Source organism: Clostridium sp. DJ247 (genome assembly GCF_014231265.1).
Genome location: NZ_JABAIW010000035.1, coordinates 1 through 56,581, shown reverse-complemented (window position 1 = coordinate 56,581; position 56,581 = coordinate 1). Strand labels below are relative to the sequence as shown.

General features: G+C 29.4%; 45 protein-coding genes, 1 riboswitch and 1 other annotated feature. Of the genes, 12 read left to right on the top strand and 33 right to left on the bottom strand.

Annotation, left to right across the window (positions count from 1 at the left end):
* On the bottom strand, positions 1-1,352 hold a 1,352-nt coding region (locus tag HGI79_RS14490; RefSeq protein ID WP_185651411.1), incomplete at its 3' end, for a BMP family ABC transporter substrate-binding protein.
* 381 nt (positions 1,353-1,733) lie between these two features.
* Between HGI79_RS14490 and HGI79_RS14485 the strand changes: the two genes are divergently transcribed.
* Positions 1,734-2,333: a hypothetical protein gene (locus HGI79_RS14485; RefSeq protein ID WP_185651410.1), complete on the top strand. Its 600-nt coding sequence runs from the start codon at positions 1,734-1,736 to the stop codon at positions 2,331-2,333.
* Between the two features lie 719 nt (positions 2,334-3,052).
* Here the strand turns inward: HGI79_RS14485 and HGI79_RS14480 are convergent.
* The 3 genes from HGI79_RS14480 to HGI79_RS14470 all read right to left on the bottom strand — a co-directional run bounded on the left by HGI79_RS14480 (position 3,053) and on the right by HGI79_RS14470 (position 4,653).
* Entirely contained in the window at positions 3,053-3,352 is a 300-nt protein-coding gene (locus HGI79_RS14480) for a spore coat protein (protein WP_185651409.1), read from the bottom strand.
* Position 3,353: 1 nt separating this feature from the next.
* Positions 3,354-3,572 (bottom strand): hypothetical protein, encoded by a 219-nt coding sequence (locus HGI79_RS14475; protein WP_185651408.1) that lies wholly within the window; start codon positions 3,570-3,572, stop codon positions 3,354-3,356.
* 262 nt (positions 3,573-3,834) lie between these two features.
* Entirely contained in the window at positions 3,835-4,653 is an 819-nt protein-coding gene (locus HGI79_RS14470) for an MBL fold metallo-hydrolase (RefSeq protein WP_185651407.1), read from the bottom strand.
* A 286-nt stretch (positions 4,654-4,939) separates the two neighbouring features.
* On the opposite strand from HGI79_RS14470, the gene HGI79_RS14465 reads away from it, so the two are divergent.
* Positions 4,940-7,282 carry a YcdB/YcdC domain-containing protein gene (locus tag HGI79_RS14465; RefSeq protein ID WP_185651406.1) on the top strand — a complete coding sequence of 781 codons (2,343 nt, stop codon included), beginning with the start codon at positions 4,940-4,942 and terminating at the stop codon, positions 7,280-7,282.
* 137 nt (positions 7,283-7,419) lie between these two features.
* On the opposite strand, the gene HGI79_RS14460 is transcribed toward HGI79_RS14465, so the two are convergent.
* Entirely contained in the window at positions 7,420-8,400 is a 981-nt protein-coding gene (locus HGI79_RS14460) for an aromatic acid exporter family protein (RefSeq protein ID WP_185651405.1), read from the bottom strand.
* Between the two features lie 475 nt (positions 8,401-8,875).
* Here HGI79_RS14460 and amrA point away from each other — a divergent pair, with 475 nt between their 5' ends.
* Both amrA and HGI79_RS14450 read left to right on the top strand, forming a co-directional pair.
* Positions 8,876-10,282: an AmmeMemoRadiSam system protein A gene (amrA, locus tag HGI79_RS14455; RefSeq protein ID WP_185651404.1), complete on the top strand. Its 1,407-nt coding sequence runs from the start codon at positions 8,876-8,878 to the stop codon at positions 10,280-10,282.
* A gap of 220 nt (positions 10,283-10,502) precedes the next feature.
* The gene (locus HGI79_RS14450) at positions 10,503-11,468 is read left to right on the top strand and encodes a hypothetical protein (protein ID WP_185651403.1); all 966 of its coding nucleotides are present in this window, start codon (positions 10,503-10,505) and stop codon (positions 11,466-11,468) included.
* 65 nt (positions 11,469-11,533) lie between these two features.
* Here the strand turns inward: HGI79_RS14450 and HGI79_RS14445 are convergent, their stop codons facing one another.
* A complete protein-coding gene (locus HGI79_RS14445; protein WP_185651402.1) occupies positions 11,534-12,103 on the bottom strand; it encodes a chromate transporter in 570 nt (189 codons plus the stop codon).
* A complete protein-coding gene (locus tag HGI79_RS14440) occupies positions 12,103-12,654 on the bottom strand; it encodes a chromate transporter (protein WP_185651401.1) in 552 nt (183 codons plus the stop codon). Before HGI79_RS14440 ends, HGI79_RS14445 begins: the two co-directional genes overlap by 1 nt.
* Positions 12,655-13,010: 356 nt before the next feature.
* Between HGI79_RS14440 and HGI79_RS14435 the strand changes: the two genes are divergently transcribed.
* On the top strand, positions 13,011-13,262 hold the full coding sequence (locus HGI79_RS14435; RefSeq protein ID WP_185651400.1) for a hypothetical protein: 252 nt from the start codon (positions 13,011-13,013) through the stop codon (positions 13,260-13,262).
* 211 nt (positions 13,263-13,473) lie between these two features.
* Here the strand turns inward: HGI79_RS14435 and HGI79_RS14430 are convergent, their stop codons facing one another.
* The 3 genes from HGI79_RS14430 to HGI79_RS14420 form a co-directional block, all read right to left on the bottom strand.
* Positions 13,474-14,643, bottom strand: a complete 1,170-nt coding sequence (locus HGI79_RS14430) for a CapA family protein (protein ID WP_241428223.1) — start codon at positions 14,641-14,643, stop codon at positions 13,474-13,476.
* A gap of 134 nt (positions 14,644-14,777) precedes the next feature.
* Complete coding sequence (locus tag HGI79_RS14425; protein WP_185651399.1) at positions 14,778-15,161, bottom strand: hypothetical protein; 384 nt, start codon at positions 15,159-15,161, stop codon at positions 14,778-14,780.
* 153 nt (positions 15,162-15,314) lie between these two features.
* Entirely contained in the window at positions 15,315-15,689 is a 375-nt protein-coding gene (locus HGI79_RS14420; RefSeq protein ID WP_185651398.1) for a BlaI/MecI/CopY family transcriptional regulator, read from the bottom strand.
* A gap of 594 nt (positions 15,690-16,283) precedes the next feature.
* On the opposite strand from HGI79_RS14420, the gene larA reads away from it, so the two are divergent.
* The gene (gene larA / locus HGI79_RS14415) at positions 16,284-17,576 is read left to right on the top strand and encodes a nickel-dependent lactate racemase (RefSeq protein WP_185651397.1); all 1,293 of its coding nucleotides are present in this window, start codon (positions 16,284-16,286) and stop codon (positions 17,574-17,576) included.
* 297 nt (positions 17,577-17,873) lie between these two features.
* On the top strand, positions 17,874-18,515 hold the full coding sequence (locus tag HGI79_RS14410) for a Fe-only nitrogenase accessory AnfO family protein (protein ID WP_185651396.1): 642 nt from the start codon (positions 17,874-17,876) through the stop codon (positions 18,513-18,515).
* 81 nt (positions 18,516-18,596) lie between these two features.
* Here HGI79_RS14410 and HGI79_RS14405 read toward each other — a convergent pair whose 3' ends face one another.
* From HGI79_RS14405 to HGI79_RS23505, 4 genes are all read right to left on the bottom strand, one after another.
* Positions 18,597-18,905: a 2Fe-2S ferredoxin gene (locus tag HGI79_RS14405; protein WP_185651395.1), complete on the bottom strand. Its 309-nt coding sequence runs from the start codon at positions 18,903-18,905 to the stop codon at positions 18,597-18,599.
* Positions 18,906-19,214: 309 nt separating this feature from the next.
* A complete protein-coding gene (locus tag HGI79_RS14400) occupies positions 19,215-19,577 on the bottom strand; it encodes a P-II family nitrogen regulator (RefSeq protein WP_185651394.1) in 363 nt (120 codons plus the stop codon).
* A 94-nt stretch (positions 19,578-19,671) separates the two neighbouring features.
* On the bottom strand, positions 19,672-20,904 hold the full coding sequence (locus HGI79_RS14395) for an ammonium transporter (protein WP_185651393.1): 1,233 nt from the start codon (positions 20,902-20,904) through the stop codon (positions 19,672-19,674).
* 601 nt (positions 20,905-21,505) lie between these two features.
* The gene (locus HGI79_RS23505) at positions 21,506-22,054 is read right to left on the bottom strand and encodes a GerAB/ArcD/ProY family transporter (RefSeq protein ID WP_313885217.1); all 549 of its coding nucleotides are present in this window, start codon (positions 22,052-22,054) and stop codon (positions 21,506-21,508) included.
* A 373-nt stretch (positions 22,055-22,427) separates the two neighbouring features.
* Here HGI79_RS23505 and HGI79_RS14385 point away from each other — a divergent pair, with 373 nt between their 5' ends.
* Both HGI79_RS14385 and HGI79_RS14380 read left to right on the top strand, forming a co-directional pair.
* On the top strand, positions 22,428-22,991 hold the full coding sequence (locus HGI79_RS14385) for a spore coat protein (protein ID WP_185651391.1): 564 nt from the start codon (positions 22,428-22,430) through the stop codon (positions 22,989-22,991).
* A 193-nt stretch (positions 22,992-23,184) separates the two neighbouring features.
* Complete coding sequence (locus HGI79_RS14380; protein WP_185651390.1) at positions 23,185-23,475, top strand: hypothetical protein; 291 nt, start codon at positions 23,185-23,187, stop codon at positions 23,473-23,475.
* A gap of 140 nt (positions 23,476-23,615) precedes the next feature.
* Here the strand turns inward: HGI79_RS14380 and HGI79_RS14375 are convergent, their stop codons facing one another.
* The 3 genes from HGI79_RS14375 to HGI79_RS23300 all read right to left on the bottom strand — a co-directional run bounded on the left by HGI79_RS14375 (position 23,616) and on the right by HGI79_RS23300 (position 27,520).
* Positions 23,616-25,592 (bottom strand): ABC transporter ATP-binding protein, encoded by a 1,977-nt coding sequence (locus tag HGI79_RS14375; RefSeq protein WP_185651389.1) that lies wholly within the window; start codon positions 25,590-25,592, stop codon positions 23,616-23,618.
* Positions 25,589-27,316: an ABC transporter ATP-binding protein gene (locus tag HGI79_RS14370; RefSeq protein ID WP_185651388.1), complete on the bottom strand. Its 1,728-nt coding sequence runs from the start codon at positions 27,314-27,316 to the stop codon at positions 25,589-25,591. Before HGI79_RS14370 ends, HGI79_RS14375 begins: the two co-directional genes overlap by 4 nt.
* A 78-nt stretch (positions 27,317-27,394) precedes the next feature.
* Complete coding sequence (locus HGI79_RS23300) at positions 27,395-27,520, bottom strand: hypothetical protein (RefSeq protein WP_278046716.1); 126 nt, start codon at positions 27,518-27,520, stop codon at positions 27,395-27,397.
* A 314-nt stretch (positions 27,521-27,834) separates the two neighbouring features.
* Between HGI79_RS23300 and HGI79_RS14365 the strand changes: the two genes are divergently transcribed.
* Entirely contained in the window at positions 27,835-28,899 is a 1,065-nt protein-coding gene (locus HGI79_RS14365; protein ID WP_185651387.1) for a lactonase family protein, read from the top strand.
* Between the two features lie 137 nt (positions 28,900-29,036).
* Here the strand turns inward: HGI79_RS14365 and ilvA are convergent, their stop codons facing one another.
* The 3 genes from ilvA to HGI79_RS14350 all read right to left on the bottom strand — a co-directional run bounded on the left by ilvA (position 29,037) and on the right by HGI79_RS14350 (position 32,775).
* Positions 29,037-30,281: a threonine ammonia-lyase gene (gene ilvA, locus HGI79_RS14360; RefSeq protein ID WP_185651386.1), complete on the bottom strand. Its 1,245-nt coding sequence runs from the start codon at positions 30,279-30,281 to the stop codon at positions 29,037-29,039.
* 206 nt (positions 30,282-30,487) lie between these two features.
* Positions 30,488-30,765, bottom strand: a binding site (T-box leader).
* A gap of 456 nt (positions 30,766-31,221) precedes the next feature.
* Positions 31,222-31,968, bottom strand: coding sequence for a type I methionyl aminopeptidase (gene map / locus HGI79_RS14355; protein WP_185651385.1), 747 nt, complete (start codon positions 31,966-31,968; stop codon positions 31,222-31,224).
* Between the two features lie 267 nt (positions 31,969-32,235).
* Positions 32,236-32,775: an AzlC family ABC transporter permease gene (locus HGI79_RS14350; protein WP_185651384.1), complete on the bottom strand. Its 540-nt coding sequence runs from the start codon at positions 32,773-32,775 to the stop codon at positions 32,236-32,238.
* A 231-nt stretch (positions 32,776-33,006) separates the two neighbouring features.
* On the opposite strand from HGI79_RS14350, the gene HGI79_RS14345 reads away from it, so the two are divergent.
* A complete protein-coding gene (locus tag HGI79_RS14345) occupies positions 33,007-33,579 on the top strand; it encodes a hypothetical protein (RefSeq protein WP_185651383.1) in 573 nt (190 codons plus the stop codon).
* A 55-nt stretch (positions 33,580-33,634) separates the two neighbouring features.
* Here HGI79_RS14345 and HGI79_RS14340 read toward each other — a convergent pair whose 3' ends face one another.
* Positions 33,635-37,870, bottom strand: coding sequence for a DUF445 family protein (locus HGI79_RS14340; protein ID WP_185651382.1), 4,236 nt, complete (start codon positions 37,868-37,870; stop codon positions 33,635-33,637).
* A gap of 344 nt (positions 37,871-38,214) precedes the next feature.
* Positions 38,215-39,654 carry an IS200/IS605 family accessory protein TnpB-related protein gene (locus HGI79_RS14335; RefSeq protein ID WP_185651381.1) on the bottom strand — a complete coding sequence of 480 codons (1,440 nt, stop codon included), beginning with the start codon at positions 39,652-39,654 and terminating at the stop codon, positions 38,215-38,217.
* 1,088 nt (positions 39,655-40,742) lie between these two features.
* Between HGI79_RS14335 and HGI79_RS14330 the strand changes: the two genes are divergently transcribed.
* Positions 40,743-41,336 carry a 3'-5' exonuclease gene (locus HGI79_RS14330; RefSeq protein ID WP_185651380.1) on the top strand — a complete coding sequence of 198 codons (594 nt, stop codon included), beginning with the start codon at positions 40,743-40,745 and terminating at the stop codon, positions 41,334-41,336.
* A gap of 80 nt (positions 41,337-41,416) precedes the next feature.
* On the opposite strand, the gene HGI79_RS14325 is transcribed toward HGI79_RS14330, so the two are convergent.
* From HGI79_RS14325 to HGI79_RS14275, 11 genes are all read right to left on the bottom strand, one after another.
* On the bottom strand, positions 41,417-41,896 hold the full coding sequence (locus HGI79_RS14325; protein ID WP_185651379.1) for a UPF0158 family protein: 480 nt from the start codon (positions 41,894-41,896) through the stop codon (positions 41,417-41,419).
* A 284-nt stretch (positions 41,897-42,180) separates the two neighbouring features.
* The gene (locus HGI79_RS14320; protein WP_185651378.1) at positions 42,181-43,464 is read right to left on the bottom strand and encodes a homoserine dehydrogenase; all 1,284 of its coding nucleotides are present in this window, start codon (positions 43,462-43,464) and stop codon (positions 42,181-42,183) included.
* 30 nt (positions 43,465-43,494) lie between these two features.
* The gene (locus HGI79_RS14315; RefSeq protein ID WP_185651377.1) at positions 43,495-44,814 is read right to left on the bottom strand and encodes an aspartate kinase; all 1,320 of its coding nucleotides are present in this window, start codon (positions 44,812-44,814) and stop codon (positions 43,495-43,497) included.
* A gap of 540 nt (positions 44,815-45,354) precedes the next feature.
* The gene (gene dapA / locus HGI79_RS14310; protein ID WP_185651376.1) at positions 45,355-46,242 is read right to left on the bottom strand and encodes a 4-hydroxy-tetrahydrodipicolinate synthase; all 888 of its coding nucleotides are present in this window, start codon (positions 46,240-46,242) and stop codon (positions 45,355-45,357) included.
* A 115-nt stretch (positions 46,243-46,357) separates the two neighbouring features.
* Positions 46,358-46,535, bottom strand: a riboswitch (Lysine riboswitch).
* Between the two features lie 194 nt (positions 46,536-46,729).
* Entirely contained in the window at positions 46,730-48,118 is a 1,389-nt protein-coding gene (locus HGI79_RS14305) for a diguanylate cyclase (protein WP_185651375.1), read from the bottom strand.
* A 41-nt stretch (positions 48,119-48,159) separates the two neighbouring features.
* The gene (cheB, locus tag HGI79_RS14300; protein ID WP_185651374.1) at positions 48,160-49,191 is read right to left on the bottom strand and encodes a chemotaxis-specific protein-glutamate methyltransferase CheB; all 1,032 of its coding nucleotides are present in this window, start codon (positions 49,189-49,191) and stop codon (positions 48,160-48,162) included.
* Positions 49,192-49,215: 24 nt separating this feature from the next.
* Positions 49,216-51,450: a response regulator gene (locus HGI79_RS14295; RefSeq protein ID WP_185651373.1), complete on the bottom strand. Its 2,235-nt coding sequence runs from the start codon at positions 51,448-51,450 to the stop codon at positions 49,216-49,218.
* Positions 51,451-51,466: 16 nt separating this feature from the next.
* The gene (locus HGI79_RS14290; protein WP_185651372.1) at positions 51,467-53,524 is read right to left on the bottom strand and encodes a methyl-accepting chemotaxis protein; all 2,058 of its coding nucleotides are present in this window, start codon (positions 53,522-53,524) and stop codon (positions 51,467-51,469) included.
* Positions 53,525-53,536: 12 nt separating this feature from the next.
* Complete coding sequence (locus HGI79_RS14285; RefSeq protein WP_185651371.1) at positions 53,537-54,025, bottom strand: chemotaxis protein CheW; 489 nt, start codon at positions 54,023-54,025, stop codon at positions 53,537-53,539.
* Between the two features lie 6 nt (positions 54,026-54,031).
* Positions 54,032-55,453, bottom strand: coding sequence for a protein-glutamate O-methyltransferase CheR (locus tag HGI79_RS14280; protein ID WP_185651370.1), 1,422 nt, complete (start codon positions 55,451-55,453; stop codon positions 54,032-54,034).
* Positions 55,454-55,661: 208 nt separating this feature from the next.
* Positions 55,662-56,087 (bottom strand): CBS domain-containing protein, encoded by a 426-nt coding sequence (locus HGI79_RS14275; RefSeq protein ID WP_185651369.1) that lies wholly within the window; start codon positions 56,085-56,087, stop codon positions 55,662-55,664.
* Positions 56,088-56,581: the final 494 nt, after the last annotated feature.

The window sequence follows — 56,581 nt, the reverse complement described above, 5'->3', positions numbered from 1 at the left end:
CTTGGATTCACTAATCTAGCACCTAATGCAAAGGAGTTAATGGCACTTATAACCTCTGGAACTGGATAAGTAGCTACATACCCTAAAATATTAGATTTTGTCATTGCTCCTGCAACAATCCCTGTTAAAAAACTTGGTTCAAAAATTCTTCCCCAGTAAGTGCTAACATGTTTATAAAAATGAGTTTCAGAACAATTAAAAAATTTTATAGACTTATACTTCAGTGCGGCTTTTAATGTAGCTGTGGTATGGCTTGGAGAAGTTGTTATTATTATGTCATACTTATCTTCAGCCAATTTTATTAAATAGTTATAAGCTGTATCATCTTCAGGTACATTTTCCATATAAACAGTAGAAATTGTATCTTTAAAAACTTCTTGTATATGTCTTCTACCAATTTCATGAGCATAAGTCCAATTAGAAGTATCTATAGTCTTAGTATAAACAAACACAGCTTTAAGTTTTTTATGCGGCATAATTAAATTCGTTAAAGTTGAAATTACATTACTAGAACTTGTATTTTGTGGTTTAGTTCTAACATTAGTAACTTCCCTATTAGATAAACTTTCTACTTCTAATAAAAAATTTTTCAGATTATCCTTTATGACTTTTTCGCTATTTTCATCAGGTATTCCATATAATTGTATATACTCCAGAAATGCATCCCCTGTGGTTATAGACTTAATTTCACCACCACCTAAACCATAATAAATATCACGAAAAGTATTATATACAACATTTTCAAAGTATTTATATTTATTTTCTATATTTTTATTTTCTACTTGAAAGCTTTCTATATATTTTAAAAGTTTTTGAAATCGTCCTTCTTTAGAAAACCATATAGAATTAATGCCAGTTTTTTTATTAAGATCTAGAAACTCATAATATATTCTATTAGTTAAATCATTCTCAAATTTCTCCGGCATAATTCGTATAACATTTGCCGTTATAGAGTATGCATTAAAGAATTTAAGAACACTAACCCTCTTATTTCCTTCAATTACGTAATAATAATTTAGATACTCATAAACTTTTATTGGATCTGTTATACCTTCTTTTAAATGATGATTAGCAAGATATGCCCACTTTACAGCAAACTCTGAGTCTTCTCTCATTAAAGGCATAAAGTTACTAGCAAAAGAAAGACTTCTAAGCTGAGAGTAAGTACCAACTATCTTTCTTAAAGGTATTTCTACAATACCAATATTAATCTCTCCAGCACTTTCTGAGGTTTTAAAATTACCTTCTAAGCTTGGTAAATAACCTGATTTACCATCAGCAATTCTTTTCGAATATTCCTTAGAGGCTATCTTGTGTGCAGCTATATAATAATCTAAATTAGGTTTATTCATTAATATCACCTCTATAATAAAAATATATTATTTCTATGAACCTTTTATCATAAGATTAGTTTTTGTATTTTATAGTACTTTTTCATCTTATTGTAGTATAAAGCTTGTATACTAAAAACACATTAATCATAACTTTTTGAATAATGCTAATAAAGTTAATTTTATTCAAATGTAGTTTATATATTAACACCAGAGCAGTTTTTTACGTTGGCTTGCATAACAAATGGTATATTGATTGCATTTAAGTATTAAATCATCATGTAAATATTGGCGTTATTGGATATTTTATATGATATCACATAAATAAACAAGTATAAATGCAGCCATAAAAGCACATCATATATTTTGTGTAAATCATTAATTTATGTGGAGGATACTAAAATGAATGAACAAAGTAAAGAAACATTAAAAAGTTTACAACAGGCTAAGTTAGATACAGAATTCTCAAGAGAACTAAATATCCTTAAAGATCAACAAGACGCAATGAAACACACTTTAAATGAATTAAACTCAACATTAGGTGCCTTATCTAGAAACGCTCAGTTATTTAGTTCACAGGGACAGAACCAACAGCCTCAACAGCCTCAACAGAATCAACAAGCAACTAGTCAAACACAAAAGGTTACAAGTCAACTTTCTCAACAAATGGAAAATTTTAAAAACCAAGCACAACAACAAAATCAACAATCTCAACAGCAATTACAAAATTGTATTCAACAAGCAATGTCAGCTTTACAAGAAGCAAGTATTCATATACAATCTGGTAATGCACTCAATCAAATGAATCAACTTATAAATCAAGCACAAAATCAGCTAAACCAAATGTCGCAGCAAGGTCAACAAGGTCAACAAGGTCAACAAGCACAGCAAGGTCAACAAGGTCAACAAGCACAGCAAGGTCAGCAAGGTCAGCAAGGTCAACAAGGTCAATATGGCATGAATAATGTATATCAAAGATATCAAGGTACTCATTTATCATAATATATAAATATAGTATATACTTAACGCTAACTTTTATATTATGATAAATAGTATTGAAACAATCATTCTAATGTTTTAAGCTATATAAAGATGATATTTTTACAATTTACCCCTATGATGTACATTAAGACAAAATACTGTAGATTTTACCTTATGGGGATCTTTATAATACTGTAATTTCTTGCTAGTAATAAATAGTCTAACATTGTTAAATAAAGTGAAACTTGAATCAGATGGGGTTTGTCTTATGACTCCGGGGCAGTTTCTTATAGCTGATTACCATGAGCAAACTGCCCGTTAAATGCCATTTTGGCATTTAACCCCTACCTGATTCTTAGTTGAACGAATCCAGAGACGTAGCCGCTCTTTACTCCCAGTTAACCGATTCGCACCAAATCTATGATTTGGTGCGAATCGGTTAAGCGACCATATCAAAATCTGTGATTTTGATATGGTCGCTTACTCTGTGAGTACTCCTCTGAGGAGGAGTTTCCTATAAGAAGGGAGTATTAGAGCGGGTGTAGTCATCGGATAAAATTTCTGAATAAAATAAGGTATTTTTCATTAATATGTATTATATTAGATTAATGAAAAATACCTTATTCTTTATAATATGTTCTTTAATAATACTTAGTTTGCATTATTATTTAATATCTATCCATTGAAAGAACTATAGAGATTGAAAATGTATATACTAAAAAATATATTGCATAAATCTACTATTTAGATTCAATTACATCCTTAGATTTACTATAAGTATCTGATAATTGTTCTGCTGGTGTATCATATGGTTTAGCCCAACCACGGTTAACAACAAGCTCTGTAAGAGCTGAGTGTCCTCCTATTATCTGAGTTAAACTAGATGAATATATTGCTCTTAATTCTGGAGTAGAACTTATCAAAGCAGCATTAAGATATGCATTCGCTGCACTTTTCCCAGAAGCAAGCATATTGCTAGCTATAACTTCATCCTTTATATTCACATTATTTCCTATGATATTATCTAAAAGTGATGGCATTTTATCGTACCTCCCCTATTCCTACTACTTTATTCTCATTAATAAATTGTTGTATTCCTTTTATTCTTCCTTCTGCTGCTAATACACCAGTTTCAGCTTGTCTTTTTAGTCCTTCATCAGTTATCAAGTTCTGCACAACCTTTGCAACTTTTAACCCATCATTTTCCATTTTAAGTAATTCTGTTAAAGATAAAATTTCACCTTCAGAAAGCTTTCTCATGGTATTACCTCCATTTTATAAAATTAATTTCACTTTATTGTATGTATTTTTGCCGTTAGTAAACCTGTGAATTTATCCCATTGTTAATTACTATAAGGAGTAGTTAGTACTCTATTGGTTGTTTAATTAATTTGTCTCATATAGAAGACACTTTAAGCCTACATCCTTTCGTGAAAGGATGTAGGCTTCTTCGTAATGTAATGTTAGGAGGCGAAATGTTTAATTTAAAAGTAGTATGCACAGTTATCTAATTATATATTCCTTATATATATTTGCCATGTTCTGGAACAGCAGCTTCTTTAAAATTTTGTGCCAAATAGTCTAGGTGAATTTTTAACTCGCTACCTTGTATAGGCAGTCCGTGGCTTGGAATAACTAATGAAGGCTCTAAATCAGCCAAACATTTCACAGACTCCTCAGCTTTATTCCAATCCATAGTAAAATATGCAGGTGGCCCACTAACTTCTTTATTCTTGGAAAGTACAGAAAGCATCGATTCTTGCTTTAATGTGGTAAAAGCATCTCCTGGTATAAGTACTCTATCCTTTTGCCTAAATAATGAAATATGCCCTGGCGTATGACCTGGTGTGTGTATCCATTTCCAATCACTCATACCTGGCACACTTTTATCGCTAGGTAACTTTCTTATTCTATTACCTAAATCAATACTTTCATTTGGAAATAGTGGTGATAGTTCTGAAACTATTCCTCCACCTACAGTAGTGTCTCCTTCTGGATAGTTATCTTTTCCTGTAAGATATGGTAATTCTAATTCGTGTGAATATACTAGTGTATTCCAATATTTACATAACTCAATTACTGATCCAACATGGTCAAAGTGTCCATGTGTAAGAATAATTGCCTGAGGAGGGTTATCTTCTCCAAAGTGTTCTTTAGCAACCTTAATTATATCCTCTGCTGAATTTTTCAGTCCTGTATCAACTAAAACCCATTGACCACTGTTATGATCTCCCACTATAAAAGCATTTACCAGAGTAAAATTTAAAAGTATTATATCACATGTAACTTGTCTTGATTCCATAGCAATATCAGATATCTTTTCAAGTATGTTACTTGTCATTATTACACCTCTTATTCATAAATAATTTTTAATTTAACATATATTATTTTGTCCAATTGCAAACTATTATATATTAAAATCGAATTTTTCATCTCGTTATAGCATTTTTCATTATTTACACTTTTACTATTTAAATTTAGTTAACTTATAATTTATAGAAAAATTAAAGAAATTTGAGCATTTTTGTCTATAAAAATTGATTTATTCTTTTCCTCACAACTATTTATTTTTTTAATGTTAGTGTATAATTTAATTGTTAAAAATAACTTTTTAGGGGGATTTTTGTATGAAAAGTAAAAGAACTGTATTACTTGTATTAACTGCTGCCCTTATAATATCATCTAAGCCTGTTTTTGCTAAAGAAACAAATAAAGATGTTGCTGCTAACACTCCTGCTCTTACCATCTCTTCAAAAACAGCAACTGAAGACACTATTGCTTTGTCATCTGAGAAGAGTAAAGCAAAAGTTTCACAAGAGCAAGCAAAAGAAACAGCAAAACAAATTTTGAAAGATTATTTTGAAACAACTATTGACGACACGAAGTTCCAAAACAATGTAAACTTTAATTCAAATTACTTTAATGGAACAAAAAGAAGTGTTTGGGATATACAATGGTATAATCAAGGCAATGATACACATATCAGCATCCATGTATCTGTAGATGGAACTACTGGAAAGGTACTCAATGTAGATCGACATGAATTTGACACTAAACAATCTTCACCTGCTATTGCTACAATTACTCAGGATCAAGCTAAGGATATAGGTGAAGCTTTTCTAAAAAAAATAAATCCACAAGAATTTAAAGAAACTACACCAGTTAAAAATAATGACTCTATTCCTTACTATGGCATATCTAATTATAGATTTGTGTACAATAGAACTATAAATGATATCCCATTTACAAATAACAACATAAGCGTTGGAGTAGACGGTGTAACTGGGAAAGTAACATCTTATGGCATTACTTGGGATAACACTGTAAATGCTCCTGCTGCAGATAAGGCATTAGATCAAAAACAAGCAGATGATATATTTAATAAAAATACAAAGTTAAACTTGAACTATAACTCTTATATAAACAAACCTAATATTACTCAAGAAAATAAAATAAAGTTAGTTTACTCGACTGACTCTTCTTCCCCACTTATAATAGATGCAGCAAATGGTAAAGCCTTAACTTGGAATGGACAATCCATAGAAAATGTGAAAACTAGAAACATAACAGATAAGCAAAAAGAAGATATATTTAAAAATGCCAAACCAGTACAAAGGTTTAATAATCCAATAAACAGTGAAAGAGCTGAACAGGTTTTAAAAGATAAAGTTAAAGATTTATTTGGAGATGGATATGAACTTAATTCTATAAACTATGACGAAAATGGTTATGGTTATATAGGAAAAGACTTAAAAACCTGGTCTGCTGATTTTACAAAGAAAGGATCAAATACTAACTTTGGACCACCTGAAGGTCGAATTGCTATAAATGCTTTAACAGAACAAATTGTAAGAATAGATAAATTTAACTTTGATAAGGTGCAGGATGAAAAGTTTCAACCTAAGTTAAATTGGGAACAAGCTTATGATAAAGCTATTCAGTCAATAGCTAAAAACTATCCTGAAAAAATCAAAGAAATAAATACAGAACAAAAAGATTTTAGCAATCAAAACTATATATATGCAGAGGGACCTGCTAAAAGATATATAACATTTAGTTTTGCAAGAATAGTAAATGATATACCTTTTAACAATAATTATAAAAATGAGAGTATAAATATTACTTTTGATACTAAAACAGGAGATATGAACTCATTTGCATGCCTTTGGCAAGATAAATTAGATTTACCTCCAGCTGTAAATACTATAAGTAATGATGAAGCAAAGAAGACATTCTTAGATGCTAACAAGCCAAAACTTACATACTTACTTTTTAATGATATAAATAATACAGATAAGTCTAATTCCAAAATACAACTTGTGTATTCAATTGGTCAAAACTCTCCATTGAGCAGCATCGATGCATATACAGGCAAGCTTCTAAATATTTTCGGGGAAAATATAGACAACAATATAGAAGAGTTTAAATCCAAAATTAAGGGGAGTGCTGTAGAAAAAGAAGCTTCAATACTTGCTTCCCAAGGAATTATTGATACTAAAGACTTTAAACTTGATGCCGGAATTACAAGACTTCAGCTTATTAAGATACTTGTTAACGCTAAAGGTTTTAACCCTTATTTGAAAGGCTTAAATGATCTTGGTTTTACTAGTGGTTTATCATCTAAGGATTCAACAGAGTATAAATACGTGCAGCTTGCAGTAATGTATGGAATCATCGAAGACAAAAAAGAGGATTTTAAAGCAAATGAATTAGTTACAAGAGAAGAACTTGCTAAAAGTTTAGTAAAATTATTAGGCTATGACAGAATTGCTGAAATTAAAGGGCTATTAAATCTACCATACTCCGATAGCAGTACAATAAGTACTGACAAAACTGGTTATGTTTCCTTAGCAGGTGGACTTAAACTTATTGAAACAACTAGTGACGGTAAAATTAGACCAAAAGATACTGTAACTATGTCAGAATTAATTAAAGCTGTATATGTAACACTTGGAACTTTGAAAAGGTAATCTTTTAGAAAAGCCTCACAGAACCTCTTGAGGCTTTTCTATCTTTTACTTCTTATATTACAATTTTTCTATGCGGTTAAGCTTAGAATAAACTGCATATTTTTTAATGAGTAGTGAACACTTAAAACTATTTTAGATCATTTATGCTTTAACACAAAGGAATGTTTAAAACTTTGCTTAAATTCACGTTTAATTATTAAAATTTGCTCTATATCATTTAAAAATTGAAAAAGCATTGCCCTATTCTCAAATTCTTCTCTCGTTGTTGGCAAGGACATTTTTTTAAAATCTCCTCTTAGTACATCTAAATCATCAATAAGACTCTGTGCTGTATTTTCTTCGTATATGGAATTTGCAACCTTTTCTGTAAAACTAGCCACCATAATGGTATGTTCATAAGTCATAAAGAACTTTTTAAAATGTTGCCGCATTCTCTTAATAGATTCAAGCTGGTGTAATCTCATTTCCATGTATTTCACATAGTAGCTTGCATCTAATAGGAAATAGTTATTTAAGTTATTATAGGCATGTTCTCTACCCATCTTTAGTCTTTCTTCAAATTCATTAAACATTTTTTCTTCTTTTATTGAAACAGAATTATTTCTAAGGGCATCTGCCATATAGAGTAAAATTTCTTTCATCTTTTCTTCAATGTATATCTGATCTTGTTTGATTTGTGTTTCTATGCTTGGCATGTAAAGATTTAGCAATAATGCAACCCCCACCCCTACAAGCATAAGTGATAACTCATTAACAAGCCAAAATATGTTTGTAGATTTTTCAACTAACATATGGGTTACAAGCACAGAACTTACTACTATTCCCTGTTCAAAATTGAATTTTACTGTGAGAGGAATAAATATAAATAGAAAAATACCAAAGGTTACTGCGCTATATCCTAATATTCTAAAGATAATAGTAGAAATAAATAGCGCTAAAACACACGATCCTACACGCTGAAGAGCTATTTTAAAAGATTGTTTCTTAGTGGCTTGAATACTTAAAATAGTTATAACCCCTGCAGCTGCAGCATATTGTAAACCTATGTTTTTTGCTATAATCATTGCAGCGCAAGCGCCAATTCCTGTTTTTATAGTTCTATATCCTATAAATTTCATAATCTAGCTGATCCTTTCTATATAGATAGCCATATAGATAGCCATGCCCGAAATTTAACTTATACTCCGGGATATATTACCATGCTTCGTCACGTTAAATATTTTTAATTAGTCTAAAGCTCAAATTTGAGAAAAATCTAAGAACTTTGATAAACTCGCTATGCTCAAACATATCTAAAATTCTAAGATTTTTTCTCAAATTTTCGCTAAGACTAATAAAAAATATTTAAATGTGACTTCAGCATTGGTAATATACCCCTACGCATAAGTTAAATTTAAGTTGTGGGTATCTATATTTACAATTTCCTATCAAATAATTATTATTTTTAAATGAAATTTGATTATTAGGAATGCATTATATTATTATATGATTATAATAATACTTTCTAACATTGTACTAAACTAATTTTATATTGAAAATAGGTAAAACTAAAAATATGAAAAATTGAAATGAATTTAATTTAGAGGTGATTTTATGTCTATACAAGGTTTTTATTTAACCCCTCATCCTCCTATAATAATACCTGAAATAGGAAAAGGAGAAGAATTGAAAATTATAAACACTAGTAATACACTGAATGAAATTGCTAGGGATATAGAAGAAAAAAAGCCAAATACTATAATAATCATAACCCCCCACGGTACTATGTTCCAGGATGCTATATGTTTAAGTTATGAAAATAATATTCACGGAAGCTTTAAAAGTTTTGGAGTTCCCGAAGTTAACATGAAATTAAATATTAATAAAATGTTGACAAGTAAAATATATGAACTTTCAATGGAACAAGATATCCCTGTAGTCATGGCTACAAATAGTCTCCTAAGCCAATATAATACCTCAGTTAACTTAGATCACGGATCAATGGTTCCACTTTACTTTATAAATAAGTATTATAAAAGTTATAACCTTGTTCATATTACCTACGCTCCTCTTAGTGACTTAACTCTTTATAAATTTGGAATGATTATAAGTAAAGCTGTTGAAGCATTGAATGAAAATTCTATTCTTATAGCCAGTGGAGATTTATCTCATAGACTTAAGGAAGAAGGACCTTATGACTATAGTCCGTTAGGAGAAAAGTTTGATAAGGAATTTCTTGAACTTCTGAAACAGGGTGATGCAGCAGGTATTTTTAATATGGATAGAGATACTATTTGTAGTGCTGGAGAGTGTGGAAGACGATCTGTATCTATAATGCTTGGAGCGTTAGAGGGTAAAAAATTCAAAGGAGATCTTTTAAGTTATGAAGGAACCTTCGGAGTAGGCTATGGTGTTATGAAGTTTAATGTTATTTCAAAAGATAACTCTATACTTGAAAGCCTTGAAAACATAAGAAAAACTGTTCAAAAAAAGAAGCTAAATCAAAAAGATCCTTATGTAAGGCTTGCCAGAGAAAGTCTTTCAACTTACCTAAATACAGGCAAACAACTAGAAAAATTACCTGACTATGTTATAGATGAAATGAAGAATACCAAAAGAGGTGTTTTTGTTTCCTTAAAAAAGTATGGGGAACTTAGAGGATGCATCGGAACGATATTTCCTGCAACTAGTTCTGTAGCAGAAGAAATCATAAGAAATGCTATCGAAGCCGGAATTGATGATCCTCGTTTTAGTGAAGTAGAAGAAAATGAGCTCCTTGATTTAGATTTTTCCGTAGATGTGCTTACAGAACCTGAACCTGCTACTAAGAATGAGTTAAACCCAAAAGAATATGGGGTTATTGTTACAAATGGAAAAAAAACAGGTTTGTTACTTCCAGACCTAGAAGGTGTAGATACTGTAGATGAGCAAATATCTATAGCCTTAAAGAAAGCAGGTATAAGAGCAAATGAAACTTATTCTATAGAGAAATTTAAGGTAATAAGACATATTGAAGAATAGCTGTACTTTATTTTGAGTTTGGACCTATATATGGTTCCAATCTCAAAATTCAGCATATACTAAGGAATATAATAATTATTATGATGTCATAAGCATTTTTTATATATAAAGCTCGTATTATATCCTCATATGGTATATAGTATTTATTATATGTTGACATACAAATCATAATTTTGTAGAATAATATTAATTTTCAAAAATTATATTCGGGAGGTGTACTATGACAAGTATAAATACTAAATACGGAATTATTGAAGGAATATCTCATATAGATTACTATGAAGATCACAGGGTGAAAGAATGTAAATTAAATAAGGCAAATGAACTGAAAACTCCTTATGGAATTTTAGTGCCACAATATGAAGATGCTGACGAGAGACGAAAGCACATTGTATCTGTTTCTTTTCACAACAATGATAATATAAAAAGCATTTCACTACAGCACCAAGTTGAGATTGACACACCAATAGGAACTCTGCCTGCAGAATTTGTTACATTTTATGAAAATGGAAATATAAATCGTTTATTCCCTTTAAACGGTAAGCTTACTGCTTATTGGACAGAACAGGATGAGCTTACTTTAGCAAAAGATATTGATTTTGATATACCAATAGGTAAGTTTAGTAAAAAAATTATTTCAGTACATTTTTATAAAGATAGATCTCTTAAAAGTATAACCTTGTGGCCTAAAAACACTGTTACTTTACAAACCTCTATTGGAGATGTAGTGACACGTATAGGTGTATCATTTTATCCTGATGGAAAAATTAAATCCCTTGAACCTGATGATCCTATAGCTGTGAAAACTAGTATAGGTACTATATCTGCATATAAATCTGATGCGGTAGGTATCCATGGAGATTCAAACTCTTTGAGATTTTCTGATACTGGACAAGTAGAAGCATTAATAACTTCTACTGATAGAATAGAGGTTATTGATAAAAACGGCTCTAAAAAGGTTTATAGTCCTGGATTAAAACGAAGCGTAGTTGATGATGAAACTATGGAGATAGTTCCTTTAAGTATAGAGTTCCACAATAATAAAGTTCGATTTAATAATAGTCCTGAACATGAGTATGATATTGATGAATATTTATTCAATATAAAGTCATCAGCATCGTTTAAAGCAAAATCCCTTTGTGCAGCCTGTTCCTCTTGCTTAGAATGCAGCGGCGGATGTTCTTAAATTAAATATTATAAAAACAAAAATCCACTTAAGTATTTTTATACTATAAGTGGATTTTTGTTAGTTTATAAAATAAATGCTCCAATGACTCCTGCAATTACCGTCACTGCTATTGGACCTATTTTAAATTTATTTGTAAGTACAATTGTTATAATAAATATAATACCAGCTGGTATGCTAATAAATTTTAAAGGATTATGAATCATTTTTAAACTAAAGAATCCTTCATGAAATATAGAAGTTTTAGAAAAGAATATTACTGCGGAACCTATCATTCCTACGGTAGCAGGTCTTATACCTAATAGTATTGATTGTACAATACTGCTAGTTTTGAATTTATTTATAAATGCAGAAATAATAAGTATTATAAAAAATGAAGGCAGTGATACTCCTATTGTAGCAAAAGTAGCTCCCAATATTCCTGCGCATCTAAAACCTACATAGGTAGCTGCATTTACTGCAATAGGTCCTGGAGTCATTTGTGACAAAGCTACAACATCAGAAAATTCTTTAGCAGACATTAATTCAAAGGACTGAATATCTTGGTAAATCATTGGAAGCATAACATAACCGCCTCCAAAGCTAAATAAGCCAATCTTAAAAAAAACATAAAATAGTTTTATGCATAGTAACATTATTTGCGCCTCCTTCCAAAGATGTAAATAATATATCCTGTGGCTCCTCCTAAAACAACAGCCCACACCGCACTGATGTTAAGTATTACAATAATTAAAAATGATAATACTGCAACAACGTACTGCCAGTTTGATTTTAAGGCCCCTTTTCCTAGTTTTATAGCAGACAAAAGTATTAATGCTGTTGCTGCTGCCCTTATGCCTCCAAATACCTTTTCTACATAAATATTATTCCTTATTCCTGTAAGTGCAACTAAGATAAGAATAATAGATATAAATGCAGGAAGAACAACTCCCAAGGTTGCCGCAATAGCTCCACTTACTCCTCTAACTTTATTACCCACAAAGATTGCAGAATTAATGGCAATGACTCCTGGAACAGATTGACAAATAGCAAACACATCCAGTATTTCCTCTTCTTCTATCCACTTTTGCTTATCTACAACTTCTTTTTGTATAAGTGGAAGCATTGTAAGTCCTCCCCCAAAGGTGAAGGTACCTATCTTGAAAAAAATCCAGAATATTTTTAAGAGCTTCTTTAAATCTTTCATAGTTTTTCCTTTTCCTCTAATAGTAAATTTATATATGTTATATTAAAGCATATATCTCATTGAGTCGTATAATTTGTAGAGTTACAATTATAATGTATATGTATATTCTTCTGATTGCTATTATAGCAAATAAATCTACATATGGAAAATATAAATTTAATTTATTCCACATAACATATTACTAACGGTTCAGGATAACTACTTGAAAAACTTGAAGAATGTACTTAAAATTATAAGAAGCAACAACAAAAATTGTATTGTTATATTTAGATATAATTTCAAAAAGAGTATTTGAAGTATTAAAAAACTATGAAAATTAAAGTACTATTTATATTAATAATAGAGGTGACTGTATAATGAAAATTAATAAATGTTGTGAAACCTGCGAATATAACTATAATTCTACATGTGTCAACTATGAAAACCCTTATGGCTATGGATGGATTATAGATGACTATAGTAAACTTAGGTCTTGCTGGGAATCATCATTTAATTACTCTAAAGAACTTTTAGAAAACTTACCTGAAAATGAAAAAAATATGTATTCATATTCTCATAAGTATGGAGTAAGTGATTTGGTTAAAAGATTAGAAACTGGTCACTGGTAATAAAGATCGGCTAGGTCTTTGGATAACAACTTCTAATTATATAAAGTTGTGCTGAGATCATTCAAAGTGTTGATGGATTTATTCCTTACACCTAGCGTTGGATTTTTAAAATAAATAGGAATGAATTTATTATATTAATATGATGAATTCATTCCTATTTATTTTACTATTAATTAAAGTTATATAGCTTTATAAAAATTCCTATAAACTTCTATGAACTTATATTAGAGAATACAAATTCATCTCCTAAATTGAACCCTAAATTGTTCGAAAGTTTATTGAGCTTATCTAGCACATCCTTTTTTCTATCCCCTGTTAATGGCGTAGGACAATAATCATTAATATAGATCACAGAAGATATACTGCAAGGAATAACCTTAATTCCATAGGAAACTAACTCATAATTTTTAAACATAAATTTTGATTGAAGTATATATGTATCCTTATCCCTTGGATTCATATTTCCACCAAATGCAAAGTTTCCAAGACTATATGCAATAAATTTATCCTTATACTTTTCAATTCCTTGAATTACATGAGGATGATGACCTAAAATAAGATCTGCTCCATGATCTATAGCATAATGTGCTATATGCTTTTGCACATTATTAGGATGATAAGAGTTTTCTTCTCCCCAGTGAATATTAATTACAACTACATATCCTTTACTTTTTAAATCCTCTATATCTGCTTTCATCTTTTTTAGAAAATCATTATCATCACTAAATCCCCTATATCCTAAAAACCCAATTTTATTTCCATTTACTTCTGTAATCCATTTATATCCTTCACCAAAATAATTTACTCCTTCATTCTTTAAAGCACCAATAGTATCCTTAAAGCCTTTTGTAAGATAATCATATATGTGATTATTAGATACATTTACTGCTTCTATAGATCCAAGAGTTAAACTTTTTGAATATTCTTTAGGAGCCTTAAATGTAAATTGTTTTTCTGCTTTTACAGATGCATCAGTAAAAGTTGTTTCTAAATTTGCAGTTGTAATATCATCATTTTTAAAAATATCCGCAACATTTTTAAAAAAATAAGAATAGTCATTGTTATTTTTCTTCAAAGCAGCTGGTAAACTGTTGCCATATGCAAATTTATCATCATGACCCAAAGTACAATCTCCCACACTGCTTAAAAGTATATATGTTTCAGCTTCCTCTTTTTTATTTTTATCTTGCACACTATCTTTCTCTTTTTCTGCATCTTTTTTGGCATCCTTCTTTCCTAATTGAATGTCTGCGCCAATAACTTTACGATGCATAATCTTATAAGAAGTATAGACCCCAGCTCCAAAACATAATATAACTGCCAAAATAATTGCAATTTTTCTTTTTAGTTTTGCCTTTTTTGCTACAGTTTTTTTTGCCAAAAATACACCCCCTCTTCAATCTATAGTATAGCTTCTAATTATTTTATCCGATGACTACCCGCTCTAATATTCCACTTCTACAAGCGGTGAGTTAAGTGTTGCTAAGCGCTGGATTGACCTAACTGAATTAAGCTTCACTTTATATTGTCTACTATGCTTTTTCTGTAGTTTTCAACTTCACCTGTTAACTTATAATCATTTTTTTTCAATACATTTAAGAAAGCTTTAATAGATTCTATTAATTTACTATTATTATCTGACTTTAATATATTCGTATACGCTATTTTAGCGTCAGATACCATGATTTTAGAGTCATAATGAAAAAGAGGAGTATTATTTGCTCCATATAAAAGAAATGTAACATATTTTTTATATAGTTGTTTTATATCATTAATTTTTATAGAATCATTGTAGTTATTAATAAAACTTTCTTGTTTTAATGCTCTTTTTATTACTTCATCCCATCCAATTATAAGACTAGCATCTTTTGCTGGAGTGTTATTAGATTCAATAGACATTATTTCAATATAATTTTTTATATCTGGAGTTACATAAATACTATATTTTTTATAATATTCATAATTATCCCAGATGCTATACTTCCCATAAAGGATAGTGAAAGAATTGTTTTAAATATAATAGAAAAATCCATAACTCAACTCCAATCTTTATTAATCCTTTTTCTTATCCAGAATACGTTGCAGTTCTTCAATTTCATTCTTAGTGAACTTATCATCCTTTATGAAGTTTGCAACTAATAGCTGTAAAGATCCATCATAAACCTTTTTCAGAAAGGACTTTGTCTCTACTCTCTTGCATTCTTCCTCTGATACAACAGGATAATATAGATAGTACGGAGACGCCTTTTCAATTCCTATGGCCTCTTTCTTAACTAATCTACTGATTAATGTGTGAATAGTTTTTGAATTCCATGTAGTGTCATACTTTAATTCGTCAATAATTTTGCTAGCAGTTATGGGATTATTTTTCCATATAACCTTCATTACCTGCCATTCAGCATCAGAGATTTTAGGAAACTCTTTCAAATTTAACACCTCTTCCTACAAATGTAGTATATAAACATATTACATTTGTAGTATGCATTTGTCAATATTAGTATTAACATATTTTTGGCTATAATACTATTTTTCAATCTAATGAGGCTACAAGTTACCTCACAGTTTATAGGCAAATTTGCTGTTATATATAATAAAAAAGACCATTACCCATCTTTAGATTTACCAAACACTTGATTAACCGTCATTATTTTTATTTTATTTTTTCTGCTAATTTATAGAAAATAATGTAATTGACAAATTATAAATAAACATTATATTATTAAAGAATAGTTAAATAAGTTATCATATAATTAAAGTATTTTTTACTTTAATTATATGATCTTCATAAAAAGTGTCTTAAAAATATAATAAAAAAATATAATTTACCCTAGCTAACCAAACATAATATTATGTACTTTCATATTAGTAGGACTCATGAAAGGAGTCTTCTTTTTTGCATATAAATACAGACATAATATATTGATATTCATCTATTATTTGTAACAATAAGAACCAACATTATATATTTCTATTAATTTTATAGAATGTATAAATATCTTTATAAGAGAGGTTGATTTATAAATGAGTAAATATGATATGAAATATGGTAAAGAAAAGGTAACCTTCTCAATACCTGATCAAAACTTTTTAGGTGTTATTGAAAGTAAAGAAAAAACTGATAAAAAAAGTGAAGAGGAAACTATACTAGATGCTCTTGAAAATCCTATAGGAAGTGAAAAGCTTCGCCATATAGTAAAACCTGGAGATAAAATATGTCTAGTTATCTCAGATATAACTAGGGCTTGGCAAAAAATGTCTTTATATCTTCCATATATAGTTGATGAATTGAATAAAGCTGGTATCAGTGATGATGATATAATATTTTTAAGTGCTACAGGTTCTCACAGAAGTCATACTGAAGAGGAACGTAAAATACTTTTAGGCGAAAATCTATATAGTAGATTTACTCTCTACGATCATGATGCATTAGACGAAGCTAACCAAATATATTTAGGAACTACTTCTCATGGTACACCTGTAAAGATAAATAAGCTTGCAGCTCAATGTGACCATATAATTCTTACTGGCGCTATAGTATTCCACTTATTAGCTGGTTATGGTGGGGGTAAAAAATCAATTTTACCTGGAATCTCATCTTATGACACTATAATGAAAAATCATGCTATGTGTCTAAATCCTGAGCTTGGTAGTGGCTCTAATCCTGAGGTTAGAAGTGGTAAAATAATAGACAACCCTATATATGAAGATATGCGTCAAGCTGCTGATCTTGCAAAACCATCTTTTCTATTCAATGTAATAATGGGTTCTGATGGTAATATAGCTTATGCTGTTTCCGGCAACTATTATGAAGCTCATGAAGCTGGTTGTAAAATAGTAAACGAAATGGATTGCGTGTATATTAGTGAAAAAGCTGATATGGTTATAGCTACTGCTGGTGGATATCCAAAGGATATAAATTTTTATCAAACTATAAAAACAGTAATTAATGCTAAAGAGTGCATTGAAGAAAATGGTGTAATGATAATTCTAAGTGAATGTATTGACGGTTTTGGAAATGAATCCATAAGAGAAATAGTTCAAAACTATAACTCCTTATACGAAAGAGAAAAAGCCTTAAGAGAAAATTACTCCATAGCTAAATACATAGGCTACTATACTACAGAAGTTGCAGAAAAATATAATTTTATTTTAGTATCTAGTTTACCTGCTGAAGCCTTATCCATGGCAAATATACATGTAGTTAAAACTGTAACTGAGGCTCTTGAGCTTGCTTATAAAATTAAAGGTCATAACTTAAAAACTTATATAATGCCTCATGGAGCAAATACATTCCCAAAACTTAAACACATATAAAAATAGCCCTATCAAGTTTTTCTTTATCTACTTGATAGGGCTTAATTCATAGAATGCATTAACCTCTCTTTACATCAAATCTAATACCTGTTTCTTGTAATTATAAACTTATCTAATGTTACTATATTCATTAAACAATAAAAATTTTTAAAAATATTTAAAAATTTTTAAAAATATATTTTTAAACCACTATAAATGTGATAAACTATCAATAATAATGCAAATTATTTACGAAAATTATAATACTGCAAAATTCACATAATTTGTAGTAAAAGCTTTTAAGGGAGGATATTTAATATGACTAAAGAACTAGCAGTTGTTTTAAATGATAATGGACAAACTGAAACAATGTACGATTCAAGTATTATTAAAGTATATTCAAAAAAAGAAACTCAATGGGAAGTAGTAAATGAATTTCAATTTACTCTTAAAAATTTAACATCAGTAAAATCAATTAGAGAAAGCATACTTAATCTAATAAAAACATTAGGTGAATACAAAATAATAGTAGCAAAAGAACTAAATGGTACTCCTTATACCGTGCTGGATATGGCAGGGTTTACTATACTTGAAGTTGAAGGTGCTCCTGAAGACTTTTTAGATGATGCACTAGAAAGCATAGAAGAATATCAGTTATCCAAGCTTTCAGCAGCTAAAGAAAATGAAACTAATATAGGTCCAATACCAACAAATAATGAAGGTTGTTACTACATAAATCTCAAAGATCTTGAAATTAACAATCCAGGGGTTAGTACCAAACAAGCATTAAGACCTTTCCTAAACAATACTACTTTCTATGAGTTAACAATCATTTGTGGTCACGTACCAATGTGGTTAGAAGATGATCTAAAAAAGCTTAACATGGAATCAACTATAACAAAGGTTAACCCTGGCGAATATAAAATAACAGTTTGTCATAAGACTTGTGACAAAGCTTAAAACTATATTTTACTTAAAGTTAATATAAAAAGCATGGCGTATACTAAGTAACGACCATGCTTTTTATATATGTGTTATGTTCTATATTTGAAGTCTTGTAACAACTTCTCCACCTTCGATATGTTTGTCCATGATTTCTTCTACATCATCTGAAGTTACTGCACCGTACCATACTCCTTCAGGATAAACAACCACTATTGGTCCTTGGCTGCATATTCCGAAACAACCTGTATTGGTCAACATAACGTCTCCTGATAAATCTCTGCTATCAATTTCCTCCATGAATTCGTTAACTATATCTACAGCTTTTTGTGAGTGGCAAAATCCTTGCTGTTTTCCATTAGGTCTACAGCTAGTACAAACGAAAATGTGATGCTTTGGATTAACCATAATAATTACCTCCTAAAATAATTTTGAAAATACTTATAAATTTCAAATTTTTAAAATTAATCTCTAAATTAAGATATCATAATTCGTCACTAATTTCAACACTTTAATGACATATTATTAAAATTCATTTGATTAATATAAAATTATATCAATATTATAGATATAAAATTACTAATATGTTATAATAATATTATATGTAATTCTAAATTAAATAAAATAAAATAACGAGGTTTAAAGACACAAATATAAAAATTTAACCCCATACTCTTAAAAGTATGGGGTTTTTGAACAATCTGTAATAATTTTTAATTATTTTGTATATTGTAACGCATCTCTACCTTCATCGCCGTTACTTATACGTATAACATTAGCTACATCATAAATAAATATTTTTCCATCACCTATTTTACCTGTATGCAGTACTTTTTTTGCAGCCTTTATAACTTCATCAACAGGAACATCACAAACTACAATTTCTACTTTTATTTTAGGTAACAAATTAATATCAATAGATACACCTTTATAATATTCCTTATGTCCCTTTTGTGTTCCGCAACCTAAAACATTTGAAACTGTCATTCCTGTGATTCCAATTTTATTTAACTCATCTTTCAAATCCTCAAATTTACCCGGATTCAGAATGATATCAACTTTAGTCAATTTTGCACTCATTTCACTACCCCCTTACATTTGGTTGAGCATACAATAATAGTACATATTTGATATAAAATCAACTTTTACCAAGGACAATTTATACAGAAACTTACTAACTTATACCACCGTAAGCATCTTCTCCATGTAATGAAACGTCTAAACCTGTTTCTTCTTCTTCTTCTTTTACTCTTAAGCTAGTGAATAATCCAATAACCTTTAGTATTATAAATGTAACTAACGCTGCATATACAACAGTAGCTCCAATAGCTACTAATTGAGCACCAAGCAACTTTGCACTTCCATAGAATAATCCATCTGCACCTGCTGGATTTATTGTTGTTGAAGCAAATATTCCAGTAGCTATTCCTCCCCAAATTCCTCCAATTCCATGACAACCAAAAGCATCTAAAGCATCGTCGTATCCGAATTTTTTCTTAATAATTGTTACTCCGAAGAAACATATAGCTCCTCCTACTAGTCCTATGAATATAGCTGCTAAAGGACTTACAAAACCTGCACCTGGAGTTATTGCTACTAGTCCTGCTACCAATCCACTAGCAACACCTAATGATGTTACCTTTTTTCTATGAAGTAACTCACAAGCACTCCATCCAATAGCTGCTGCTGCTGCTGATGTATTAGTTGTTATAAAAGCGTTTAATGCTATATCACTCACGCCTAATGCACTTCCTGCATTAAATCCAAACCATCCGAACCATAGTATTCCCGCACCTAAGAATGTCATTGGTATATGATGAGGAGTAATTGTTTCTAATCTTTTTCTTTTTCCTAATACTATTGCTGCGACTAAACCTGATACACCTGAACTAATGTGCACAACATTTCCACCAGCAAAGTCTAGTGCACCTAAGTTTCTTATCCAACCTCCAACACCCCAAACCCAGTGTGCAACTGGATCATATACAAATATTGCCCAAAGTAAAACGAATATTGCAAATGCTCCAAATTTCATTCTTTCCGCAATAGCACCAGATATTAAAGCTGGAGTTATTAGCGCAAACATAAGTTGGAATAGCATAAATACTTGATGTGGAATAGTAGCTGCATAATCAGCGTTTGGCGCATATCCAACACCATTTAACCCAACCCATTGAAGATTTCCAATGAAGCCTCCAATATCTGTTCCAAAGCTTAAAGTATATCCTATTAATATCCATTGGATTGAAACTATAGCCATAGCTGCATAGCTATGCATTGTAGTACTTAACACATTTTTTCTTCTAACCATTCCTCCATAAAATAATGCTAAACCTGGAGTCATCAGCATAACTAATGCTGTTGAAAAAATCATAAACGTTGTATCTGCTGCATTGATATTATTCATTTTAGATCCTCCTTAATCATAAATATATTTTTTTATATTATAAATAACCAAGTCATTTATAATATAATTGGATATTTTATCTTTTGATTCTTCATCATTATGTTTTCTTAATTAATTATTATGTTTTCTTAATTAATTATTATGTTTTCTTAATTAATTTTATGAAAAAACATCCACAAATAATAAATTTAAAATTGCAATTATTTAGACACCGTGCCTTTAATAATTAATAATTTATTAATTTATTAATTATTAATTATTAATTCAACAATTTATAAATTATTAATTCATGTTTTAAATTATAAATCCTTTATTAATAAAATTCAATAGTTTTTTATTAAAATAATAATTTTTTTATCAAAAAAATGTTTTTTTTATTTTAAAATACTGTTATATTTTTCATTATAATAATATTTTCTATTATTTAAACATTTTCATGCCATGTTTTATAACATATAGTTTCTAATGTAAAATAAACATATCTGTACCAAATCCACCTATAAATAATTTTATACCTAACTCTTACCATAAGATTTTACAACGTTTTAATTGATTCAGCATTAAAGTATCTAGTTATTATATTATTATTTTAATAATTCCATTATTTATTTGAAACTCTTTTCTTATGTTTTATGTATGTTAATACGCCTAAAAAAATAGGTATAATTACATAAATTGGCACATAAGCATATTTAGGTAGTATTTCTAGTCCTATTTCAATGTGTTGTGTAAAGCTGCTTGCAATTAATAATGAGCTAATAATAATAACTACACAGACAGGAATTATAAAAACTCTATGATTTTTCACTTTAAATATATCAGCAAAACCAATTATTGATGCATAAGTAAAAACCGTAATTTTTGTAAATCCTCCTATAATTAATATAAGTATTGCAAAAAAACCATATTTCATAGCTAACTTTGCACTATTTACATTAGGAGATATCATTGTAAATACAATAGCTTCTATTCCCAAATAACAAGCATATGTTATTACAATCATAATAATTATATTTATTACAATTAACGGTGTTCCTTCTAATGCCGTTACCATAACTAATTCACCAAAGTCCCTTAATACTCTAGCAGCAATATAAGCAAAGTATAAAACATATAATAATGCAATAAATCCTCCAAGATACTTTCCTATTCCAGTATTGGTTGTATATTTTTAAAATTAATCTCTGGAAGAAGAAAAACAAATAAGATTATAGTTCCTCCAATAGCCCATGTATATAGAATCTCTGCTATTCGTGTTATTACCTCTATTCCAAGGCGAGTTCCTATAATAATAACAATTGAAATAAACTAATAATCCAAGTATTTTTTTATAGTTTTTTCTAAGATTTAAAATACTATTCTAGAAGTTATAGGGCTCCAATCTCAGAACTGGTAACATATCCCTAAGTTTGAACAAAGTTAATTTATAGTTTATAGTATAAAATTCATATCTAAGTGGGAAATTAACTGTTGTAGTAATATACTAAAAATTTAAATTATATAAAACTAGGAGGTAAAATACTATGCAATTAGCTTCCCACGAAATATATGATCTACATGAGTTAACACTAAGTTGTGTAAATTCTATAACAAATATGGCTCTATTTATAAATTCGGTAAAAGACCAAGAATTAAAATCTATGATACAAGGACACTTTCCAGCCCACATTCAAGACTATAACATGAAGGTTGAATTTATTAGTAAAGCCAGTGGCTCAACACAAAAACTGAATGTTCCTAATCTAAATGAGGTTCTACAGGACTATACTAAATCACCTGTTAACAATTTTCCATCAATTACACCAAGAACTAGCATACAGCAAATGGACGATAGAGAAATAGCTACTGCCTATCTTTTGACTCTAAAAAGATCAGGAAGAGAATATGCCTGGTCTGCTATGGAGGCAAGTAACCCTAATCTAAGACAGTTTCTAAAGGATGCATTTACAATGAGCTGTAACCACGCTTATGATGTTTGGCAGTGGATGGTTAAAAAAGGATATTATCCACTAGAACCAGCATCTCAAAGTACAACAAATGTTTTATCATCTATATATAAGGAAGTTAAAGAACCTGCATTAGTTTAATTATGATAAAGATTAGTATGTCAACTATAGTTGATACACTGATCTTTTACTATTTAGAATATTTCTCACTACTAGTAGCATTATTGTTTTTATAGAATATAATATATTAATGACTTTATTAACATAAGTAACTCGAATATATAAAATCCTTAATATAATAAGAATAGCTAATTACGTTTTGGAGGAGAATTTTATGTATAATAATATCATAAAAGCTGCCGCACCTTGTGTTCATAATTACAACGGTTATAAACTTTATCCTGCTAGTGAATATGCTATAGATGATGATTTTGATGACGTGGATGAACTTGATGATGATGATTTTACTGATACAGATGATATTGACGGAGATGATGATTTAGGTGACGATGAAGAGCTAAATGATGATGTTTTAGATGAGAACTATGAGCTTGACGATGACATTGAATTTGATGATGACGGCGAACTAAGTGAGAATGATGACTTTGATGATGTAGATGATTAGTTATTTTGAAAATTAGTTCAAGTTAAATGTATATGTGAAATCTTAACAAAAAAACTACTGGCAAAATATTTTGCTAGTAGTTTTTTTGTTTATCTAATAATTATCTTTTCTAATGCTCCTCTTGAAGCCCAGAACTCTGTTTATCCAACTTCTTGTGTGTTTCTACCTGTAAATTGACTATTATAAAGTTCTGCATAAAAGCCTTGTTTTTCAAGAAGCTGTTTATGATTACCCTGTTCAATAATTCTACCATTATTCATAACAAGAATTAAGTCTGCTTCACGGATAGTAGATAACCTGTGAGCAATTACAAAACTCGTTCTTCCTTTCATAAGGTTATCCATAGCTTTTTGTATCTGTACCTCAGTTCTTGTATCAACGCTACTTGTAGCTTCATCAAGAATCAATATTGTAGGATCAGCAAGTATTGCACGTGCAATAGTTAAAAGTTGCTTTTGACCTTGTGAAATATTAGAAGCTTCTTCGTTAAGCACTGTATCATATCCTTCTGGTAAAGTTCTAATAAAATGATCAGCATGAGCAGCCTTTGCTGCCTTAAAAACCTCACCTTCTGTGGCACCTTTACGACCATAAGCTATATTTTCTTTTATAGTACCATTAAATAACCAAGTATCTTGGAGTACCATACCAAACATAGTTCTTAAGTCTCTACGCTTTATATCTCTGATATCAACACCATCAATAGTTATTCTTCCCTTATTAATTTCATAGAAACGCATAAGCAGGTTTATAAGTGTTGTTTTACCTGCGCCAGTAGGCCCAACTATAGCAACGGTCTGCCCTTGCTTCACATCTATATTCATATCCTCCATAAGGGTAACAGTTTCTTTGTAGCCAAAGCTAACATTTTCAAATTTAACTTCACCTTTTAATGGAACTACAACTATATTATCACTATCTCTTATTTCACCTTTTACAAAATCAACAATTTTAGCATGATCTTTATCTGAAATTTCTTCAACTTCATCTAGTATTTCAAATACACGTTCAGCAGCTGCAATAGTGGACTGAAGAATATTAGCTATATTAGCAGTCTGAACAATTGGTTGACCAAATTGTCTTGAATACTGGATAAAGGCCTGGACATCTCCTAATTCTATAGACTTTTTAGTTACAAAAACTCCTCCAACTACACATACAAGTACATAACCGATGTTATTAATAAAGTTCATTAAAGGCATAATTATTCCCGAAGCAAATTGAGCTTTCCAGCCTACACTATAGAGCTTTTCGTTAATTTCATTAAACTCTTTTATGGACGTATCCTCATGGCCAAAAGCTTTTACAATTTTATGACCAGTATACATTTCTTCAACATGCCCATTTAAATTACCAAGAAGCTTTTGTTGATCTGCAAAATACTTTTGTGATTTTTTAGCTATACCTGTAGTTACAAGTATAGAAAGTGGTAAAGTTACAATAGTAACAAGGGTTAACCAAGGGCTTATTGTAAGCATCATAACAATAATACCTACAATTGTTACTATAGAAGTTATAAGCTGCGTTAAACTCTGCTGCAGTGTTGTAGAAACAGTATCTATATCATTAGTAACACGACTTAATATTTCACCATGAGTACGTGAATCAAAATACTTAAGTGGTAATCTAGCAAGTTTATCATTTACGTCGTTACGCATATCAAAAACAGTTTTCTGCGCAACTCCTGCCATTATATACTGTTGAACATAACTAAAAATTGCACTTATTACATAAAGACAAATTAAATAAAGTATTATGTTGCCTATATAATTAAAGTCAACACTTGGAACACCTTGTTCTTTTAATTGAAGCAGCTTACTTGGATTTCCTCCTTTTTTAACAGCTTCAGCTGCAGCACTAAGCTCTTTATAATAGATATGTTTCTTCATAATACCTTCAAATAATTTTGTTGTGGCCTTACCCATAACCTTAGGACTTACAATACTAAATACTGTACTTAGAATAGCTGTAAAAAATACTGCTATAAGATTAAATTTACGCGGTGATAAATATTTAATAAGCCTTCCTAGAGTTCCTTTAAAATTCTTAGCCTTTTCCGCAGGTCTTCCAAGAGCAGCTGCAGGGCCTCTTCCTATTGATTTATTTTGTTCACTCATGCTAATTCCTCCTCTGACAACTGTGAAGATACAATCTCACTATATATATCACAGTTTTCTAGAAGCTCTTTGTGATTGCCAATTCCTACAATTCTTCCTTCATCTAACACTATAATTCTATCTGCATCCATTACAGTACTAACTCTTTGAGCTACAATAATCATAGTAGAATTTTTTGTCTCACTTTTAAGGGCTTTTCTAAGTTTTGCATCAGTTTTGAAATCCAGTGCTGAAAAACTATCATCAAATATATACACTTGCGGTTTCCTTACTAATGCACGAGCTATAGAAAGACGCTGTTTTTGCCCACCTGACACATTATTTCCTCCTTGGGCGATAATGGAATTAAATCCTTCTTTCATATTAGATACAAAATCAATAGATTGAGATATTTCAGCTGCGTGCTTAATTTCTTCATCTGTAGCATCTTCTTTGCCATATTTAATATTTTCAGAAATTGTACCAGTAAATAGCACAGCTTTTTGCGGAACAAAACCTATTTTTTGTCTAAGCCTTTCTTGAGACATTTCTCTTACATCCACTCCGTCAACTAAAATGCTCCCCTTATCAACATCATAAAAACGTGGTATTAAGCTAATGAGAGTAGATTTTCCAGAACCTGTACCTCCAATAATAGCAGTGACTTCTCCTGGTTTTGCACTAAAGGAAATGTTATTTATAGCTGGCTGTTCTGCACTTGGATAGCTAAATGTAACATTTTTAAATTCTACATATCCTTTTTCCATATTAGCCTCTTTGAATTCCTTAGGATCATTAATTTCTGCTTCCATATCAAGAACTTCATTTATTCTCACTGCAGAAGCCTCAGCACGTGGTATCATAACAAACATAATGGAAACCATAATTAAAGAAAACATAATTTGCATGGCATATTGTATAAATGCCATCATATCTCCTACTTGCATATTCCCATTATCAATACGAATACCACCTATCCAAACAATTGCTACAGTTGTCAAATTCATTACAATCATCATAATAGGCATTAAAGCAGCCATTATTTTATTAACTTTAATAGCATTATCCGTAAGATCATTATTAGCATCTAAGAATCGACTTTTCTCTTCCTCAATACGATTAAATGCTCTTACTACTCTAATACCTGTAAGATTTTCACGTAAAACAAGGTTTAATCTATCAAGTTTTACCTGCATCAATTTAAAAAATGGTATTCCCTTTCTTGCTACAGCAAAAATAGCACCTGCAAGAATAGGAATTACAATTACTAACACAAGAGAAAGCTCTGCGTCTTTTGATACAGCCATAATAATACCGCCTATGCACATCATTGGAGCTGATATCATCATACGTCCTATCATAACTGTTACTTGTTGAACTTGATTAATATCATTTGTTGTTCTAGTAATCATAGATGCTGTTCCAATTTTATCAAATTCATGCAGTGAAAAGCTTTCTGTTTTTGAAAAAACCTTCCCTCTAATATCTCTACTGAATTTTGTTGCAACCTTTGAAGATAGTATGCTTGCTGCTATAGTACATGTAGCACTTCCAGCTGCTACAAGCAGCATAAATCCTCCAATTCTCATGATATAATTAATATCACCTTTAACTATACCCGTATCAACAATATCAGACATCAACGTTGGAAGATATAATTCAGCAATAGATTGAATAAAGAACAATAATAGAATAGCTACTATAGTCATTGTATAGGGTTTTAAATACCTAAATAGCTTAATCATAAATTATCAACTCCTGTAAGTTAAATATACTAATAGTTTAATTTTTTATTATATATGTTTATTTTTTAATTAATTCAGCTAATCACTCAGTAGTTTCTTAAGTACCTCTAATCCTTCAAATACTTTACTCATGCTCTGTCTCCAAAGAACTATAATTTCACGGAAAAGTTCTATTAGCTTCATAGTCTTATCTAATTCTTCCATTTTTTCACCTTCCCAAAAATATTTCGCATAGAAACATTTCGTTTACGAAATAATTCTATGCGAAATATTCTATATTGTCAATAATTTAATTTTTCTTCACTATACTTTATAAACTCTTTAATACATTTAACAATTCCATCTTTTGTTTTCAGTACTTCTGGAGTTACTGAATTCATAGAAGCCGTAGCTGAGAGAATAGGCACAATTTCTGGAACTAACATTATAAAAGGATATAAAGAATTAATTAAACAATTTATTAAAATTAAGTTATAATATAATTAATTTAAGATTATATTTTTTAGGAGGAAAACGTTATGAGAGCTGAAAATATAAAAATTACAACCTATGTTGGCACATATACCAATGGAGAAAGTGAAGGAATTTATAAGTTTACATTAGATACAAAATCAGGGAAAATTGAAAATTTACAGTTAGCTGCAACACTTGATAACCCAACATATTTATGTGTAGACAAGTATAATAAACATCTTTATTCCGTGGTAAAATTAGATAACCGCGGAGGTGTAGCTTCCTTATTAATAGATAGTTCTACAGAGAAGCTTAAGCTAATAAACTATCAGGTATCAGAAGGAAAACCACCTTGTCACGTTAACATAGATAGCGATAATAAATATTTATTTTCAGCCAATTACCATAAGGGAACTATTGAAGTATTTCCAGTAAATATAGATGGCAGTATTAGCTCCCCCTCATCTATAGTAACTCATGAAGGTTCTGGTCCAAATAAAAATCAAGAAAAAGCCCATGTTCACTACGTCGCTTTAGATTCTGAAGAAAAGTATCTTCATGCCGTAGATCTAGGTATAGATAAACTGGTTGTATACGATTTTAATGAAGGCATTCTATGGAAATCAAACCACAGCTCTATATCTTTAAAGCCTGGATGTGGACCAAGACATATGACTTTTCACCCAAATGGCAAATTTGCATATATAATTTGTGAACTCAGTTCAGAAATTATTGCCTTGGAATATGATAAGTTAACCTATAAATTTAAAGAAATACAATATATTTCGACTCTTCCTGAAGGATACATAGGAGAAAATTCTGGTGGAGCTATTCAAATATCCGCTGATGGGAATTATTTATATGCATCAAATAGAGGCCATGATAGTATTGTTATTTTTAACATAGATAATATTTCTGGCAAACTTAAGTTAGTTGATCATACATCCACAGAAGGTTCTCATCCTCGTGATTTTAATATTGACCCTACTGGAAGGTTTCTGATTGTAGCAAACCAAAATTCAAACAATGTAGTTTCATTCTCAATAGACAATATTACTGGCAAGTTAACTGAAATAAATTCTAATATCAATATACCAAACCCCGTATGTATAAAATTTTTGAACATGTAAAACTCCTTTATATAGGGTTCCTGCAGGTCAACTTAACTTACACGATCGAATATGTTAAGTTTCAAGTCTGGAACCCTATATAAATAAAAGTGTGGTTTGTTTCACCACACTTTACTATTTTCCTAAATAACCTTATTCTAATAAACCTTATCTACATTATATCCGGCTTCATTTAAAGCATTAACTATATCGTCAATATGTTCATGACCGTTAGTTTCTACTGTTACCTCAAGAACCACATGTTTTAATCTATCAATTGCTTTAAATTGATTATGATCTAATTTTATTACATTAGCTCCCTTTTTAGCTAGTATTTCAGATATTTTAAGTAATTGTCCTGGACTATCTTGTAATCTAACAGAGAAACAGAATATTCTACCTCTAGATACTAATCCATTATTTAAAAGTGATGCTATAGTTACTACGTCTATGTTTCCTCCGCTTATTAGAGATACTACTTTTTTACCTTTAAACTTTAGTCTCTTTAAAGCGGCCAAAGACATTACTCCTGTTGCTTCTGCTATAAGCTTATGTTTTTCTAACAATATAAAAACAGCTTCCATAAGTTCATAATCACTCACTGTAACAATTTCATCTACATATTCTTTTATAAATTCAAAAGTTATATCTCCAGGTTGCTTTACAGCTGCTCCATCCGCAATAGTGTTAACTTTATCTGATTGAGTTAACACACCACTTTCAAAAGATAACTTCATAGCATTAGCACCTTCAGCTTGAACACCTATTATCTTTACATTAGGATTAGTAGATTTAGCTGCTACAGCTATACCACTTATTAATCCACCACCGCCGATAGGTACTAATATAGCATCTACATCTTTTAACTCCTCCATTATTTCAAGAGCTATAGTTCCCTGTCCAGCCATAACATCTACATCATTAAATGGATGAATAAATGTATATCCATGTTCTTTTTCTAATCTCTTAGCTTCTTCATATGCTTCATCATATACTTGTCCTGCAAGTACTACATCAACTCCATAGCTTTTAGTTGCTTGTACTTTTATTAATGGTGTTGTTTCCGGCATAACGATGGTTGCCTTGATTCCAAGTTTACTAGCAGAATATGCAACACCTTGAGCATGATTTCCTGCTGAAGATGCTATTAGTCCTCTTTTTTTCTGTTCCTCACTAAGTTTACTTACCTTATTTAATGCTCCTCTTAACTTAAACGCCCCAGTAATTTGAAGATTTTCTGGTTTTATATATATTTCGTTACCACTTTCTCTGCTAAACTCTGAGCTATATATTAATTTAGTATTCACACATATATTTTTTATTCTTTCTCTAGCCTCTAATACATCACTTAAAGTCAAAGAGTTTGTTTCATCTTCTAATGTTAACACTGAATTTTCATTCATAATTTAATCCCCTTTCTTATACTTTGCTTAATATTTCTACTACTCTATTAATATAATTCATTTCACTTTTTTAATTTTAACAACTTAAAAAGTTCATAATCTCCCCATTTAGATTCATATAGTGATTTTGCAAAAATCATGTATTAGAAATTAATTTATTAAAAAAACAAAAGTCTTCCGTCCTTACAAGCATAAAATTTTATGCTTGTAAGGACGAAAGACTAAACTTCCGCGGTACCACCTTATTTGTAGTTACATATAGCAACTACCTCTTTCCTCAGGTCATCTATTAAAATACTATATATAATCATAGTAAACCATAACCATATATCGCTGGTAAACGTCCTTGTTTACTTAACAAAAGTCTTTCAACTTGGAAGCTCCGGAGTGATCATTATATATTCCTGTTAATGCTAATTCACACCTAATATTAGCTCTCTGTAATTAACAACTTGAATATTTTTTTCTCCATCTTAGCTTTTATTTTCATAAATTACTAAACTTGTTTTTAAGTATATTCTACTTTTTGAGAGTTGTCAATATTTTTTTAGTGTATTATTAATTTATATGTTTCTACTTTACTTATTAATTTTATGATAACCCTTATTATAGATACCCACAAATTAAATTTAACTTATACGTAGGGATATATTGCCAATGTTGAAGTCACATTTAAATATTTTTTTATTAGTCTTAGCGAAAATTTGAGAGAAAATCTTAGAACTTTAGATATGTCTGAGGTACGAGTTTATCAAAGTTCTTTTATATTATTATGAAACTCCTCTTCCTTTCGTCAGAGGAGTAAGCGATTCGCACAAAATCATAGATTTTGGCTCTCTGCTTAAATTTAAGCTTTAGACTAATTAAAAATATTTAACGTGACGAAACATGGTAATATATCCGGTGGTATAAGTTAAATTTCGGGCGTGGTCATCTATAACTATAACATAGTCAAAATAATTGGTTCTCCTTGAGTTACTATAATTGTATGTTCATATTGGGCAACTAAACTACCATCTGTAGTTCTTAAAGTCCATCCATCATCTTCTTCATACACTCGCTCAGCTTTTGTTGATATAAAAGTCTCTACGGCAAGTACAACTCCATTGGCTAACAAACCATCAATAGACTTATTAAAATAGTTTGGAATATACTGCGGGTCATCATGCAATTTTTTACCTATGCCGTGTCCAGTCAAATCTTTAATTACTGTAAATCCATTACGTTTTGCTTCGTTGTATATAGCTCTTCCAATTTGATTTATTTTAGCTCCAGCTTTAGCTTTCTCAATTCCTTTGAAAAAGGCTGATTTTGAGCAATCACAAAGACGTTTACCCACTGAAGCTACTGGTTCTACAGGTATACTTATACCTGTATCTGCAAAATAACCATTTAATTCTGCAGATATATCAATATTCACTAAATCCCCTTCTTTTATTGCTCTTTTCCCTGGTATACCATGAGCTGCTACATCATTTATACTTATACACGTAGTTCCTGGAAAATCATATTCACTTTTTGGGGCAGAATGTGCTCCATACTGTGTAAGAATTTTTTCTCCCATAGCATCAAGCTCAGCAGTGGTTATGCCTGGTTTAATATATTTAATCATCTCTTCTCTAGCTAATGCAACTATTCTTCCAATCTTCTTTAGTTCCTCTAGGTCATTTTCATTTTCAATTACCATAAGCAAACCTCCTTTAAAACTATTAATCTTATTATATCCCTTAGATTATTAGTTTAAAAGCCAACAAATTAAGTTGTTTGAATTTTTACACTAAAGTGTAATCAGTAGAGCTGCGCAAGTAAAATATCTATAAAAATAATAGTTTACCTATAGAAACTCCTAATATACTTCCAAATACTACAACTATAATATTTAAGCGAAAAAGAGCAAGTATAATAGCCGCTACACAACCTACTACTGCCGCAGGAATATTGTTAGTTGAATATATTATTCCAGGGAAGTTTCAGGCAGTATATCTCCTAGTAGTAATCCTATGCATGTACCAAAATTCCAAGAAGCAAAGGCTATAATATTTAATCCTAAAATAAACCAAGGATTAATCTTTTCTTCCTCTTTTAGTGATGCAACTGCAAAAGTCTCATCTGTAATTCCATAGGCTAGTACACTTAATAACTTTATAGATGTATTTTCAGCAATTCTTTGTGATAAAGATGATGACATGAGGAAATGTCGAAAGTTTAGTATAAATGTAGTCAATACTATCTCTAATGTACTTGCTCCCATAGCCATTAAATTTACACCTATAAATTGACTTGCACCTGCATAGATAAATAATGACATACATATGCTAATCAGATTTGGAATACCTGATGATTTTGATATTAAAGCAAAAGTAATTGCAATTGGAATATATCCTATAGAAATTGGAATTCCAGCTTTAATTCCTCTAACAAAGTAATCTAGTTTACATATTGAATCTTTCTTTGCATTTATTTTAGTCACTTCTTTGTTAATATGTTCTACCATTCATTTCCTCCCAAGACAAAAAAACTTTATATACTAATTTATTTAAATAGCATATAATATGCACTATCCATTGCATCGTATGATTTATCTACTATTCAAAAATAGAAGCTATGATCCTTTTGTAGCTTTACATGGTTTAGTATAAACTTACTATATTTTTATTCACATTTTTAAAATTATGCCATATACTATTATTGCACAATCAGATTTTTGGAGGTTTGCAAATTAAATATGTATAACGATTATTCACAACCTTATTGTCCCTTTATACAATATCTGTACATGGCACCTAGAACTTCTTACTATCCTGATATAAATTATACTGCAAATACATTAAGCTACTATAACAACTTCCAACCTGAAGCAAACTCATATTTCCGAGGAAATCCTTGGGAAAATATCAATGAAAATATTAATGTTAATCCAAATATTAATCCAAACCCTAAAGTAAATCTAAATTCTAATATTAATCCAAATCCTAAAGTAAACGTAAATCCCAAAGTAAATGTTCCAGAAACTTTTAAAGATAACATCAAAGATAAAGTTAAGGAAACCCCTAAAGTAAACACTAATATAGCTAATAATGAAAATGTTATTGTTGCCAAAAAAGTTTCTCCTGAAAAACATGATCATAAAATAACTCTCGACTCTATAGAAATAGGTATTATCTTGAATAAAATACAAATAGAAGAACCTGCTATACTTAAACACTTAATATCTAATGGAGTTCCTCACAATATTGCATTAGAAACTATAAAAAAAGTAATTTTATTTACTTTGTCACACCACGGTCGAAACGTTTAATTTTTTAAAAGTAATACTATAGCTTCATAAATACTATAGTATTACTTTTTTTAATTTACTTTATTTTGTTTTTCATTTCAGATCCTATATATAGCACAAAAGTAATAACTCCCACTATCCAATGAAACCCAAAAGCAGCTCCACCAAATCCATATAGTTTTAGTTTGTTAAAGTACTTTTCAGCAAATGAATTAAATAAATCCTCAATTTCTTTAGGTTCCATACTATTTATTTCTTTCTCTGTAATAGTTCTAAAATTAATGCTATTTATTATACTTGAAAAATTATCTACTGCAGAATCTATCATTGACATAATTAATATGTCAGCCACTGCTCCTTTTGTAGATTCATCAATAATAGTTAGATTATTTTCTATTATATCTTTAATTATGTCATCTACTATATTTTTTATATCTATGCCTATTTCCTTATTTTCAATAATTGTTTCTAATATAGCAAATATAGAGTTATTAAGCTCTGTAGCATTAAGTAATTTACCAACATTTTTAGCCTTTAGTTCTTTATGAAATAAGTAATGAATACAATTATTAAGTCCATTCTTAATTGCTTTACTATTATAAAGTAAGTTATTTAATTTTTCGCATGTATTTTTAATACATTCATTATGTAACTCACCTGTAAAACTACTAATATTTTTTGATAATATCATTTCTTTAAAGATATTATAACCAAGTGAACCATATTCATTTACAAGCACAGGCTTTTTCTCATGAATACTGTGACTTAAACCCTTTTTTAAAAATATTGCTTCGTCTTTAAACATATTTATCAAATCTTCTATATTATTAATAAGTAAAGTTTTTAAATATTCTTTTACACTAGTATTTGTTATACAACTTACTATGCTATCTGTGATACTTGCTATTCGGTTATTTACTATTTGTATGTTTTCTTTATTATTAATAAATTCATTTATTACATTCAACATTTCATCTCGTTGAAGTTTAATATTAAAATCATCAATAGTGCTTTTAGCTATGTGATTATTTATAAAATTCCTTAATACTGTATGAATTTCTTCTTTTTTAGACTCTATAAAAGCTGGAAATTTATCATTTACTAAGTTATCTACAATAGATGATATTATCTGATCTCCACCAAGCATATTATAACCCATTATTTCAAAGAAATTTAAATTTTCCTTAGTAGTAGTAATTGCTACTTCCGATATAGCCTGTTGGTTATTTACTAATCCTTTTATAATAGATTTAATTGCACCTTCTGCTATAGATGTAAAATTATTTTCTAAAGTTTTTATAAAAAATCCGCCTAATAATTCTTCTATCTTTTTATCTTTTCTAAATTCCTTTGAAATTATCTCTTGTAACCATATAAATAATTTATCTCTAATCTCTTTATCACTGATTTTATTTACTATAATGCTGGTCAAATCTTTCTTTAATTTCTCAACATTATCTGAATCAATAAAATCTTTTACAGGTTTCTCTAAAATATTTTCATATTTCTTACCAAATCTTAATACTAAATTATGTGTTTTTTCATGGTTATCAATGTAAAATAATAAATTGTTTATTTGATTCTCAACTTTATTATTTAAGCTTTTTTCAATTAATAAATTAAATTCCTTTGGAATAGTTTCTGCAATTGATTTTTTTGAATTCAGTACACCATATACCTTTTCATCTGTTAATTCGTGAATATTTCTAACTTTTGCTATTATCTGATTCTTTGCTTTACTTTCAATTTTAGATAGATCAAAATTATTAATGTTAAGGTTACCTAATTCATCAGTTAAAGCCTTCGAAATTTTGGCTTTATTATTATTTGCAAAATCTACAATTATTTTATAAATTTCATCACTAATAATATTGAAATTTTTGTTTAACTCTTCTGATAACAACTTATAGTTATCCCTAGAAAGTTTTTTGTTTATAGCATTATGAACAGTATCTTTATTTTTACTAAATAACTTTTTAATACTACTTTTATTTAGCAATTGTTCATCGATGAAGGCACTTATAGATTTAGCGAACTTAGGTTTTCTGCTTACTATTACCCCTGGAGTAAAGGGTATTTTAATTCCTAATATTCTCTTTTCTGTATAAGGTTTAAAAATCATTGCTATAGCCTGCACATTTGTGAGCCATCCAACTAATCCATATACTATAACACTAATAATAGTACCGGTAGCATAATTGTATTGAGCTATAGATTTATCAAAAAAGTACATACCTACACCAACAATTGCTCCAAGTACAGCTCCAATCACAGTAATTGGCTTCATTTCTTTTCCCATAAATTCTTCAACCATTACTTGAAGTTCTTCATCTTTTAAATTGTGTAAATTGCTAGAAACCGCTTTCTTTACATTACCTTTTAAAATATATTCTAGATTATTTTTTATTAATGATTGAATAACTTCTGTTAAACTACTATTAATATTTTCTATTTTATTTATACTATCACAAAGCTTTTTAAGCTCTAGATTTTTTAAATTGCCAAGTAATTTATCTGTATTTATGTAAGCCTTATCAAAAGCTATACCTAACAAAGCATTCCTCAGTTTATCATCCATACAATCATATAAATTTGCTTTATCTATATTTTTATTAAATTCATTATAGAGTAAGTTTATTATATTATCCTTATGGTTATTTATTTGTTGTATTATCATATCCTTAATATTATTAGAATTCGATGATAGCATTTCCTTATTTATTATTTCTTCAAGCTTTACATTGTTAATGGTTCTTAAACTTTTAATTAATTCATGAGTTACCAGTTTAGTAGCCTTATCTGTATATATAAATTCATACTTTACTGCATCAAGTAGTTCTTTTTTAATATAACTATGAAAAATACTACATAAATTTACATTACAAATATCTTTTATTTTTTTATTTAATAATGTACTAAGATAGTTCTCAGGGATATATTGTATGTAATTAATAATATTATTAGTTATAAAGGAAATAATATTTGCTTCAGTAACCACCTTACTTTCTTCTAGAATTCCAACAATATGTGATAGTTTTTCTTCTTTAAGATAACTAATAATCATATCAGTTATATCTGTAGTTATTGACTCTATATCTGTATTTTCATCTAGATATTCTGTTATTTTTGAAACTATATTAAAGTTACTTGTGGCATCATTTACAAATTTATCTTTAACCATTGATATTATGTTCTTTTTCATTGCATCATCTATAGAATCAATTGTATCATCTATAGCTTTTTCCACTAAGCCTTCTATATCTTCCTTGTTCTGTTCTATCCATAGTATTAGTTCTTTTACAACATACCTTAACTTATCTTTTAAAAAGTGATCAATACTATATTTTAAATCATCTGTAAGTAAACTCAATATTGGCTTATCTATTGATTTTAAGATATTAACTAATTCTTTGCTCAAACTATTTACTAGTAGTTTTCCTTCATTGCTTTGTAAGAAATCATTTATCTTTAGTAATAAGTTTTTGCACAAAGCAACACTATTTTTTTCACCAATAAAATCTATAATTCTTTTATTTAATATTTCCTCTTCCAAACCAGTTAAAATTTTATCTATTTCTAAGATATTAATTGTATTTTCAAAAGCTTTATTTATTTCAGTGTCAAAGCTATTTTTTAAATCCATATTAAAGTTTCTAAGATTTTTTTCAAGGTTTATACTTACTTCATTTACAAAATCACTGCTAAGTAAGTCACTGAAAGTTAAAGTCTTGTTTTCGTCATAAAAATCATTCAATCCTTTTTCTATAAAATCATTATGTTTTAGTACAGCTATAATAGATTCAAACAAGGCTTCACTTACATAACTGGTTTGTTCTTTATTTAATATATGCTTTAAATAAATATTACTACAAACGCTATTAAAAACAGTTGGAAGGTGCTTTTTAATCCAGCTATTTTTATACTCCTTAATTTTATTTATTGTTAAATCTAATCCTTCAATGTTACTAAAACGTAAATTAGAAGTATTCTTATAAATGCTTGTTTCTAAGAAATCGCCAACAAGCTTTGAAATACTCTTTTTAAAAGAATCTGTATTTAACTCACTAATTAAAGTTTTGTCCTTTATTAAATCTCTTTCTACTAGGGAACTTACGTTATCTATAAATTCCTTCTTAGTTTTAACTACTATGCCTCCTAGTTTAAACTTACCAACTCCATATTCTCTAAATATCATTTTTATTGCTATGGCATTAGTTATATACCCTGTTATTGCACCAATTAGAACTTCTTTTATAAGATTAAACTGCATGGTTTCCTGATTTCTAAAACTATGACAGATTAATTTTTGCATAGTTTTTCATTCTATTAACTAATAGAACGGTAGTATCACAGGATTCAACTACTAGGATTAAGACAACTATCTTAAAATCTCGATTTACATCTAAGTAACGCCTTAAGCCTCCTTCAAGTAAACTCCTTTTCGTTCCTCAAAGGAGTACACACAGTGTAAGCGCTCACTACCAAATCAAAGATTTGAAGTGCCTGCTCAACCGACTAACACCAAATTAGAGATTTGGGTTTGCTGCTTAAGTCCTGCAAGATTATGGGTGTTACCCATTCCTCGAATATATCATTCCACCAAAGCCTTTCCTTCTAGGTGTACTTTGGCAGTCTTTATATTATAAAAATTAAGATTTATGCTATTCCTAATATTTGTTTCCTATTTACTATCCAAGAATCAGGTCTTTCACCTACCTTTCTCTTTATAATTTTACTTATATAATTCCACTTACTCCAATCATTCTTTTCATTGAATAGTTCATTGTTATCTACAAGTTTATCTTTTAATATCTTAGGTATTTTTTCTTTAAATTTATAACTCCTCCTAGCTATTACCATAGCAGCTCCATTGTGAACTGCCATTCCATACTGATGACAATATTTATAAAGTGCTATTTTACTTGTATATTGTGGTTTTACTTTAATCAATTCTACTCCCTCTTTATAACATGAGGCTTCAATCATTGTTAATAATTTTGAATATATGAATCCATGCTTTATTCTTGCAAACTTACTTTGAACATCTGTATCATTCTTAAATTTTAGATCCTCTACAGATATGCCACAATTATAAGTTTTAGCAATTAGTATAATCTGCTTAACTAATTCACCACATAAATTTAATCTTCTATTACTTCTAGCATATAGTAATTCATGTTGTTTCAAATATCTATGCCATTTATAATTTCCTTTGTTATCTATCATAGTTAAAGCAAATCCATCTGGATTAGTATCTATACCTATAATCCTATTATGTACTGTATATCTATCATCTGATTTTTGTAATTCAAAATTAATATGACAATAATACTTATCTTTTTTCTTAATCATTTCTACTTGATAAACTTCCCCAGTAGATAAATGATTTAAAAATAAATCTCTATAATTAGTACCCTTTACTTTACCAGTCTTCTTTGATAATTTTTGTGGTAAATATATAGGGACTTCAATTTTTACAGCTCTATTATTTTCAGTTTTCTCAAGTGTTGATATTTGTAGATAACTCATGTTATTATTTATTATTATTCTTAAATTGGGATTACCTTTTTTAGTCTTATCTCCTCTTGAATAAATACGATTGTTTCTACAGGCTTTCCATTCTCCGTTAGATATAAGACCCTTACATCTTTTTAAGAACATGTTTTTAGTACCAAAAACTACAGATGGAATAGTGCTAGTATCGATAAAACCCTTAAAATGATTAGCTTTTCTTTGCCTTTTATCTAATTTTTTAAGTAAAGTATTTCGTTTCTTCTCTGATAGATTATTCTTTTTATCCTTTAAAATATTTTTAATTGTAGTAACTTTTTTAGCGTAATTTTCATAGTTCATTTTTATTAGCTCTTTTTGTGAAGCAATAGTTTGCCTTGCACTTTCTACTGCATCTTTTGCCTGTCTTATGTTAAGATTGAATTTATAAGCTGCTTCTTTTTCTAAATCTCCAATCTTTTTACCTTCTAATAGTCTCCTAAAAGAATACCTTGTTGCAGTGGAGAATACTAACATCATCTTATCTATAATTGAAATTTGTGTATTCGTTTCATTTATTAATAGTGCTTTTATTGTTATTTTCAATGTTTTCTACCTTACTTTCTTTTATATTTCTAATCTTTATGCCATATTTTTGATGTAGTATTTATTTTCTCTACATCTTTATTAATGCTAATATAATTACTATTTTATCCATTTTAGTACAATAATTATTCTGAAGCCTATCGGCATTAAGCTTCTTTTAGCAATGGCATGTTTTTATAAATAAAATCCTATAAGATATTTGTGTTATGGAATTTTTAAAGCATTATCAAAACAAATTAATTAACGCAGAAAAATTAGCTGCTCCGCAGCATTATTAAAGTCATTGTTTTAAACTATACTATGTGGCTAACAACTTCTTGCCAATTTGTTAGCTTAAGTCATATTTTGTCATAGTTTTTAACAACTGTTGCTACCTCCTTATAATGCTAAAAGTGATCATTTTATAGGTTTCCTAGCAAAAACTTAAATTATACGACCAGGTATATTACCACCCCTCGTCACGTTAAATATTTTTAATTAGTCTAAAGTTCTAAGATTTTTCTAAAATTCTCACTAAGAATAAAAAATATTTATATGTATAAGTTAAATTTTCATCATGGAATTCTATGAGCTTGTACAAATTTTAATATTGTTTTTTACAAAAAAAGATTATATCATAAATTTAGCATGTTTTATCACTAAAATTTTATATAAGACAAAATTCTATAGTATTTTCATATAGATAACTACAACTTAAATTTAACTTATACGTAGGGATATATTACCAATGTTGAAGTCACATTTAAATATTTTTTATTAGTCTTAGTGAAAATTTGAGAAAAAATCTTAGAACTTTAGATATGTTTGAGGTACGAGTTTATCAAAGTTCTTTTATATTATTATGAAACTCCTCTTCCTTTCGTCAGAGGAGTACTCACAGAGTAAGCGACCATATCAAAATCACAGATTTTGTATGTCTGCTTAACCGATTCGCACAAAATCATAGATTTTGGCTCTCTGCTTAAATTTAAGCTTTAGACTAATTAAAAATATTTAACGTGACGAAACATGGTAATATATCCCGGAGTATAAGTTAAATTTCGGGCGTGTGTATCTATAACTATACTAATAAGGAGACCGTGACTTTTATGAAGAAAGTTTTTTTAGATACAGAAACTACTGGAATAGAACCTGGTGAAATTATTCAACTTACATATTGTGTTTGTGAGCCTAATGCTAATGGTGTAGAAAAGGTTTCTTTTGCAAAAAATTTCTTTTTTGCTGTTGATTACATTGAACCCTCTGCTGAAGCAGTACATGGGTTTAGCATTGAGAATTTAAAGGTTTTATCTAATGGACAAACCTTTAAAGATGTAGCTAAAGAAGTAGCTGAAGATTTAAGTGGAGGCATTCTTATTGCTCATAATATAAAATTCGATGAAAAGTTTGTTTCTTCAGAATTTAACAGAATAAATACTACATATAATTGGATGCCATTACAGTTATTTTGTACTATGGAATACTTTAAACCTATAGTTAAAGCCCAAACAAGAACTGGTAAATTAAAAAATCCTAGACTTGAAGAAACTATGGATTTTCTTCAAGTAAATAAAAATATAGTTTTTGAAGGAGCTAAGAAACTTTTTAATTGCAGCCATGTTGATTTTCATGATGCTAGATATGATGTAGCTGGACTTGTATCTTGCTACTATCGTGCTCAAAAACTAGGTTATGATTTATAAAGAAAATACTTAAAGAGAATTCCATAGGGTTCCTGTACGGAACCCTATAACAATTCACCGTTTGTAGAAGTTAGCGCTGCTTATTCTACTTCAATACCTATATTACTTAACCAATTTACAGCATATTCTTTAGCCTTTTCATCCTCATAATCTTGCCATTTATCCGTTTCTTCTTCATAACTAAATATTATATTCTTAAAGTTTCTCGTAGGTTGACTGCTTTCCAATGCATTTAATAGTTCCTCTTTTAGATATTCAGAAGATATCTCTTCCTTTGAAAAGTTAACCATAACATCATGAAAATAGGATTCTTCAATGTTAGGTATTATGATATAGCGCTGATCTGTATCATTATTAATAGAATAGGCATCTTTTAATAAATCCTTTTGCCAACTTTCTAGATCTTCTTCTCCATTTTCACCTTGAACTACACCGTTTAATTCACTGGGAATGTTAATAATATCTCCTGTATGTGTGTCTAGGTATTCCTTGCCTAAATCATAATCATTAAAAGAAAATGACTGTACAAGTAATTCTAAGTCTATATTTAATTTTTTCATAATTTTATTTTACCTCTCTTATAAAAATTTAGTTATGTTAACATTATAATCATATACGCATTGGTATAAACAATTTACCAATTAAATTTTATAATGACTTTTTTTCTTTTCTTGCATTTTTCGCTAAATTTGGAATCTTTCAATAGTATTTTAATAAACTCTGCTTAGGAGCCCTATATAGTTAGTAGTAAATTTAAAATAATGTAAAAAGTCTATGGTATAAATACTTATATCATAGACTTTTTATTAACTATATTTAATATACCTTACTCTATTAAAACTTTTTAGCTTAAATTCTCAATTCTAATTACATTTTCAACTTTATTTACTACTTCTAAGTTTCTGATTTGCTCTAAAGCTTTATTAACATTGCCTTCTCTAGTATCATGAGTAACAAAAACTATAGATACAAGATCTTTTTTCTCAGGCTTTTGTATAAAAGATAATATACTAACTTCATTCTCACCAAATATTGTAGTAATTTTACCTAAAACACCAGGTACATTTTTTACTGTGATTCTTAAGTAATACTCTGCATTAACATCATCCATACTAGAAACAGCTATATCAGTATAATGTTTAGGTATAACATTTATTCCATCTCTATCATTTCTTAAAACAGATATGATATCTCCAACCACAGCACTACCTGTAGGAAGTTCTCCTGCGCCTCTTCCATAAAGCATTAAGTCTCCTACAGCATTTCCTTTAATAAATATAGCATTAAATGAGTCATTAACATTTGCTAATGGATGAATTGCTGGAATCATTGTAGGATGTACTCTAAGTTCTAGTTTTCCATCTACTTCTTTAACAATAGCTAAAAGTTTTATAACATATCCAAGTTCTTTAGCGTATTGTATGTCTACAGATTGTATTTTAGTTATTCCTTCTCTGTATATATTGCTTACATCCACTTCAGTTTCAAATGCCAGTGTAGTTAAAATAGCTAGCTTATAAACTGCATCATATCCTTCTACATCTGAAGTTGGATCTGCTTCTGCATAACCTTTTTCCTGTGCTTCTTTTAGCGCTGCTTCGAAGCTCATACCCTCTAAAGTCATTTTAGTAAGGATATAATTTGTAGTTCCATTAATTATACCTATAACTTCTTCTATTTTATTAGCTGTCAAGCTTTCATTTATACCGTGGATTACAGGTATTCCTCCAGCAACACTAGCTTCAAAATTTACTATAACACCTTTATTTTCAGCCTCTTTGAAAATTTGCTGTCCGTTAGTTGCAATAAGAAGTTTGTTAGCAGTTACTACATGTTTTTTCTTGCTTATAGCGTTTAAAATATATTCCTTAGCAGGCTCTAATCCACCTATAACTTCTACTACAATCTTTATACTATCATCTTCGAATATTTCATCTGCATTCGTAGTTAAAAGTTCCTCTGGCACATCTACACTTCTATTTTTATTTATATCCCTTACCAATATCTTTGCTATTTCTATATCATATCCTGCTCTCTTCATTATAGCTTCTTTATTAGCATTCAGTATATTCCAAACACCCTTACCAACGTTTCCTAAACCCAATAATGCAATTTTAACTTTTTCCATAAATTCTACCCCCTTTTATTATATAGGAAATTAATTTGCAAATGCTTTGTATATAGATCTTAGTGCTTTTTCGAAATCATCATTTTCAACACCAACAATTACATTTATTTCACTAGAACCTTGATTTATCATTCTGATGTTAACATCACCTTCAGCCAGTCCTCTAAATATTTTTGATGATGTACCCTTAGTTCTATTCATTCCTCTTCCCACTGTAGCTATTAGTGCCATATTAGGATAAACCTCTAAAGAATCTGGTTGGCACTGAGCTTTAATTTGTTCTAATACGCTATCTAATTTATCTTCAAGTTGAGCATCCTCGATTACTAAAGAAACAGAGTCTATACCTGCAGGCATATTTTCAAAGGATACTCCATTGCCTTCTAATATGGCAAGTAGCTTTCTACAGAATCCTTGTTCTTGGTTCATTAGCATTTTATGTATTGCTATAACTGTAAAACCTTTCTTACCAGCTATACCTGTAATAGTTCCACTATAGCTTATAGGTTCTTTATCATCTACAATTAGTGTTCCCTTATCCTCTGGTCTATTAGTATTCTTTATATTTATAGGAATACCTAAATCTCTAATTGGAAATATACTTTCTTCATGAAGTACTTTTGCTCCCATATAAGAAAGTTCTCTAAGCTCTGTATAAGTTACTACTTCTATAGGCTTAGGATTTTCTACGATGTTAGGATCTGCCATTAAGAAACCTGAAACGTCAGTCCAATTTTCATAAAGTTCTACTTCTAAACATCTAGCAAGTATAGCTCCAGTTACATCCGAGCCTCCTCTTGAAAAAGTTTTTATAGTTCCATCAGCTAATGCTCCATAGAACCCTGGTACAACTGCTCTTTCTACTCCTGCCAACCTTTCTTTCATAGCCTCTTGTGTAGCTTCTAAATCTAGGATTGAGTGCTTTTTAAATCGTATAACCTCTGCTGCATCTACAAACTCATATCCTAAGTAATCCGCTAGTATAAGTCCGTTTAAGTATTCTCCACGACTAGCTGTATAATCTGCAGAAGCTCCCTGTTCAATTTTCTTTTTTACCTCATCTAAATGTTGCTTTATATCTATTCTAACCTCTAATTCTCTCGCTAATTCAACGTATCTTTCCTCTATATGTTTAAAAACATCTTCAATAGATATACCATTTTGAGCATGTGCATGACATAAATACAGAAGATCTGTAATTTTATAATCCTTGCTAAATCTCTTACCTGGTGCTGAAGGTACAACATACCTTCTTTTTTCATCATCAAGAACTATTGCTTTTACCTTTCTAAATTGTTCACTACTTGCTAATGAACTTCCTCCAAACTTTGCTACAATTATATTATTCATTCTTAGCCCCCCATTGTACTTTGTAAATTAATCATAAAATTATTAATAAATATTATAAAATCCAAAATGTATTGTTACCACTGGTAGATTTGCCCTAGTTAAGATCTAATCTTATAATTTATATTGTTCAAGATTTTATAATTTAAAAATCCAATATATGTTTCGCTATGTTATATATTATACTGTCTTTAAATAAAAATCAACTGTTTTTTACCGACGAACATTTTACAGTAGTTTGTTTGCCATGTAAATGTTTTTTATATTATATTTACTACATTTTTAAATTTAATTCATAATATTATAAAAATTATACAAACAGCAATTTATCCACAATCATTATTTACTTACGAATTAAGCATGGAAAAGTGTGATAACAGCATATATTCTATATCTGTTATCACACTTTTTATATTTAACTATATTAAATATAAATATATAAGTATTTTAATATATTTTACTATGAAAATCCTCTATGATTCATAATTTAGTTTATACTAAGTACAGTTCGTCTTATATGTTTTTTGTAATATTATACCTATTCTATTCGCTTAATACAATGCCATATTCTTTCATAGAATCCATTAATATCTTCGCATTATCTTCACTCATATCAATTAGTGGCAACCTAAGTTGTCCAACATTCATACCCATAAGATTCATTGCAGTTTTAACTGGAATTGGATTAGTTTCTATGAATAGTGTGTTTATTAATCCATTCATTTTAAGCTGTAACTTTCTTGCTTCTTTAACATTACCAGCTAGATACTCTTTAACCATATTATGAGTATCTTTAGGTAATATGTTTGCAACTACTGATATTACCCCTTTACCACCAAGGGATAACACTGGAACTGTCATATCATCGTTTCCACTGTAAATATAAAAATCTTCGCCACATAATCTAGCGATTTCAGCTACCAGACTTATATCCCCACTTGCTTCTTTTACAGCTTTTATATTTTCAATTTTTGATAACTCAAATACAGTTTTAGGAAGTAAATTTAGTCCCGTTCTTCCTGGAACATTATAAAGAATAATAGGTAATTTTACACTATTAGCTATAGCTTTAAAATGCTCTATAACTCCTCTTTGTGTACTTTTATTGTAATATGGCGTAACTAAAAGTAATCCATCTGCTCCTACTTCTTCTGCATACTTACTCAATTCTATTGAATAAGCAGTATTGTTGCTTCCTGTTCCAGCTATAACAGGTATTCTTTTATTTACTCTTTTAACTGCAAACTCTATAGTTCTCTTTCTTTCTTCATCGGTCATTGTTGAAGCTTCACCTGTAGTTCCACAAATTATTATAGAGTCTGTATTATTTTCTATTTGCCAATCTATTAATTCACCTAATTTATCATAATCTATTCCGTTATCTTTATATGGAGTGATTAAAGCTACTCCTGATCCTTCAAATAAACACATATATAATGCCTCCTAAAATTATAATCATTAAATAACTTTTCCTTTAACAAAACAAAAACAGCCATGAGCAAAAGGTACTCATGACTGTTATATTTAAACATCACCTTTTGCCCCAACGTGATAAGCACTCCTTTAGAAAATTGGGCAATCTTCTAAAGACAGTACTATACTTATTAAGCATAGTCCCAATATATAAGCTTACAAAACCTATATATTTCGGCGGATGACCCTTTCATGTATATTTAACGAATAAATATACATTACTTATGACAACCGCGGCCTCTGTACCACATTGTTTATACGCATATTCACTTATTAATCTCTATTAACATATTAACTAGTTTACCAAATTACATTGTTATAGTCAATTATTTTTTTATACAAGATACTATTTTATTTATTATATTACAAATGCTATTATTATTCTTATATTAAGACTTATAAATCTAAAGTTAACCAATGTATAGTGCTTTACTTATGCCTACATCTAATAGGCATACTGTTGTTGTGTTCTATTATTTCTATTATTTTTCTTACATTCATACATTAGCTTATCTGCCTTTGTAACTAGTTCTCTAATACTTACAGGGTTTTCAGGATCAAAATATGCAACTCCTACACTCATAGATACCTTGAAAGGATAGTTATTTTTTTCATTAAATTTCCTCTGATTATTTATTAGCTTATTTACAAGTTCTTTAGCATCATGTTCACCCACACCTATAGATAAAACAGCAAATTCATCTCCACCTATCCTAGCTACTACGTCATTTTCACTAAAAGTATTTTTTAAAATATTTGATGTACCAATTAAGGCACGATCTCCTTCATCATGGGATAGGGTATCATTAATACATTTTAATCCATCAAGATCTATAAAAAATAATAACATTTCTCTTTTATTACGTTTTGCAAAACTAATTTTGTGTTCTACTAAATTAAAGAATCCTCTTCTATTGTACAATGCTGTAAGCTCATCTGTAACAGACTGGGTTTTTAATTTTTCAAGCAACCTTACTTTTTCAGTAATATCTCTAATAGACAAAAGATAAGCATCTCTACCTTCCCAATCCGTCTCTGTAATACACATTTCTCCAATAACGGGTGCTCTATCTACATATGTTATTGTAACTTCCTTAGTGAGGTTTTCAATTTCGTCAAAATCAACAATATTATATATTAATTGCTTGTATTCTTCACCCAGTAACTTACTTGCTGCAGGGTTAAGATATAACACTTCCTTATGATCATTGATTACTAGTAAAGCATCTGTGTTACTTTCAAGAATTGCTCTGTAGTTTTTTTCAAGTTTTTTTATAATATCAACTGCTCTTTTAAGTTCATTATTTGCATCTTCAAGCTCTTTAGTTTTTTGCACAGCATTTTCAAAGGTAGAAAGAAGTAAATCTATTATTTGTATTCTCTCCGAATTAATAAAATGCCTCTCTCCTTCAAAAAATACTTCAATACCCATTTCACTTATTTTATTTTTCCTTAATTCTATGTTTATAAGCATATGATGAATACGTGAAAGAAGAAAACTTTCCTTATATGGTTTTGTAATAAAGTTATCAGCTTTAACCTTAAGCCCTTTTATAACATCTCCTGGATCTGATAGTGATGTTAACAGTATTACTGGAATATGCTTTAATTTGCTATTTTCCTTTATTTTCTCACATAATTCATAACCATCCATCTTTGGCATAAGTATATCTGTTATCACTAAATCAGGCATATGGTTATTAATATATTCTAAAGCTTGTAATCCATCATTTACAATTACTACTTTGTAATCTATCTTTTCAAGAATAAATCTAAGTTGTTCAGCTTGAGTTAAGCTATCTTCAACAACTAATATTTCTGTGTTTTGGATCATGTTTATCCTCCTTATGCATAAATAAGAACCGTATTTATACTTTATACTTTTCCTAACAACTCTGCAATTTTTTCAGGTGAGAGAACATAGGTAGCTGCATCTATCTTTACTGCTTCTCCAGGCATACCATAAATTATAGAAGTTTCTCTATTTTGTGCTACTGTAATTGCGCCTTTATTCTTTAATAGCTTTAACTCTTCCACACCGTCTTTCCCCATTCCTGTAAGAAGAATTCCTATAGAATTTTCTCCATAATATTTAGCAACAGATCTAAATAGATATGAAACTGAAGGTTTCAATCCATTTTCTTTTTCGTTATCACTTAAAAATATCTGTCCATTGCCTATAACTTCCATATGAAATCCATCAGGTGCAAAATAGATATGCCCTGATAGTGCTTTTTCTCCTTGTTTGGCTATATGTATAGGATACTTTGTAGTTTGAGAAAGCCATTCCACAAGGCCATTTAAAAACCCAGGGGTTATATGCTGCACCACAAGTATAGGTACTTTAATATTCTCAGGAAGTTTAGAGAATATAGTTTGAAGCACAGGAGGACCCCCTGTAGATACTCCTATAACAGCTATTTTTATACTAGGCGAAGTATTCCTTACCCTAATGTCGTTTAATACACTAGATTGAATGTTTTTATGAGCCACTTTACGCTTTATAACTTTTACTTCTGACATGAGTTTAACCATATTAATAATATTTTGAGATACTTGTTGAAAATTAACATCTGCTACTCCTATTGGTTTTTCTATAACTGAAACAGCTCCTGCATCTATAGCTTGAAAAGTTTTACTCACATCTTGGGAATCAAACAGTCCAGTTACCACTATAATAGGTACAGGATTTGTTTCCATTATCCTTCTAGTTGCCTCAAATCCATTCATTCCAGACATATTTATATCCATAGTTATAATATCAGGTTTGCTTCTTTCTATAAACTTAATTGCCTCTTCTCCACTATTAGCCACTCCAATTACTTCAATATTTTCATCGGAATTTAATATATAGGTCATTAATTCCCGAATAGTAGGAGAATCATCAACTATAAGTACTTTAATCATATTTTACACTCCTACATAAAATTTTTATATTAATCTTTTTATAATTTCTAAAAGATTACTTTGTTGAAAATCACTTTTTACAATATATGCACTTGCTCCTACATCTATCCCTCGTTCCTTGTGTTCCATTGACTTAAGAGATGTTACTAGTATAACAGGAATCTCTGATAATTCACTATCCATTCTAATCTTTTTAGTGAGCTCAAAACCATCCATTACTGGCATTTCAACATCTGTTATTACCATATCAAATCTTTCGTTTTTTAATAATGTCCACCCCTGAAGTCCATCTACTGCAGTTTTAACTAAATATCCATGTGTTTCTAGGATATTTTTTAAAAGAGTTCTTGAGGTAATGGAATCATCTACCACAATGATAGATTTTTTTTCAATATTCTCTGTTACTCTATTTTTAATGATATTTGAAGCTTTATTTCCATACTTAATTGATGATTTTATCAAGTCTTGTACATCTAGTATTGGAACCACTTCTCCTGATCCTAGAATTGTTGCTCCTGAAATATTCCTAACTCGTTTTAACTGTTTGTTAAATCTTTTTACAAGCACTTCCTGCTCTATTACTACTTCATCAACAGCAAAAGCTATTCTCTTTTCCATATTATTAACCACTAAAATAGAAATACTATTATTTAATATATATTCTGATTCGTATTCTTGTATTTCTAATATATCTGTAAGGTAGACAATGGGTATAATACAGTTATCTATTATTACAGCATTATTGTTCTCTATTACCTTTATTTCATCCCTTTTAATTCTAATTACTTTTTCAACTTTGCTCGTCGGTATTATAAAGGTCTGTTTTTCAACTTTTACAATTATTCCTCTATTAGTAGAAATAGTTATTGGTAATATAATAACAAAGGTAATTCCCTTTTGCTTTTCACTTTGTACTGTTATTAAACCTTCAAGCTTTTGTATTTTTTCATGTACAATAGCAAGCCCTAATCCTCTACCAGAAATATCGGTAATAATATCACTGGTAGAAATACCGGATTTAAAAATAAGTCTTTGTGCATTTTCATCATCCATAATGTCAACTTCTGCTTGTGTTAGAATCTTATTCTTAACAGCTTTTTGTTTAAGTTTGTTAACGTCAACTCCTGACCCATCATCAGAAATTTCAATTTTTACTCTATTACCACTAACTTCAGTAACATTTATAGATATTCTTCCTTTTGAAGGTTTTTCTAGCCTTTTTCTTTCTTCTACGGTTTCAATTCCATGATCTATACAGTTCCTAATTATATGCATTATGGGTATCTTAATCTCTTCAAGAATACGTCTATCAATTTCTATATTCATTCCATTACTAATAAATTCAACTTCCTTCCCAATTTGCCTTGATAAATCTCTAATCATCTTAGGAAACATTTCTATTATGGAAGAAAAAGGAAGCAACATCATATCTTTTATATCTTCCATAAAGGTATCCATCATAGCTTCTATAGTTCTTTCATCATCTTCAGCTGCTTTAATCAAATGGTCTAAATTATTTTCTAGTATTTCAATATATGCATAATCATTTTCTTTTTTCCACAAATAAAGCAATTCCTTAATATTTTTGATTTCTTTAGTTCTCTGGATAGTTGAAAGCTTTGCATATAGCATTTCTTCCCCTTGAAGCAGCAAAGAATCTAATTTAGACTTAGAAACCCTAACAGTATCCCTAGTTTTATTCTCTATATCTTTTATACTGTTCATATCTTGAGCCTGGATATCCTTATGACCTATATTTAAGCTGTTATTCATAGATATATTATTCTTTATATCTATTTGATCTTCTATATTTAAGTCCACTTTTTCAGTGTTATCTATTTCAACGAAAACTTCTTTTTTTAAGTTTTTTGACTCTATCTTTTTTAATTCCTCAATTACTATAGAAATATCTTTAGTTTCGCTGTCTGATAATGAGAGAATATCTTCTATAGTGTCTACAGCTTTGTTAAGTATATCAAACATTTCGCTACTTAAAATTGACTTTCCTTTTTTAATATTAGAGAATATATTTTCTACATTATGACAAATAGTTTCAATTTCTCTAATATTTACTGAACGGGCTGCACCTTTTAAGCTATGAAATTCTCTGTGTATAGTTTCAATAACTGATTTTCTATCTTCTATTTGTTCCTTTTCTAACTCTATCATGGATAAAGAAATAGTTCTCAAGTGTTCATGAGCTTCTATGTTAAATGTGGAACGAAGTTTTTTAAAAAATTCAGCATCATTTATGTTCATATTTATTAAATCATCCTTAAACTTTATATTTTTCGGTTAACTGCTTAAGTCTATACCCCATTTCTTGAAGATTTCTAGTGGCTTCTTCTAATTGTTTCATACTGTCAAGATTTCGAATGCTTGCTTCATTTATACCTTCCATTGCTATTGCAACTTGATCCATACCCACTAACTGCTGCTGGCTAGAAGCTTCTATCTGAATAGCTGCTTGTGCTGATATAGTTATATTTTCCATAAGATTTTGTATAGCTTGCCCAGCTTCTGCCGCTTTTTCCATGCCTACATCAACAAGCTTTATCCCTTTTTCCGTAGTCATAACAGCCTTATTTGTAGCTTTCTGTATATCTTTCAATATGTTTCTTACTTGCTTTGTGCTTTGTTTTGACTGTTCTGCCAGATTTCTAATTTCTTGAGCTACTATTGAAAATCCTTTACCATGTTCTCCAGCCTTAGCCGCTTCAATGGAAGCATTTACTGCAAGAATATTTGACTGTTCTGAAATATTATCAACACTTTCTATTAGTTCACTAATATTTTGACTCTGCTCACTTAAAGCTATTATACTTTCTGCGATTTCTTTCATCTGACTGTTGATTACATCCATTCCCTGTAAAGTTTCTTCTGTGGCCTTACTTCCTGATTTAGATATTTCAAGTGAATGTTTTGCACTATTTGATACATTTTTTGTTTTCTCACTTGACAAAAATACAGTCTGCTTAATTTCCTCTACTGTTGCCGTAGTTTCACTAACTGCTGAAGATGTTTCAGCTGCCCCTGATGTAACTTGAGTAAGGGAGACGGTTATTTCACTTACAGATGATGCAAGCACATTTACTACATTAATAATTTCTCTAGTTTGTTCTCTAAGGTTAACCAACATATTGCGAGCAGCTTCTATTAAAATTGCCATTTCATCAAAATGTTTTTCCTTTGAGAATTCAACAGTTAAATCACCTTGCGATATTCTAAAAGCGGCCTGTGACATTCTAATCATTGGTGTTGTAATATTTACAGATATAATAAATGCTAATATTACTATTGCTGCTGAAACAACTATCATAATTATAACCATTAAGTGCTCTAAGTTTTTTACTGGTTGAAATACCTCTGATTCATTTATCTTAACTAATACAGCCCACTTTAAATTATCAATATTTAATGGAGTGTATGCCACAATAGATTTGATATTGTGGTAATCAAAATAAGTATCTGTATCTGTTTTTCCAAGTATAACCTGCTCTGCTCCTTTAGTTCTTATTTCCTTTAAAAGTATTGTAGACTTTGCCGCTTTTATCTTTTCATCTGTATCTTCATTTAAAAATCTAGTATTATTTCTTAGCTTGTAGTCCCCTCCGATTACAAGCACTTCTCCACTTTTACCAATATTTAAAGAATTCCATTTATTATTATTAGATACAATTGCATCAAGCTTTTCTGTTCCTAATTTCAAAATAAGTACCCCAATTTTTTCGTTTCCGTTAAAAATTGGAGAGGCTATGCATGCAACAGGCTTATTAGATGTACCATAAAATTCATAGTCTGTAACTGTTGTGAAGTTCTTATCACTAGTATTCCTAGCCAATACAAAAGCTTTAGACACATTTGTATTTTTGTATGTACCATCTAAAAGATTTGTTTTATAATCGCCTTCTTTAAATATTGAATATACCACATTTCCTGTTTTTGAATCTACAAGTAGTATATCCCCATATTCTACTTTATTTGTAAAGTTAACAAAGGTAGAATTGTATTTTTCATATATACTATTATAATCACTGCTCTGAAAAGCTGTATTAGTAGTTTTACTTAATTCCAACATAGCATTTATAACCATAGGGTCCTGTGCCATATACGAAACTTTGCTTTCGACATCCTTAAAATAATTTTCTATATCCTTTTTCTTTGTATCCCTTACAAGTGCAAGCTTGTCTATAGCAGTGCTTTGTAAAGACTTTTTTGAACTGTTATAACCTATTCCTCCTATAATAGCAGCTGGTAAAATAGCAACTATTAGAAAGCTTAAAATAACCTTAGCTCTTAACCCTTTAATTTTAATCTTATTCAAATTCATCATACATATCCTCACTTAAATTACTTCTTCATCAATAATAATTTTTTCATCTCTCAGTATATTTTTTATATCTAAAACTATACTCTGTTCCTTAGTTATTCCTTTGAAATGATGAGTTTTAAAGTTCATCATATTTAAAATATCCTTTTGTAATTCACACAAAGAGATTTTATTATATCTTAGTATACTATCTATCGCTATTCCTATCTCTAGTTCATCTATTCCTACAACAATAACTTTACTTACCTTATCTGAACTCATCCTTGTAGTACTAAATCCTAGAAAGTTTCTAATATCTATAACAGATATTACCTTACCTCTAAAGTTTATTATACCTACTATAAAAGTAGGCGTACAAGGAAGCATGGTTACTTTTTTTACCAAATGAACTTCATCAATATATTGAACTTTAATAGCATATGTTTGTGATGAATTTTCACCACTTAATATAAATTCTAAAATCTCTATATTGTTATCTTTTTTTTCTTCACTATATTCATTCATAAGTTATCACCTGTAAACTATATTTTTTATGATCTGCTTTAACATACCTACTGTTATATTTTCTGAATATGGAATTGTTTCCTCTTCATTAAATCTATTAAGTAACTCTCCTGTAGTTTGAAAGTTTTTAAATGCCTCTTTCAGTTTTTCTTGTTTTAAATATAGATTTCCAAGATCAAAATAAGCTATAATAAAGTCTGAATCTAAATAAATTGCTTTTTTTAATGATAATACTGCCTCATCAATATTTCCTAGTTCTTGCTGAATACTTGCAAGAAGATGATAAAGTCTAGAACTTATCTTATCTTGGCAAATAGCTTGTTCACACCATTTAAGCGCTTCCTCAAGTTTTCCTTCATTAGCATAAGAACGTGCTAATGTTTCATAATCATTGGAATTAGGTTTGTGTTTCTTACTTAAATCTTTTGGCACACTTATATCTATAGCTTTTACTTCTGGCATTTCTAATATAATATTATTATTTTTAATTAAGCCAATAGAATTTTCCAATTTCTCACTTTTTATAGACATATAATCTTTTAATATAAAATCTTTACTAGGTAGTTCTGCTAAATTATCTTTTTTATTATTTTTACAGTATAAAAAAGTTCCATTTATATTTACTGGTACAAAAGCAGTATCATTTAAATACAAACTTTCAGTAGGTGCCGAAATTAACCATCCTCCATCTGTAATAATATTATAAAACCCCTTTATAATTTCCTGTGCTCGATGTTTGTTAAAATACATAAGAACATTTCTACAAAATATAATATCTACATCATTATTAATATAATCAACTGATATACAATTGTTATCAGCTAAGTTAAGGTTGTGAAATTCCACCAGCTTTACTACATCGTCCTTAAGCTTATAATGTATATTATCAATTTTTTTAAAGTATTTATTTTTAAAACTTAAATCTACACCTCTAAAAGACCAATCAGTATATACTGCGTTTCTAGCTTTATTAAGAAAAATTTCATTTATATCAGTAGCCACAATTTTTATATTCCAAGCTTCATAATCATGAATTAGTTCTTTAATCAAAATAGCTATGGAGTATGCTTCCTCACCAGAAGAACATCCTGCACTCCAGATTTTTAAACTTCTACTGGAATATTTTCTTTTATCAATTAGCTCAGGGAGTATTTTTTTCCTAATTATTTCAAAAAGCTTTTTATCTCTAAAGAAATAAGTTTCCCCAATTGTAAGGCAAGTAATTAAAGTCTTAAATTCCTCTGAAGATAACCTGTTTGAAAGTATTAAATTAATATATTCTTCAATATGAACATTCTTTTCTTTTGAGGCCTTTATTAAACCTCTTATAAGATCAATGAACCGTTCTTCTTGAAAATATAATCCAAACTTTGCTTCTACAAATTTATTTAAACATTGAAGAACATCTTTCGGAATATTCTTGTTCATTTTATACCTCAAGTTTTATATCTTTTAATGCTATTATATCCTATATTAGGATACATAGGAATATATTTTTTAGATTATATAAGTAAAATGTCTAAAAATGTACAAATTTAGAATTATATTGTAAAGCTTATAAAGACAAAAAACTGCATATGGAGTTACATAAAAGTAAATCTATATACAGTCTTTTGTTTTTATTAACGATTTATACTTATTTTTTCTCATGTGCTCCATTATTTAAAAAGTTTGAATAACAATAATTTATTATGTCACTTCTCTTAATTATTCCTATAAAGACATCGTTATCATCTACCACTGGAACAAAATTCTGGTTTACAGAAGTATAAAATAAATCTTCTATGTTAGAATTAATATGAACAGGTTTATTTACCATTCTCCTTGGTATATCATTCAATCTTATTTTGTTGGTACTTTTAAAATCTAAATCCTCAGTATTTTTTAACTTCCATAATAAGTCTCCTTCGGTGAGTGTACCTATGTATTTTCCATTGTTATCTAATACAGGAATAGCAGTATACCTATGATACTCCATTCTTTCAAGAGCTTGTCTCATAGTTGAATTTATATTTTCACATATTACTTCATTTTTAGGGGTCAAAAAAAATGCTATATTCATACTAGTTTAACTACTGCTTTTTTATAAAAATAGTACATAATTTATATAAACGCAGTAGCTTTCACCTGCCTTTCTTTTATTTTTTCAATTTTCCCTATAATATCTAATATTTTTTAATGTTTTATATTACCTTTATATACAGTTACAAATACATTATACCTTTACATATCATAAAACTCAATGAACTGTTTTTTAATATTTTATTAAATATATAGTTAACATATATAGAGCTGGAACTTTTAAATTTAATTTATTCCACATAGCACATTACTATATTATGCCACTGATAAATAGTTCAAGCAAGTCTAAGCCTCAAATTAAGCAGAGAGCCAAAATCTGTGATTTTGTGCGAATCGCTTACTCCTCTGACCAAAGGAAGAGGAGTTTCATAATATAAAAGGACTTTGATAAACTCGTTTACGCTCAAACAGTATCAAAGTACTAAGCTTTTCTACTAATTTGAGGCCAAGACTTGCTAATAAACTATTTAAATG

Bases quoted from the DNA above. Each gene is read 5' to 3' on its own strand.
- HGI79_RS14485 (WP_185651410.1), top strand. From the start codon at position 1,734: ATGAATGAACAAAGTAAAGAAACATTAAAAAGTTTACAACAGGCTAAG.
- HGI79_RS14480 (WP_185651409.1), bottom strand. From the start codon at position 3,352: ATGCCATCACTTTTAGATAATATCATAGGAAATAATGTGAATATAAAG.
- HGI79_RS14475 (WP_185651408.1), bottom strand. From the start codon at position 3,572: ATGAGAAAGCTTTCTGAAGGTGAAATTTTATCTTTAACAGAATTACTT.
- HGI79_RS14470 (WP_185651407.1), bottom strand. From the start codon at position 4,653: ATGACAAGTAACATACTTGAAAAGATATCTGATATTGCTATGGAATCA.
- HGI79_RS14465 (WP_185651406.1), top strand. From the start codon at position 4,940: ATGAAAAGTAAAAGAACTGTATTACTTGTATTAACTGCTGCCCTTATA.
- HGI79_RS14460 (WP_185651405.1), bottom strand. From the start codon at position 8,400: ATGAAATTTATAGGATATAGAACTATAAAAACAGGAATTGGCGCTTGC.
- amrA (WP_185651404.1), top strand. From the start codon at position 8,876: ATGTCTATACAAGGTTTTTATTTAACCCCTCATCCTCCTATAATAATA.
- HGI79_RS14450 (WP_185651403.1), top strand. From the start codon at position 10,503: ATGACAAGTATAAATACTAAATACGGAATTATTGAAGGAATATCTCAT.
- HGI79_RS14445 (WP_185651402.1), bottom strand. From the start codon at position 12,103: ATGTTACTATGCATAAAACTATTTTATGTTTTTTTTAAGATTGGCTTA.
- HGI79_RS14440 (WP_185651401.1), bottom strand. From the start codon at position 12,654: ATGAAAGATTTAAAGAAGCTCTTAAAAATATTCTGGATTTTTTTCAAG.
- HGI79_RS14435 (WP_185651400.1), top strand. From the start codon at position 13,011: ATGAAAATTAATAAATGTTGTGAAACCTGCGAATATAACTATAATTCT.
- HGI79_RS14425 (WP_185651399.1), bottom strand. From the start codon at position 15,161: ATGTCTATTGAATCTAATAACACTCCAGCAAAAGATGCTAGTCTTATA.
- larA (WP_185651397.1), top strand. From the start codon at position 16,284: ATGAGTAAATATGATATGAAATATGGTAAAGAAAAGGTAACCTTCTCA.
- HGI79_RS14410 (WP_185651396.1), top strand. From the start codon at position 17,874: ATGACTAAAGAACTAGCAGTTGTTTTAAATGATAATGGACAAACTGAA.
- HGI79_RS14405 (WP_185651395.1), bottom strand. From the start codon at position 18,905: ATGGTTAATCCAAAGCATCACATTTTCGTTTGTACTAGCTGTAGACCT.
- HGI79_RS14400 (WP_185651394.1), bottom strand. From the start codon at position 19,577: ATGAGTGCAAAATTGACTAAAGTTGATATCATTCTGAATCCGGGTAAA.
- HGI79_RS14395 (WP_185651393.1), bottom strand. From the start codon at position 20,904: ATGAATAATATCAATGCAGCAGATACAACGTTTATGATTTTTTCAACA.
- HGI79_RS14385 (WP_185651391.1), top strand. From the start codon at position 22,428: ATGCAATTAGCTTCCCACGAAATATATGATCTACATGAGTTAACACTA.
- HGI79_RS14380 (WP_185651390.1), top strand. From the start codon at position 23,185: ATGTATAATAATATCATAAAAGCTGCCGCACCTTGTGTTCATAATTAC.
- HGI79_RS14375 (WP_185651389.1), bottom strand. From the start codon at position 25,592: ATGAGTGAACAAAATAAATCAATAGGAAGAGGCCCTGCAGCTGCTCTT.
- HGI79_RS14370 (WP_185651388.1), bottom strand. From the start codon at position 27,316: ATGATTAAGCTATTTAGGTATTTAAAACCCTATACAATGACTATAGTA.
- HGI79_RS23300 (WP_278046716.1), bottom strand. From the start codon at position 27,520: ATGGAAGAATTAGATAAGACTATGAAGCTAATAGAACTTTTCCGTGAA.
- HGI79_RS14365 (WP_185651387.1), top strand. From the start codon at position 27,835: ATGAGAGCTGAAAATATAAAAATTACAACCTATGTTGGCACATATACC.
- ilvA (WP_185651386.1), bottom strand. From the start codon at position 30,281: ATGAATGAAAATTCAGTGTTAACATTAGAAGATGAAACAAACTCTTTG.
- map (WP_185651385.1), bottom strand. From the start codon at position 31,968: ATGGTAATTGAAAATGAAAATGACCTAGAGGAACTAAAGAAGATTGGA.
- HGI79_RS14350 (WP_185651384.1), bottom strand. From the start codon at position 32,775: ATGGTAGAACATATTAACAAAGAAGTGACTAAAATAAATGCAAAGAAA.
- HGI79_RS14345 (WP_185651383.1), top strand. From the start codon at position 33,007: ATGTATAACGATTATTCACAACCTTATTGTCCCTTTATACAATATCTG.
- HGI79_RS14340 (WP_185651382.1), bottom strand. From the start codon at position 37,870: ATGCAAAAATTAATCTGTCATAGTTTTAGAAATCAGGAAACCATGCAG.
- HGI79_RS14330 (WP_185651380.1), top strand. From the start codon at position 40,743: ATGAAGAAAGTTTTTTTAGATACAGAAACTACTGGAATAGAACCTGGT.
- HGI79_RS14325 (WP_185651379.1), bottom strand. From the start codon at position 41,896: ATGAAAAAATTAAATATAGACTTAGAATTACTTGTACAGTCATTTTCT.
- HGI79_RS14320 (WP_185651378.1), bottom strand. From the start codon at position 43,464: ATGGAAAAAGTTAAAATTGCATTATTGGGTTTAGGAAACGTTGGTAAG.
- HGI79_RS14315 (WP_185651377.1), bottom strand. From the start codon at position 44,814: ATGAATAATATAATTGTAGCAAAGTTTGGAGGAAGTTCATTAGCAAGT.
- dapA (WP_185651376.1), bottom strand. From the start codon at position 46,242: ATGTGTTTATTTGAAGGATCAGGAGTAGCTTTAATCACTCCATATAAA.
- HGI79_RS14305 (WP_185651375.1), bottom strand. From the start codon at position 48,118: ATGATCCAAAACACAGAAATATTAGTTGTTGAAGATAGCTTAACTCAA.
- cheB (WP_185651374.1), bottom strand. From the start codon at position 49,191: ATGATTAAAGTACTTATAGTTGATGATTCTCCTACTATTCGGGAATTA.
- HGI79_RS14295 (WP_185651373.1), bottom strand. From the start codon at position 51,450: ATGAACATAAATGATGCTGAATTTTTTAAAAAACTTCGTTCCACATTT.
- HGI79_RS14290 (WP_185651372.1), bottom strand. From the start codon at position 53,524: ATGATGAATTTGAATAAGATTAAAATTAAAGGGTTAAGAGCTAAGGTT.
- HGI79_RS14285 (WP_185651371.1), bottom strand. From the start codon at position 54,025: ATGAATGAATATAGTGAAGAAAAAAAAGATAACAATATAGAGATTTTA.
- HGI79_RS14280 (WP_185651370.1), bottom strand. From the start codon at position 55,453: ATGAACAAGAATATTCCGAAAGATGTTCTTCAATGTTTAAATAAATTT.
- HGI79_RS14275 (WP_185651369.1), bottom strand. From the start codon at position 56,087: ATGAATATAGCATTTTTTTTGACCCCTAAAAATGAAGTAATATGTGAA.